The organism is Gammaproteobacteria bacterium (genome assembly GCA_011375345.1).
Classification (GTDB): domain Bacteria; phylum Pseudomonadota; class Gammaproteobacteria; order DRLM01; family DRLM01; genus DRLM01.
Map to the genome: position 1 here is coordinate 1 of DRLM01000121.1, position 47,470 is coordinate 47,470.

32 protein-coding genes and 7 tRNA genes are annotated in these 47,470 nt (G+C 63.0%); 25 read left to right on the plus strand and 14 right to left on the minus strand.

All coding sequences use genetic code 11. The features are described 5' to 3' along the window. On the minus strand, positions 1–182 hold a 182-nt coding region (locus ENJ19_09165; GenBank protein HHM05899.1), incomplete at its 3' end, for a hypothetical protein. On the opposite strand from ENJ19_09165, the gene ENJ19_09170 reads away from it, so the two are divergent. Then, positions 138–3,578 carry an EAL domain-containing protein gene (locus ENJ19_09170; GenBank protein ID HHM05900.1) on the plus strand — a complete coding sequence of 1,147 codons (3,441 nt, stop codon included), beginning with the start codon at positions 138–140 and terminating at the stop codon, positions 3,576–3,578. The two genes, ENJ19_09165 and ENJ19_09170, sit on opposite strands and share 45 nt — an antisense overlap. 54 nt (positions 3,579–3,632) lie before the next feature. On the opposite strand, the gene ENJ19_09175 is transcribed toward ENJ19_09170, so the two are convergent. The 3 genes from ENJ19_09175 to modC all read right to left on the minus strand — a co-directional run bounded on the left by ENJ19_09175 (position 3,633) and on the right by modC (position 8,071). Continuing rightward, a complete protein-coding gene (locus tag ENJ19_09175; GenBank protein HHM05901.1) occupies positions 3,633–6,509 on the minus strand; it encodes a PD-(D/E)XK nuclease family protein in 2,877 nt (958 codons plus the stop codon). Beyond that, the gene (locus ENJ19_09180) at positions 6,499–6,822 is read right to left on the minus strand and encodes a ferredoxin family protein (protein HHM05902.1); all 324 of its coding nucleotides are present in this window, start codon (positions 6,820–6,822) and stop codon (positions 6,499–6,501) included. Before ENJ19_09180 ends, ENJ19_09175 begins: the two co-directional genes overlap by 11 nt. A 157-nt stretch (positions 6,823–6,979) precedes the next feature. Then, positions 6,980–8,071, minus strand: coding sequence for a molybdenum ABC transporter ATP-binding protein (gene modC, locus ENJ19_09185; GenBank protein HHM05903.1), 1,092 nt, complete (start codon positions 8,069–8,071; stop codon positions 6,980–6,982). A 252-nt stretch (positions 8,072–8,323) separates the two neighbouring features. On the opposite strand from modC, the gene clpB reads away from it, so the two are divergent. Then, a complete protein-coding gene (gene clpB, locus ENJ19_09190; protein ID HHM05904.1) occupies positions 8,324–10,900 on the plus strand; it encodes an ATP-dependent chaperone ClpB in 2,577 nt (858 codons plus the stop codon). Here the strand turns inward: clpB and ENJ19_09195 are convergent. Together ENJ19_09195 and ENJ19_09200 are read right to left on the minus strand one after the other, a co-directional pair. Then, positions 10,663–11,457, minus strand: coding sequence for a DUF4124 domain-containing protein (locus ENJ19_09195; protein ID HHM05905.1), 795 nt, complete (start codon positions 11,455–11,457; stop codon positions 10,663–10,665). The genes clpB and ENJ19_09195 overlap by 238 nt on opposite strands. 138 nt (positions 11,458–11,595) lie before the next feature. Then, positions 11,596–12,603 (minus strand): hypothetical protein, encoded by a 1,008-nt coding sequence (locus tag ENJ19_09200; GenBank protein ID HHM05906.1) that lies wholly within the window; start codon positions 12,601–12,603, stop codon positions 11,596–11,598. A 591-nt stretch (positions 12,604–13,194) separates the two neighbouring features. Here ENJ19_09200 and ENJ19_09205 point away from each other — a divergent pair. Together ENJ19_09205 and ENJ19_09210 are read left to right on the plus strand one after the other, a co-directional pair. After that, complete coding sequence (locus ENJ19_09205) at positions 13,195–13,959, plus strand: hypothetical protein (protein HHM05907.1); 765 nt, start codon at positions 13,195–13,197, stop codon at positions 13,957–13,959. A 104-nt stretch (positions 13,960–14,063) separates the two neighbouring features. Continuing rightward, the gene (locus ENJ19_09210) at positions 14,064–16,778 is read left to right on the plus strand and encodes a tetratricopeptide repeat protein (GenBank protein ID HHM05908.1); all 2,715 of its coding nucleotides are present in this window, start codon (positions 14,064–14,066) and stop codon (positions 16,776–16,778) included. 56 nt (positions 16,779–16,834) lie between these two features. Here the strand turns inward: ENJ19_09210 and acnA are convergent, their stop codons facing one another. Together acnA and ENJ19_09220 are read right to left on the minus strand one after the other, a co-directional pair. Continuing rightward, positions 16,835–19,630 carry an aconitate hydratase AcnA gene (acnA, locus tag ENJ19_09215; GenBank protein HHM05909.1) on the minus strand — a complete coding sequence of 932 codons (2,796 nt, stop codon included), beginning with the start codon at positions 19,628–19,630 and terminating at the stop codon, positions 16,835–16,837. Between the two features lie 245 nt (positions 19,631–19,875). After that, positions 19,876–20,724 carry an SDR family oxidoreductase gene (locus ENJ19_09220; GenBank protein ID HHM05910.1) on the minus strand — a complete coding sequence of 283 codons (849 nt, stop codon included), beginning with the start codon at positions 20,722–20,724 and terminating at the stop codon, positions 19,876–19,878. Between the two features lie 198 nt (positions 20,725–20,922). Here ENJ19_09220 and ENJ19_09225 point away from each other — a divergent pair, with 198 nt between their 5' ends. From ENJ19_09225 to ENJ19_09300, 16 genes are all read left to right on the plus strand, one after another. Further along, positions 20,923–22,038 (plus strand): chorismate synthase, encoded by a 1,116-nt coding sequence (locus tag ENJ19_09225; protein ID HHM05911.1) that lies wholly within the window; start codon positions 20,923–20,925, stop codon positions 22,036–22,038. A gap of 25 nt (positions 22,039–22,063) precedes the next feature. Then, positions 22,064–23,215, plus strand: a complete 1,152-nt coding sequence (locus ENJ19_09230; GenBank protein HHM05912.1) for an MFS transporter — start codon at positions 22,064–22,066, stop codon at positions 23,213–23,215. A gap of 104 nt (positions 23,216–23,319) precedes the next feature. Beyond that, positions 23,320–23,396 (plus strand) — tRNA-Pro (locus ENJ19_09235). Positions 23,397–23,436: 40 nt separating this feature from the next. Then, a tRNA-Arg gene (locus tag ENJ19_09240) sits at positions 23,437–23,513 on the plus strand. 45 nt (positions 23,514–23,558) lie between these two features. Continuing rightward, positions 23,559–23,634 (plus strand) — tRNA-His (locus ENJ19_09245). Positions 23,635–23,686: 52 nt separating this feature from the next. Continuing rightward, a tRNA-Lys gene (locus ENJ19_09250) sits at positions 23,687–23,762 on the plus strand. Between the two features lie 22 nt (positions 23,763–23,784). Further along, positions 23,785–24,882, plus strand: coding sequence for a GGDEF domain-containing protein (locus ENJ19_09255; GenBank protein ID HHM05913.1), 1,098 nt, complete (start codon positions 23,785–23,787; stop codon positions 24,880–24,882). A gap of 66 nt (positions 24,883–24,948) precedes the next feature. Then, positions 24,949–25,033 (plus strand) — tRNA-Leu (locus ENJ19_09260). 67 nt (positions 25,034–25,100) lie between these two features. After that, complete coding sequence (locus ENJ19_09265) at positions 25,101–26,396, plus strand: trigger factor (GenBank protein HHM05914.1); 1,296 nt, start codon at positions 25,101–25,103, stop codon at positions 26,394–26,396. Between the two features lie 88 nt (positions 26,397–26,484). Continuing rightward, positions 26,485–27,093: an ATP-dependent Clp endopeptidase proteolytic subunit ClpP gene (gene clpP, locus ENJ19_09270; GenBank protein HHM05915.1), complete on the plus strand. Its 609-nt coding sequence runs from the start codon at positions 26,485–26,487 to the stop codon at positions 27,091–27,093. Between the two features lie 108 nt (positions 27,094–27,201). After that, positions 27,202–28,488, plus strand: a complete 1,287-nt coding sequence (gene clpX / locus ENJ19_09275) for an ATP-dependent Clp protease ATP-binding subunit ClpX (protein ID HHM05916.1) — start codon at positions 27,202–27,204, stop codon at positions 28,486–28,488. 264 nt (positions 28,489–28,752) lie between these two features. Further along, on the plus strand, positions 28,753–31,185 hold the full coding sequence (locus ENJ19_09280) for an endopeptidase La (protein HHM05917.1): 2,433 nt from the start codon (positions 28,753–28,755) through the stop codon (positions 31,183–31,185). Positions 31,186–31,357: 172 nt separating this feature from the next. Beyond that, positions 31,358–31,630 carry an HU family DNA-binding protein gene (locus ENJ19_09285; protein ID HHM05918.1) on the plus strand — a complete coding sequence of 91 codons (273 nt, stop codon included), beginning with the start codon at positions 31,358–31,360 and terminating at the stop codon, positions 31,628–31,630. A gap of 24 nt (positions 31,631–31,654) precedes the next feature. Next, positions 31,655–31,730, plus strand: a tRNA-Val gene (locus ENJ19_09290). A 20-nt stretch (positions 31,731–31,750) separates the two neighbouring features. Further along, positions 31,751–31,827, plus strand: a tRNA-Asp gene (locus ENJ19_09295). 253 nt (positions 31,828–32,080) lie between these two features. After that, entirely contained in the window at positions 32,081–34,003 is a 1,923-nt protein-coding gene (locus tag ENJ19_09300) for a peptidylprolyl isomerase (protein HHM05919.1), read from the plus strand. A gap of 96 nt (positions 34,004–34,099) precedes the next feature. Here the strand turns inward: ENJ19_09300 and ENJ19_09305 are convergent, their stop codons facing one another. After that, positions 34,100–34,882 (minus strand): enoyl-ACP reductase, encoded by a 783-nt coding sequence (locus ENJ19_09305; protein ID HHM05920.1) that lies wholly within the window; start codon positions 34,880–34,882, stop codon positions 34,100–34,102. A 195-nt stretch (positions 34,883–35,077) separates the two neighbouring features. Here ENJ19_09305 and ENJ19_09310 point away from each other — a divergent pair, with 195 nt between their 5' ends. The 5 genes from ENJ19_09310 to ENJ19_09330 all read left to right on the plus strand — a co-directional run bounded on the left by ENJ19_09310 (position 35,078) and on the right by ENJ19_09330 (position 43,557). Further along, positions 35,078–36,955: an ABC transporter substrate-binding protein gene (locus ENJ19_09310; protein HHM05921.1), complete on the plus strand. Its 1,878-nt coding sequence runs from the start codon at positions 35,078–35,080 to the stop codon at positions 36,953–36,955. A 227-nt stretch (positions 36,956–37,182) separates the two neighbouring features. Beyond that, positions 37,183–38,565, plus strand: a complete 1,383-nt coding sequence (locus tag ENJ19_09315) for an ABC transporter permease (GenBank protein HHM05922.1) — start codon at positions 37,183–37,185, stop codon at positions 38,563–38,565. Beyond that, positions 38,558–39,763, plus strand: a complete 1,206-nt coding sequence (locus ENJ19_09320; GenBank protein ID HHM05923.1) for an ABC transporter permease — start codon at positions 38,558–38,560, stop codon at positions 39,761–39,763. The genes ENJ19_09315 and ENJ19_09320 overlap by 8 nt, the downstream gene beginning before the upstream one ends. Next, complete coding sequence (locus ENJ19_09325; GenBank protein HHM05924.1) at positions 39,763–41,547, plus strand: ABC transporter ATP-binding protein; 1,785 nt, start codon at positions 39,763–39,765, stop codon at positions 41,545–41,547. Before ENJ19_09320 ends, ENJ19_09325 begins: the two co-directional genes overlap by 1 nt. A 3-nt stretch (positions 41,548–41,550) precedes the next feature. Further along, a complete protein-coding gene (locus ENJ19_09330; GenBank protein HHM05925.1) occupies positions 41,551–43,557 on the plus strand; it encodes an ABC transporter ATP-binding protein in 2,007 nt (668 codons plus the stop codon). Here the strand turns inward: ENJ19_09330 and ENJ19_09335 are convergent. The 5 genes from ENJ19_09335 to ENJ19_09355 all read right to left on the minus strand — a co-directional run bounded on the left by ENJ19_09335 (position 43,541) and on the right by ENJ19_09355 (position 47,109). Further along, positions 43,541–44,005: a hypothetical protein gene (locus ENJ19_09335; GenBank protein ID HHM05926.1), complete on the minus strand. Its 465-nt coding sequence runs from the start codon at positions 44,003–44,005 to the stop codon at positions 43,541–43,543. The genes ENJ19_09330 and ENJ19_09335 overlap by 17 nt on opposite strands. Beyond that, positions 43,972–44,487, minus strand: coding sequence for an N-acetylmuramidase (locus tag ENJ19_09340; protein HHM05927.1), 516 nt, complete (start codon positions 44,485–44,487; stop codon positions 43,972–43,974). Before ENJ19_09340 ends, ENJ19_09335 begins: the two co-directional genes overlap by 34 nt. A gap of 149 nt (positions 44,488–44,636) precedes the next feature. Next, the gene (locus ENJ19_09345; protein ID HHM05928.1) at positions 44,637–45,704 is read right to left on the minus strand and encodes a kelch-like protein; all 1,068 of its coding nucleotides are present in this window, start codon (positions 45,702–45,704) and stop codon (positions 44,637–44,639) included. Between the two features lie 157 nt (positions 45,705–45,861). Continuing rightward, positions 45,862–46,224, minus strand: coding sequence for a hypothetical protein (locus ENJ19_09350; GenBank protein HHM05929.1), 363 nt, complete (start codon positions 46,222–46,224; stop codon positions 45,862–45,864). 108 nt (positions 46,225–46,332) lie between these two features. Further along, entirely contained in the window at positions 46,333–47,109 is a 777-nt protein-coding gene (locus ENJ19_09355) for a peptidase (protein ID HHM05930.1), read from the minus strand. Positions 47,110–47,470 lie beyond the last annotated feature (361 nt).

Consider the following 47,470-nt stretch of genomic DNA (forward strand, 5'->3'; position numbering starts at 1 on the left):
CTTCTCTCTTTTTCTATTTTTTCCCTTTCAAGCCTGTCGTAATAGTCTTTCAGTCTTGCTCTGAGTATCTGCATCGCTTTTGCTCTGTTCTGGGGACCATGTGCTCCTACGCTTTCAATGAGATGCTGGAAGAGGGCGTGATCCAGCTCGCCGATTTCACCATCGTCAACGCCCGCCGCCATGGCGCGTTTCCCTTTCCGCTGAGTACCCGGCTCTATCCCGAATGGCCCTTTGTCAAGCTAAAGCACACCCCCGATGATCTTGCCCGCCAGGTGGCCGTGGCCCTGCTGCAAATGCCCGGGGACAGCCCCGCTGCCCTGGCTGCCCGCATCCGGGGCTGGACGGTGCCCATGGATTATCAGCCGGTGCATGAACTGATGAGCGAACTCGACATCGGTCCCTATGCCCAGGATCCGCCCGTGCCCCTGGCCGGGGTATTGCGACAACACTGGTACTGGTTCGCGCTGCCCCTGGTGGTGGCCCTGGCGCTGGCGGCGCACGCGGCCCGCATCCGCCGCCTGGTGGCGCGGCGCACGGCGGAACTCAGCCGGGTCAACGATGAACTGCGCAAGGAAGTGGCCACCCGCAGCGCCGCGGAAGCGGCCTTGCGGGAAAGCCAGCGCAGCCATGCCACCTTGCTGAGCAATCTCCCCGGCATGGTGTATCGCTGCGCCAACAATGCCGACTGGACCATGCACTACGTCAGTGAAGGTGCCGCGGCGCTGACGGGCCATGCCCCCGCTGATCTGGTAAGCGGCGGGGCCTTGTCCTATGCGGAACTGATCCACCCGGATGACCGCCAGCGCGTCTGGGACGAGGTGCAACAGGCCCTGGGCGCCCGCCTGCCTTTCCAGCTGGTCTACCGCATCGTCACCGCCGAGGGCCTGGAAAAATGGGTGTGGGAGCAAGGCCGGGCGGTGTTCGGCGGCGACGGCAAGGTCCAGGCCCTGGAAGGTTACATCACCGATATCAGCGGCCAGAAACGGGCCGAGTACGCCTTGCAATCCATTTTGGACAGCACCGCTTCCGTGGTGGGCGAGGAGTTTTTCCGCAACCTCGTCAAGCAGCTGGCGCGGGTGCTGGGGGTGCGTTACGCCTGCGTGACCGAACTGGTGGCGGCGGACCGGCTGCGCACCAAAGCCTTCTGGGCCGATGGTGAATTCGCCGAGAGCTATGTGTACAGCACCCGCGGGGCGCCCTGCGAAAAGGTGATCGAAAAAGGTGTTGCCCATTTCCCGGCCGGCGTGCGTCATCTGTTTCCGCAAGACAGCTTTTTGGAAGACAAGGGCATCGAGAGCTATTTTGCCGTGGCGCTCAAGGACAAGGACGGCCGCCCCCTGGGGCACCTGGCCGTGCTGGATGTGGAGCCCCTGGAGGACGTGTCGCTGGCCGAGCCGCTGCTGCGCATCTTCGCCGCCCGGGCCGGGGCCGAGCTGGCGCGGGAGCGTACCGAGCAGGAGCGGGTGCGCCTGTCCAACCATGTGCGCCTGCTGCTGGATGCCACCGATGAAGGGATATACGGCATCGATGACCAGGGTCGCTGCACCTTCGTCAACCGCGCCGCAGCGCGCATGATCGGTCATCCCCCGGTGAAAATCCTGGGCCGCAACGTGCACAAGCTCACCCATCACACCCGCGCCGACGGCAGTCCGTATCCCTCCCGGGAATGTCCCATGTGCCATGTGTTGCAAAACGGCGTGGGCTGCCGGGTGGACGATGAAGTGTTCTGGCGTGCCGACGGCCGTCCCTTCCCGGTGGAGTATTCCGCCTATCCCATCCGCGAGGACGGCCGGGTCTCCGGTGCCGTGGTGGTTTTCAGCGATATCACCGCCCGCAAGGCGGCGGAGGATGCCTTGCACAAAAGCAACGCCCGCCTGGCCCAGGCCCAACGCATCGCCCAACTGGGCAACTGGGATTGGGATGTGGTCAGCGGGGAACTGGTCTGGTCCGACGAGGTGTACCGGATTTTCGGCCTCAAACCCGGCGCAACCGCGCCCACCCACGAGGGCTTCCTGGCCGCCGTGCACCCCGATGACCGCGAGTTTGTGGTCAGCGCCATCAACAAGGCCCTGCATGGCGTCGAGCCCTACAGCGTGGAGCACCGCATCCGCCTTCCCGACGGTTCCCAGCGTCTGGTGCACGAACAAGGGGAAGTCAGCTTCGACGCCGAAGGCAGGCCGCAGCGCATCGTCGGCACCGTGCAGGACATCACTGCCCGCAAGCGTGCTGAGGAGCGCTTGAACTACCTGGCCTTTTACGACGCCCTTACCGGTTTGCCCAACCGCGTGCTGTTTCATGACCGGCTGAATCAGGCGCTGCTGGAAGCTGCGCGCCATGACCGCATCGTGGCGGTGATGTTCATGGACCTGGACCGCTTCAAAGCCATCAATGACACCATGGGTCACGAAACCGGCGACAAACTGCTCAAGGGCGTGGCCGAACGCATCGTCCATTGCATCCGCGAAGGCGACACCCTGGCGCGCCTGGGGGGCGACGAGTTCACCGTGGTGCTCACCGAAGTCGAAAAAGTGCAGGACGCCGCCAAAGTGGCCCAGAAAATACTTAAAGCCCTGTCGCAACCTTTCAACATCAGCGAGCGGGAATTCTTTATCACCGCCAGCATCGGCATCACCCTCTATCCCTACGACGATCAGGATATCAACGGCCTGCTGAAAAACGCCGACACCGCCATGTACCACGCCAAGGAACAGGGCAAAAACAACTACCAGTTCTACTCAGAAGAAATGACCGCCGCCGCCTTCGAGCGCCTGGTGCTGGAAAACAGCCTGCGCCAGGCCATCACCCGCGAAGAATTCATCCTCTACTACCAGCCCCAGCTTCACCTCCAAAGCGGCCGCGTGCTGGCCGTGGAAGCCCTGGTGCGTTGGCAGCATCCCGAGTTCGGCTTGTTGCTGCCGGAAAAATTTATCCCCCTGGCGGAAGATACGGGTCTGATCGTGGAATTTGGTGAATGGATGGTCAAAGCCGCCTGCGCCCAGATGAAAGAATGGCAGGCTTGTGGCATCAGCGGAGTGCGTATGGCCGTCAACATCTCCAGTCGCCAGTTCATCAACAAAGGCTTGGTCAGCAGTGTGAAACTGGCCTTGAACCACTCCGGCCTGGCGGCCGAATATCTTGACCTGGAACTTACCGAAAGCGCCTTCATGCAGGACGAAGCGCAGACCATTCAGCTCCTTAACGACTTGAAGGCCTTGGGTGTCACCGTATCGGTGGACGATTTCGGCACCGGCTATTCCAACCTGGCCTACCTTAAGCGTTTCGCTGTGGACGCGCTCAAGATTGACAAATCATTCATCCGCGATCTTACCGAGGACCCCGGAGACGCCGCCCTCACCAGCGCCATCATCACCATGGGCCACAGTCTCAATATGGCGGTGGTCGCCGAAGGCGTGGAAACCGAGGCACAACAAGCCTTTCTCAAATCCCGCCGGTGCGACATCGTTCAAGGGCACTACTACAGCCCCCCCAGACCACCCCTGGAGATCTACCGCCTTCTGCGCGACAGCCAGAGGCGGAAAGGCCGGCCGCGCCAGGCCACTGTGCAAGGCTCGGATTGAACAGCCGAAAAAAGAGCAAAAAGGGGTCCAAAAAGGGGTCAGACCCCTTATTCCCTATTCAGGCTCCTGGCGAGGCGCTGTTGCTTGTTCGCCCCACTCTTGCCGTCGGCACAGGCCCGCCATGGGGCAATGCCGGCAGGTGGCGCTGTCGCCCCAGGCCGGCAGGGCGGCGCCGTTTTTTATGGCGGTAACGAGTTCCACCAGGCGCTGGCGGGTGGCCGTTGTCAGTTCGGTGAGGGCCTCGCCTTCCACCGGGGCGTGGGGGCGGGGAGGTTCCTTGTCCAGCGCCAGGTACTCCACCCGGCAGGCGGATTCGCCCGCCAGCAGCGCGTAGATGGGCAGTTGCACGGCTTCGCCGCGGGTGACGGCGTCCAGGGTGGGGGGCGTGCCGGTTTTGTAATCCACGATTCCCAGGCCTTGCTTCGATCGGTCGATGCGGTCCAGCCGTCCCCGCAGGCTGACGGCGGACGCCAGTTGGATTTCGCTGTTTCGTTCCACGGCCTCGACGCGCCAGGTCCGGCCGCGCCTGATGAGCCAGTCCACGAAGGCGGGGATGCGCTTCCGCCAGCGCTGGTGCCAGGCGCGGTGTTGAAAATTGTCTTCCATGTCTTCGGCGAACACGGCCTCGGAAATGTCCTGGAGCAGAACAATGGCAGCTTCCCGCCGGGCGGTGGTGACGGTGGCAGCGGGAAAGGGTCCGGGCAGCCCCGGCACCGCTTGGTGAAAGGCCTGCAGGGCACGGTGCACCCGTTCGCCGTAGTCCGATTTTTCCAGCGCTTCGCGGATGGTGTCGGGCGGGGCCAGCTCCAGGCAGTGGGCGGCGAAAAACTGGTAGGGGCAGTCCAGCAGTTGTTGGCAGGCGCGGGCGGATAGCTGTTGCGGTATCCGCTTGGCCGTGGGGGCCGGGCGCGTCCGGGGCGTGGGTAAGGCGGCGCTGTCGCGGTGCACCACTTCGGCTTCGGGGCGGTTGACCCACTGGCCCAGCCCCCCATCGGAAAGGGGGGTGCCATAGGCCAGGCGGTGGAAATGGTCGAGGGCGTCCAGCCAGGGGCTGGCGGTCTGGGTTTGCTGGCCGTCCGTGGCGCGGCAGGTGATGAGCACCGAAGGTGTGGCGTGCAACAGGCGCGTAAAGCGGCGGAAGGCGCGCTGGTGGTGGGAACGGCTGTCCGGCAGTCCCAGTTCCCGGCGCACGCGGTCGTTGAAAAACGGTGCGGCCGGTGGACGGGGGGGGAGGTGTTGGGTGGTGGCAGCGGCGATGATCAAGGCTTCGCAGTGCAGCAGGGCGCTTTGTCCGAGATTGAGCAGTCGCACCGGTGCGGTGGAGACGGGCGGGCGGAAATTGTAGCGCTCCAGTGTGCGGCCCAGCCAGGTGCGGAATTCCTGCCAGTTCAGTGTCAGGCTTTGGTGCCGGGAGGCGCACTTGAGGGCCGCCAGTTCTTCCAGAATGCGCTGGCCGGCGGTGTCGGCGGCAAAGCAGCTTCGCATGCCCAGCCGTTCCAGGCTGGTGTCCAGGGCGGCCAGCAGGTGGGCCGGAGGATGGCGTTGGCTGCGGTCGAGGAGGCTTGTGAGGGGGGCGGCGGCGTGTTCGAGTTCGCTCAGCAGTTGTTTTACCGCTTCGCCGCGGGCGCCGCGCAGTCGCCGGGCACGGTAACGCAGGTGTTCGCGGTAACGGGCCAGGCCCCGACCCACATTTTCGTGATGCACCAGGTCTTGTTCGAACCGGTAGACTGCGCCCAGCCGCTTGTCCCGGCTCCAGTGGGGCAGGACGAAGGGGGATTTCAGCACGTCGGTGAGGGGCGCGTAGGCGAAGTCTTCTTCCACTGTCTCCAGCCAGCGCTCCAGGGTGGCGGCGGCGCGGCTGGTGGACAGCGCCCAGCCGGCGGCGTCGAACAGGGGAACGCCGCTCCGTTCCAGCAGGGCGCGCACCCGGCGGGCCAGGCGCCGGTCTTCGGTGACGATGGCGATGTGCTGTTTGCCGTCCAGCAGGCAACGGCGCACCTGGAGGTCGATGGCGCGGGCTTCGCGTTCGGTGTCGGGGGCGCGGTAGACCAGCAGCCGGCCGTTGGCGGGGCTGTGGGGGCAGCCTTGGGCCCAGGCCGTCGCCCGGGCGGCGAAATGGGGTTCGCGCCGGGTGGGGAAGACGGCGTCGAGAAAGCGACTGTAGGCACAGCGGGGGGGCTCCCCCCCTGGGGTCGGGCTGATCAGTACGCTGAGCTGGCCCCGTGCCGCCAGGGCGCTGGCCCAGGCCTGCTCCGCTGCGCTGAGCGTGTCAAAGCCGCACAGATAGATCTGGGTGGTGGCCGGCAGGGCGGACAGACTGGCTTCCAGTTGGGCAAGATAAGCCGCCTGCCGGTCTGTCGCCTTGTGTTCGGCCAGTTGGCGGTGCCAGGCGCGCCACAGGCGATGGACCACCTCGGCCTCCCGGCTCAGGCCGCTGAGGGGGACGGCGCTGCGGTAGGCCCGTTCCAGCCGGGCCATGAAATCAGGCAGGGCCGCCGGCAGCGTGATCCGTTGCAGGGTGAGTTCGTCGAACAAGGTGAGCAGATGGCTGCTCAGGGTCCAGGGGTCGGCATCCGTGAAAAGACCGCGGTGGGACTGCAGGGCCTCGACCAGTGTCAGTTCCTGGCCGTGAGGGGAAAGGGGGGCAGGACCGTCATGGGGCCAGCCCGCCGCCCAGTCCCGCAAACGGGTGATCCGTGGTCCCAGCAGGGCAGGGCAACCATGGTTGCGGGCGTCATCCAACAGTCGCGTCCGAAGGGCCTGGGCGGCGCCCGGGGGGTCCAGCAACACCACACAGTGACTGAGATCGGGCAATGAGGCGGCCTGGTCGTGGCACAGCCGCCGGGCGAGGATGCGCAGGGGATCCCGGTCCCGGGGGACCGGGATTTGTTGCGCGGTGGGGATGCAGGCGAGGGGATCCTCAGCGCTCAAGGTATTGCAGTTTGTCCTTGACCCCGTTCCAGTCGTCGGCGTCTGGCGGCGCGTCTTTTTTTTCTGTGATCACCGGCCACGCTTTGGCCAGCTCCGCATTGAGGGCGGTGAATTCTTCCTGGTCTTCGGGCACGTCGTCTTCCGCGAAAATGGCCTCGGCGGGACACTCCGGCTCACACAGGGTGCAATCGATGCATTCTTCGGGATCAATCACCAAAAAGTTCGGACCTTCGTGAAAGCAGTCCACGGGACACACTTCCACGCAATCGGTGTATTTGCATTTGATGCAGTTTTCGCCAACCACAAAAGTCATCAGTTTCTCCAGATACGTTGCCAAACCCGGTTGGGTGGGGAGCCCCTGCCCCGGCGGCTTGCTATGTTAATCGCAAATGCCTGTTGTGGCGAGGGGCGTGACGGGTTTTTCCGGTCCGGCTGTGCGGGATCACAGCCGGGCGGCGCAGCCTGGGGGGTCAGGGCATCAGGGCGACACTTTTGATCAGGGCGTGCACCTTGGCGCCGGGTTGCAAGGCCAGTTCGTCCCAGGATTTGCGCGTCAGCCGGGCCAGCAGGGCTTGCTCCCCCACCGCCAGCTTGACCAGGAGCTGGCCGGCCCGGGCGGCGGGGGCAGTGTCTGTGATGCGGCCTTCCAGGGCATTGAGGATGCTGGTGCCATGGGGGGGCTGGCGGGACAGGCTGACATCGCGGGCGTGAATTTTGATCCGGATGCGTTCCCCGGCTTTGTGCTGTTGCAAATTGACCCAAAGGGTGCCGTGGCCCAGATCGAGGCGTGTGAGGGCGTAGTGCGGGTCGTGTTCCGCCACGGTGGCCTGCAGTATGGCACCGGCCTCTTCCTCCCGGGCGAAGGAGAGATCCAGCCGGGCCAGCAGCGCCGGAAGCGGGCCTTCGGCTTTGATGCGGCCGTTTTCCAGCCATACCAGATGGTCCGCCAGGCGGGTGAGTTCTTCCAGCGAGTGACTCACGTAGATGACAGGGCCGGGCAACAAGCTCCGCAGCCGTTCCAGATAGGGCAGGATGTCCTGCTTGCTGCGCGGGTCCAGAGCGGCGAGGGGTTCGTCCAAGAGCAGCAAACGGGGGGAGGTGAGCAGGGCCCGGCCCAGGGCCACCCGCTGGCGCTCGCCGCCGGAGAGGGCATCGGGGCGGCGCGCCAGCAGGGAAGACAGGTCCAGCCAGTTGACCACTTCGTCGAAACCCAGTCGCCGTTGGGTCACCGGCGTGCGCCGCCAGCCGTATTGCAGATTGGCCTGTACGCTCAAGTGGGGAAACAGGCACGCATCCTGAAACACCAGGGCGATGTCCCGGCGATGGGGGGGGACGAAGCGGTTCCGGGCATCATCCTGCCACACTTGCGCACCCAGGCGGGCGAGGCCGCCGGGCGCCCGGTCCAAACCGGCCAGGCAGCGCAGCAGTGTGCTTTTCCCCGCGCCCGAGGGCCCGGCCAGGGCGATGACGCCCGCGGCGGGAGCGGTCCAGTCCAGCTTCAGATGGAACCGGTCCCGCTGCAGCTGAAAACGGATACGGAGTCGGGGGGAAGGGCTGCTCATGATAGCGGTGAGAGGCTGCGTTTCAGATTGAGTATACCTTTTCCCTCACCCCACCCCACCCGCCGGTGGCATCCGGGAACGGCGGCTTCGGTCGTCCGGATGCCCCGTATCGCAAGCCGGTAAGCGTCATCGCGGGAGGGCATTTCTGACGGTCTGGGTGTTGCCGGCTGCAAGGCAGCCCGGTCCGCGCTTGAAACGCGGCGCACCAGCCCTATCTTGTTAGGTAATCAGTTTTTTGGAGAGGCCCGCACGATGCGCATGGACAAACTTACCACTAAATTTCAAATGGCCCTGGCCGAGGCACAAAGCCTGGCGGTGGGGCGGGATCATCAGTTCATCGAACCGGTGCATTTGCTCACCGCGCTGTTGGACCAGGAAGGCGGCACCGTGCGTCATTTGCTGGCCCAGTCGGACGTGAACGTGAACCGGCTGCGCTCACAATTGGGCGAGGCGCTGGACCGCCTGCCCAGTGTGCAGGGGGCGGCGGGGGAGGTGCACGTCTCCAACGATCTCGGCCGGCTGTTGAACATCACCGACAAGCTGGCCCAGCAGCGCAAGGATGAGTACATTTCCAGCGAGTTGTTTGTGCTCGCAGCCCTGGAGGACCGGGGCACGGTGGGCGAGTTGCTGCGCCAGGCGGGGGCCAGCAAGGGCGCGCTGGAACAGGCCATCGACAAGCTGCGCGGCGGTGAGACGGTGGCCGACCCCAACGCCGAGGAGCAACGCCAGGCGCTGGAAAAATTCACCATTGACCTTACCGAACGGGCCGAACAGGGCAAGCTGGACCCGGTCATCGGCCGTGACGACGAAATCCGCCGCACGGTGCAGGTCTTGCAGCGGCGCACCAAGAACAATCCCGTGCTCATCGGCGAGCCCGGCGTGGGCAAGACCGCCATCGTTGAGGGGCTGGCCCAGCGCATCGTCAACGACGAGGTGCCGGAAGGGCTGCGCGGCAAACGCATTCTGGCGCTGGACATGGGTGCCCTCATCGCCGGGGCCAAATTTCGCGGCGAATTCGAAGAGCGCTTGAAGGGAGTGCTGAACGATCTGAAAAAGCAGGAAGGGCAGATCATCCTGTTTATCGACGAGATTCACACCATGGTGGGCGCCGGCAAGGCCGAGGGTGCCATGGATGCCGGCAATATGCTCAAACCGGCCCTGGCCCGCGGCGAGCTGCACTGCGTGGGCGCCACCACGTTGGACGAGTACCGTCAGTACATTGAAAAAGACGCGGCCCTGGAGCGGCGTTTCCAGAAGGTGCTGGTGGATGAGCCCAGCGTGGAGGACACCATCGCCATTTTGCGGGGGCTGAAAGAGAAATACGAAGTGCACCACGGGGTGGAAATCACCGACCCGGCCATTGTGGCGGCGGCCACCTTGTCGCACCGCTACATCACCGACCGGCAGTTGCCGGACAAGGCCATTGACCTGATCGACGAGGCTGCCGCCCGCATCCGCATGGAAATCGATTCCAAGCCGGAGGAAATGGACCGGCAGGAGCGGCGTTTGATCCAGCTCAAGATCGAGCGCGAAGCCCTCAAGAAAGAAAGCGACGAGGCGTCGAAAAAACGCCTGGCGGCGCTGGACGAAGAAATCGCCAAGCTGGAGAAAAGCTACGCTGACCTGGAGGAGGAATGGAAGGCGGAAAAAGCCGCCCTGCAGGGCGCGGCCCACATCAAAGAGGAACTGGACCGGGCGCGGATCGAGCTGGAGACGGCCCGCCGGGCCGGTGATCTGGCGCGCATGTCCGAGCTGCAATACGGCCGCATTCCCGAGCTGGAAAAACAACTGGCCCAGGCGGGGGAGGCGGAGGTCCGCGAGTTCAGGCTGCTGCGCAACAAGGTGACCGAGGAGGAAATCGCCGAAGTGATTTCCAAATGGACCGGTATTCCGGTCTCCAAAATGCTGGAGGGCGAGCGGGAGAAACTGCTGCGCATGGAAGAGGCCTTGAGCCGCCGCGTGGTGGGTCAGGACGAGGCCGTGCGGTCCGTGTCCGATGCCATCCGCCGGGCCCGCAGCGGGCTGTCCGATCCCAAGCGGCCCATCGGCTCCTTTTTGTTCCTCGGTCCCACCGGGGTGGGCAAGACGGAACTGACCAAGGCCCTGGCGGAATTCATGTTTGACACGGAAGACGCCATGGTGCGGGTCGACATGTCAGAATTCATGGAAAAACATTCCGTCGCCCGCCTCATTGGCGCGCCTCCCGGTTATGTGGGCTACGAGGAGGGCGGCTATCTTACCGAGGCGGTGCGGCGCCGGCCTTACTCTGTAATCCTGATGGACGAGGTGGAAAAAGCCCATCCGGAGGTGTTCAATATCTTGCTGCAGGTGCTGGACGACGGCCGCCTCACCGACGGTCAGGGACGCACCGTGGACTTTCGCAACACCGTTATTGTGATGACCTCCAATCTGGGTTCCCAGCTCATTCAGGAACTGGCGGGAGAGGAGAACTACGAACACATGAAAGCGGCGGTCATGGACATTGTCGGCCAGCACTTCCGGCCCGAGTTCATCAACCGCATCGATGAGGCCGTGGTCTTCCATCCCCTGGGCCGGGAACAGATTCGCGCCATTACCGATATTCAAATCGGCTATTTGCGCAAGCGCCTGCAGGAACGTGATATGGATTTGGTTTTGAGCGAAGCGGCCCTGGACAAGCTGGGCGAGGCGGGTTTCGATCCGGTATATGGCGCCCGTCCACTGAAACGGGCGATCCAGCAGCGGTTGGAGAATCCGCTGGCGAAAGAAATCCTTGCCGGCCGTTTCGGACCGGGGGATGTGATCCAGGTGGGCGAGCAGGACGGGGAACTGGTGTTCAAAAAAGCGTAGCCCGGCTTGCGGGTCCGGCGGACGGGGAGCGCCTCGCGTGGCCAGACTCGCCAGACGGATGCATCGTGGTAACGGCACAACGGCTCTTGGCCGGGTGCCGTTTTTATTGCAGGCCCAAAAGTTCGCGCCGGGCCTGCTCGCGTTTGGCGGCCTGCCGGTTCAGCCGGCGGCTGTCGCTCATGAGCCGGCCCGCCTGGTCCAGGCCGGGAAGCGCGGAGGTGCGCCCCTGGGGTTCGGTGCTCGGGGGAGTGCCGGGTGATGCCGGGATCGCCGTTGCCGAGATGGGGGGTCTCGACGGTGATGGCCCTGATGCCTGCGGGGGCGTGGCGGCCATAGTGCCACTGGCCGTTTTCGTCCCGCCATTTGTACAAGGCCGGCGCGGCAGCCTCCCCGGTACGGTCCCTTTGCGTGACGTCGCTGAAGGCAGGCAGGCGGGGGGCTGGGATGGAAATATCCCGGATGCTCATGAGGGGTTGGCCATTGCGGTCTTTGATGAAAAAGGGGCCCGTGGCGGCGAGCACGGTCACAAGAAGCAGCAGCACACCAAAGCGTTTCATTTCCGACAGGCCTTTTGCTTATCTTGTGGAGCCTATCGATCGATCCGCCTGAATCTTGACTCGGTTGAAGCGCAAAGAGGGCATAAAGAAAGGGGCCCGCAGGCCCCTTTCACCCGTACGAAAAGGCAGGATGCCTTCTTACAGAGTGGGTTGAGCTCCAAACTCCACGGACTCCGGAGCCGAGGCCCAGTCGGAGAAGCCGCCGAGACCGGTGACCGGTGCACCCAGGCCGGTACCACCCTGGCTGTAGGCAAAGGTCTGGTTGGCGGTGCCGTCGTTGTCCACCTGGAGGTGGGCAAAGTCGCTGACACCCGAGCCGAACCCGCTGGTGGTGACTTCCTGGCCGATCCAGAAGGCCACCACTTCCCCGGTACCCGCCGAGGGGCCCCAGGGCACGGAGGTCAGACCGCCGACGCCGGTGAAGGGATCGTCCGCAGTGCCGTCCTCGTTGGTGTCGCCCCACACGCCGCTGCTGGTCAAGAGATCACCGGTGCGGGAACGGAAGGCGAAGCCCTGCCGGTCGGTGGCGGACATGGCAATGCCCGGTGTGGCCAGGGACACGCCCTGGTCGATGTCCACCAGGGAACCCGTCTGGGAGCCGTCGGCGGCATTGTTGCCCTTGAAGTTAAAGGCGCTGTCGAACATCCCGGTGGCTGTGCCGCCAGGGGCGTCGATGGCGGTGATGGTCATGGCAATATCGACGTTGGCGTCACCGGTGCCCTTGGCCCAGCCGTTCTTGATGGTGGTATCGGAAGTGAACCTGGTGAGACCGCTGGTCACACCGTCATCGTTGATCACCTGACGGCCCAGGAAGCCGGGATCGGAGCCGCCCATGCCGGGAGCGGTGCTGATTTGCGGCTGGAACTGGATACGGATGAAGTTTTCGTCACGGAAAGCCAGAGTCGTTGGATCGGTGGCGCTGGCGTCCACATCCGTCACGATGCTTTTGATATAGGTTTTTCCACCCTCGCTGATCTGAGCCTGGACGAAACCGTTGCCCTCTACCAGAACCTGGCAGGAATCCGCCGTGGATGTAGAGCAAGGGTCGACGGTGCCGCCGGAGACACTCCACTCGTCAAACTGCGGCAGGGCCACAGCGAGACTTGGGAGTAGCGAGGCGCTGAGGAGTATCATGCGCTTTTTCATACTACTAAACCCCCTGTTTGTGTGCTTGTTGTTAAACGCTGACCAAGGTGATGTGCTCTCGCCTTAAAAGGAAGTCCCTTTCGCTTGAGCACGGCCGGTGCTTAGTAAACCGCAATTGGCGCTGGGTGTCAAGTTTCCGTGTTTGCGGCAGGTGGCTGGAACCTTATGATAAAACTAAGAAAAATAGAATGTCCGGGTGTCGAGATGCTTGACACTCCCGGGCGTAAAAGCCACGATGTGAAGCCGTCTTGCGGGCTGTTTCGCAGCCGTGTTCAATTTTTCTCTCGATTAATGTTAAACAGTATAACAAAATAGGGCCTGGCCGCACGGTGGGGGCGGCTCTGCCGGATTTGAGCTGCCGCTGTGGATGGGGACGTGGGCAGCGCGCGAGGCCGCTAATCTTGCAGGCGGGTCAACCGAACATTAACAAAAAGCGTCAAAAGCCATTCCTGTCTGGTACCTTTCCAAATGCGCCGCCTCTGTTTAACCGTTTGTCTTGCTTTTCTTTTTTTCCTCCGCCTCGCGCCGGCCTGGAGCCAGGAGGAGTTTTCCTGGAGTGTCTCGCCGCTGCTGGGTGCCCATCAGCCCGCGTTGACGTTGTTAAACGATGTGGTGTTCCAGACGCCGTTGACCGGCGAGGCGGATTTCAACGAGGCGGGCGGGGCGACGGGCAAGGAGTTCGTGCTGGACAATCCCCTGCCGCCATTGGGGACTTCCACTTATGCCGGCATAGAGTGGCGCTGGCAGGTGCTGGAAGAGTGGGCCTGGTACTTTGGCCTGGCGACCTGGGAGGCGGCCAGCGCCGCGCAAGCGGTGGGCGTCATGCCGTTTCAGCGGATAGATTCCAGTGTGATCGACGAGCGGTCCGCCAAATTGTCTTACAACGAGATGTTTGTGGGCGCCGAACGCACGATCTGGCACTGGCGCGAGCGGAGCCGGTTCTATGTGCGCCTGGGTTTGCACAACGTTTTTGATATCGATTACCAAGAACGCCACGTCCTGCGCTTTCTCACCGGCGATGCGCAGGGGTTCAGCCGGACTTTCATCGTTGACGCCCACGCCTCCTCGGTGCTGATGACGCAGTTCGGTCTGGGGATGGAGTGGCAGCCGCTGGACCGTTTTTCCATCGGCATCAACGGCAGCTATGCCTTGGGCGTGCGAAAGTTTTACCTGCGTGACCGGCAGGTGACGCATGATTTTCGCGATTCCGACGGCTTGCGGCAGTTTTTTTCCGCCGCCCCCCCCACACGGGACGGCAGGGTGGGTTACCGGCGTCCCAACGGTGACCTGGCCGGTCCCATGCCGCTTTCCCTGCAGGGCTGGAAAGCCTTTTTGCAGTTTTCGGTGTATTACTGATGCGCCTTGGTTACGAAGCAGCCTTGTTCAGTCGGCCATGGTGGCTGCTCGAGCTGGTGCCGGCCGGGCATCTCCGGCGTTAACCCTCGTTATTCCCGGAACCCATGTACGACTGCCGCTCTTCATTTCGATGGCCTTGTGCAAGCGCGTTGTGGGCGGCGCTGGTCTTGGCATGGTGTTGCTTCAGCGCCGGTGTGGCCAGCGGCGCACAGAACACCAGCCAGATTCAGAGCCTGATTCAGCAAGGTCGCGCCGCCAGCGCGGCAGGACACCTGGAAGAGGCGTTTCAGTTGTTCAAAGAGGCCGTGCGTTTGAACCCCAGGCACCCGGAAGCCCATTTTCGCCTGGGAGTGGTGTACGTGCGCCTGAACCGTTATCAGGAAGGGGTTTCCCACATTCAGCAGGCGGTGGCCCTGGCGCCCAACAACATGGGCGCGCGCATGTCGCTGGCGTCCTTGTATGAGCGGGGCGGTGAGCTGGCCAAGGCGCGGCAGGAGTATTTGTCCATTGTGGAGATTTCCAAGGATCCTGATGTCAAGGAAAAAGCGCGCCGGCGCCTGGCCCGTTTGCGCGCGGTCGAGCGCCGGGGGCGTCCGCAGGTGGCTGACCCGGTGCAGCAACTGGAGTCGGCCCTGGCTGCCCAGCCGCAGGATCTGCAACTTTGGATAAGGTTGGGGGAGGCTTATCTTGTGCGAAAACGCTACGACGATGCCAGGCGGGCGTTCCTGAGGGTTTCCCGCTTGTCCCCCGACAACAGTGTCGCCCATCTGCGCTTGGCGGAACTTGCCCACCGCGAGGGGGAGAACGTGGTTGCGAAAGACCACTTGGTGGAACTTTTGGATGAGTTGCCGGCGGGTTCCCTGGGTGAGGCGGCGATTCGTTTGAGTATAGCCGTGGCGGGTGCCCTGAAGGGCTCGGGCGATTTGCGCAATGCGGTCCGGTTGTTGGAAGCGGTCGCCGTGGTCTCGCCGCGAGACGTCTCTGTCCTTGGGAATCTGGGAGTGATCTACCGCGAGCTGGGGGATGTGCGCCTGGCGGAGCTGTATTTTCGCCAGGCCCTGGACGTCGATCCGGACAATGCCCTGCTGCACGCCAATCTGGCTTCTCTGCTGGTGGACACCGAGCGCCCGGATGACGCCATTGAGGAGTTGGAAACGGTGCTGCGCATCGGTGGCGACAAGGATACGGCCACCCGGCAGGCCCGCCGTCTGCTTACGGATATCTTCTTTCAGCGGGGCACGGCCTATGCGCGCAGCGGCCAGGGTGAGCTTGCGGTGGAGGCATACAAGCGGGCCCTGGAATACACGCCGACGTATCTGCCTGCCTTGCAGAGCCTGGGCCTGGTTTACTTCAACACCAAGCGCTTCCAGGACGCCAGGGATATTTTCGAGCGGGCTCGCGAGGTGTCGCCGCTCAACGCCCCGGTTAACTTCTCGCTGGGCAAGGTGTACGAAGAACTCGGCATGTACGACGAAGCCCTGGAGGCCTATGGCCAGGCCATGGCCTACGGGCGCGGCATATTGGACGTGACGAAAGTCGCGCACAAGATTGCATTTGTGGTGGCAAAGCAAAGCTATGAAACCGGCAAGTTTGTGATCGCGGAGAATATATTTCGCGAAATCAGCAAACTCAATCCCAACGACGAACTGACGCATTTCTACTCCGCGTTGGTGTTCGAGCGCAGCGGCCGCCCCGAGAAGGCCGCGGAAGAATACAAAGCAGTGATCCGTCTGCAGCCCGGGCATATGGGGGCGCGTTTCAACCTGGCCCGCATCTACGAGCAGCTGTGGATGGAGGAGGAGGCGATGGCCGAATACAACATCATTATCCGCTCCCGCATTCCCAGTCTGGTGGTTGAGGCCGACCGGCGCAGGGCGGCGCTGAGAAAGAGAATCAATGGCTTCAGTTACAGTCTCACGCAATCTCTCATGCTGGATGACAATGTGAACCTGACCCGTGATGATGAGAGCTTTGATTACCGCACCACGGTGTCTTACAACGCGACCTACCGCAAGCGTTTCGAAAAGTCGCGCTTCAGTTTCAACCTGAACCCCGCCTACACCGGGTTTATCATCAACGGTTTTGATTTTTTGAATTTATCGGCGGGGCCCACTTACACCATCGGCAGGCCGGAAAAGGGGTGGGATTTCAGTTATAACTTTTCCAAACAATACAGTTTTTTGACGGAAGACGAGGTGAGCGAGAGCCACTCCCTGGCGGCGGTAATGCGCCGTCGTCTGACGGTCCCGTCCTGGTTTGCCCCCGACCCCAGACAGGGCAGTGACTACGAGCCGTCGTGGAACTTGCGGGCGCGCCTGGGTTACCGTGGCTACACGTCTTTCGGTAACGATGCGCTGAGCGCAGACAATTACAGCATCCGGGCCTCGCTTAACATGCGCTATGTCCGCCGGCGCTCATGGACGCTGGCGTATACGCTGACCCAGAATCAAAACACCAAAACGGCCGGGGACGACTACGCCTACCGTTCCCACGCCTTGAGCCTGTCGGTCGATCAGGCGCTGTCAACCAAATGGTCGGGCCGGCTGAGCTACGGCTATACCTTGACGAATTATCTGAACGAAGATTCCTTCTCGGGCTTTAAAGTCAGACGCAAGAACCAGCGCCACGCCCTGTCCGCCAGTTTGAATTACCGACTGCAGCCCGGGGTGCGGTTTTTCACCAATTTTGCCTGGACCTTGAACGAGTCCAATCTGCCCGTGGGTGTGGCGCTGCAAGGGCTGGATGTCGTAATCCAGAGCAACAGCCTTGGGGACTATGAAAGCAAGACCCTGAACATGGGGTTGGCGTTTACCTTCTGAGCGGCTCCCGGCCGGGTGGCGCGCCGCCCCTGGGGCCGGCCGCCACGCGGATACGCTCAGCCCGCCGCCGTCTGCCGCAGCACGTAGGGGAGGATGCCGCCGTGGCGGAAGTATTCCACCTCGTTGGCCGTGTCGATCCGTGATTGCACCGTGAAGGTTTTGCTCGTGCCGTCGGGGGCATGGGCGGTGACGGCAAGTTGCTGACCGGGCGAGAGACGGTCCAGGCCTGTGATGTCAAAGGTTTCTTCCCCGCTCAGCCCCAAGCTGGCAACACTTTCGCCGGCCAGGAATTGCAGCGGCAAAATCCCCATGCCCACCAGATTGGAGCGGTGGATGCGTTCGAAGCTTTCCACGATCACGGCGCGCACCCCCAGCAGGCGCGGGCCTTTGGCGGCCCAGTCACGGGAGGAACCGGTGCCGTATTCCTTGCCTGCCAGCACGATGGTGGGGACGTTTTCCGCTTGATATTTCACCGCCGCGTCGTAAATGCTCATTTGTTCGCCACTGGGCAAATGGCGGGTGTAACCGCCTTCCACGCCCGGCACCAGTTTGTTGCGGATACGGATGTTGGCGAAGGTGCCGCGCATCATCACTTCGTGATTGCCGCGGCGGGCCCCGTAGGAGTTGAACTCGCTTATCGGCACGCCCTGCGCGACCAAATAACGTCCGGCGGGGCTGTCCGCGGCGATGCTGCCGGCGGGGGAGATGTGATCGGTGGTGACCGAGTCCCCCAACAGGGCCAGCACCCGCGCGCCGAGGATGTCGGTGGGCGGTTCGGGCTCGGTTTTCATGCCGGCGAAGAAGGGCGGTTCCTTGATGTAGGTGGAATCGGCCTGCCATGGGTAGAGGTCGCCGGTGGGGGCGGGGAGTTGCTGCCAGGCCTGTTCGCCGGTGAACACGTCGGCGTAGTCCTGCCCGAATTGTCGGGCGGTGACGTGTTCAGTGATCAAGGCATGCAGTTCCTCGTCCTCCGGCCAGATGTCCTTCAGATACACATACTCGCCATTGGGATCAGCGCCCAGGGGGTCGCGGGTGAGATCCACGTTCAGATTCCCCGCCAGGGCATAGGCCACCACCAGCGGCGGCGAGGCCAGGTAATTGGCCCGCACCAGCGGGTTCACCCGGCCCTCGAAGTTGCGGTTGCCCGACAGCACCGCCGCGGTGGCCAGGTCGCCGTCCGTGATGGCCTCGCCGATATGGGGTGGCAGGGGGCCGGAATTGCCGATGCAGGTGGTGCAGCCGTAGCCCACCAGGTGGAAGCCCAGGGCTTCCATGTAGGGCATCACCCCGCTTTCCCACATGTAGCGGGTCACCACCTTTGAACCCGGCGCGAAGCTGGTTTTCACCCAGGGTTTCACGTGCAGGCCGCGGTGCACCGCATTGCGGGCCAGCAGGCCGGCGGCGATGAGCACGGCGGGGTTGGAGGTGTTGGTGCAGCTGGTGATGGCGGCGATGACCACCGAGCCGTGGCACAGGTTGTAGGCCAGGCCGTTGTTCTGCCGTACGGGCACGCATTTGCCGAACACTTCCATGTCCGTGTCAGGGTGCTGTTCGGCGAATTCCGGCGCCACCAGCATGGGCTGGCCGCCTTCTTCCAGCCAGCGGGTGACGGCCACTTTGTCCATGCCCGCCGTCTCGTTGGGAAAATGCTCCACCAGCGCTCGCCGGAAAGAGTGGCGCACATCCGCCAGTGGCACCCGGTCCTGCGGGCGCGAGGGACCGGCAAGGCTGGTTTCCACAGTGCCCAGGTCCAGCTCCACCACCGCGCTGTATGCGGCCTCCGGCGCGCCCGGTTCGCGCCACAAACCCTGGGCGCGGAAATAGGCTTCCACCAGCTCGGCGCGCTCGCCCCGGCCGGTGAGCTTGAGGTAGTCAATGGTTTTGCTGTCCACCGGGAAAATGCCGCAGGTGGCGCCGTATTCGGGGGCCATGTTGGCGATGGTGGCGCGGTCGGCCAGGGCCAGATTGTCCAGGCCGGGGCCGAAGAATTCCACGAATTTGCCCACCACGCCGTGCTGGCGCAGGCGCTCGGTGATGGTGAGCACGATGTCGGTGGCGGTCACCCCGGCTGGGGCCTTGCCCGTGAGTTTCATGCCCACCACCTGGGGCAGCAACATGGAGCTGGGCTGGCCCAGCAGGGCCGCCTCCGCCTCGATGCCGCCCACGCCCCAGCCCAGCACACCCAGACCGTTGATCATGGTGGTGTGGGAGTCCGTGCCGATGACCGTGTCGGGGTACACCCAGTCTTCCCCGCCACGCTCCGCGGTCATGGCCAGGGGGGCCAGGTATTCCAGGTTGATTTGGTGAACGATGCCGCGGCCCGGCGGCACCACCCGGAAATTGGCCAGCGCGTTCTGGCCCCAGCGCAGGAATTCATAGCGCTCGCGGTTGCGTACAAACTCTCGCGCCACGTTGGCCTGATAGGCCATTTCGCTGCCGTAATTGTCCACTTGCACGGAATGGTCAATAACCAGGTCCGCTGGGGTGAACGGGTTGATCTGCGAGGCGTTGCCGCCAATCTGCTCGATGGCGCTGCGCATGGCGGCCAGATCCGCCACCGCCGGCACGCCTGTGAAGTCCTGCAGCAACACCCGGGCGGGCATGAAAAAGATTTCTTTGTCCGGCACCGCTTGCGCGTCCCACCGGGCCACCGCCGCGATATCCTCTTGGCGTACCGTTGTGCCGTCTTCGTGGCGCAGCAGGTTTTCCAGCAACACGCGGATGGAATAGGGCAGACGCGGCAGGTCAAACCCCGCCTTGGCCAGATTCCGCAGGGCGTGGTAACGATAGCTTTTGCCGCCAACAGAAAGCGTGCTCAGGGTTTGAAAGCTGTTGTTTCGGGTGTTCGCCATATTGTGAGGTCTCGCAAAGTCCAAGTGTCGTCAGTCAAGCACGCCCGGTGTGCCCCGCCGGTACGCCGGAAAAGCCCGTTTGTCGGGCTCCCGGTGAGACGGAGGGAGATGCCGGTGACGCAACAAACGGCTGGCGCCAGCGGAGTACGCCTGCAGAATCAGAACGTTACGCGCGATTTGTTGTTGTTGACGGTGCGCGGGAAAGGCAGGCTTCAGGCCGATGTTCGCGGCAAAGCCCCAGGCTGTCAACGGTTTTCGTTGGCAGAAACCCGCGCCAGCACGCTGTCCAGGGCCGCGTAGGGTAACATACGGCGGAAGGCGGCGAATAAATAGGTGGGGAAGGTAACCGGGTAGCGCCGCCGCGGCCTGTGGCTTTCCAGGGCGTGAATCACCCGTTTCAATACCGCCTCGGGCGGCTGGGTGAACGAGGTGGTCTGGCCCTGCTTTTCCAGCCGCCGCAGCACAGCCCGGTACAGGTCGCGGAAAGGGCTGTTGTCCATATCGATGTGACGGTGGAAAGCGGCCAGGGAATTTTCCCGGAAGCGGCTGGCGATGGGGCCGGGCTCGATCAGCGACACGAAAATGCCCGTGCCGGCGAGTTCCAGACGCAGCGTATCGCTGATGCCCTCCAGGGCAAACTTGCTGGCGTTGTAAGCGCCGCGAAAGGGCAGGGCCACCAAACCCAGCACCGAGTTGTTCATGATGATGCGCCCGTGACCTTGTCGGCGCATGACCGGGATCACGCGGTTGGTGAGTTCCACGGTGCCGAACAGGTTGGTTTCAAACTGCGCGCGCAGCGCGCCGCGGGACAGATCCTCCACCGCCCCCGGCTGGCCCCAGGCGCCGTTGTTGAACAAGGCATCCAAGCGGCCGTTGGTGCGCGCCAGCACCTCGTCCACCGCGTGGGCGATGGAGGCGCTGTCGTCCAAATCCAAGGGCAAGGCCTCCAGCCCAGCCTCGCGCAAGCGGGCCACGTCGGCCGCTTTGCGCGCCGAGGCGAACACCCGGTGACCGCGCTTTGCCAAACCGTGGGCAGTGCACAGGCCGATGCCGGAGGAACAGCCGGTGATGAGGATGGACTGGTGTTGCACGATGCGGCCTTTCCTGGTGGCGTGAGGAACAGGGGCAGTAGTCTAGTGGAAGCCGGAGGGCGTGCAAGCAAAAAACAAGCGCTTGTTTGGGCGCTGTTCCCGGCTCGATGGGAGAGCAGGTGCGAAGGGCGAATGCGGTTTCGCCAGCCCGGGCGCCGGGGAGCAAGACGCCCTGGCGTTTAGCCGCTAAAATAGCGCCCCATGTCAGGAAATACCTTCGGTACTTTATTTGCGGTCACCGGTTTTGGCGAAAGCCATGGGCCGGCCATCGGTTGCATCGTGGACGGTTGCCCCCCCGGCATGGCGCTCTCAGAGGCGGATATCCAGCCTGATCTGGACCGGCGCCGGCCGGGCACCTCGCGCCACACCACCCAGCGGCGGGAGCCGGATCGGGTGCAGATACTCTCCGGCGTGTTCGAGGGGAAAACCACCGGCACACCCATCGGCCTGGTGATTCACAACACCGACCAGCGGTCCAAGGATTATTCCCGGATCGCCGGGCAGTTCCGGCCCGGTCACGCCGACTACACCTATCAGCAGAAATACGGTTTTCGTGATTACCGCGGCGGCGGGCGCTCCTCGGCGCGGGAGACGGCCATGCGGGTGGCGGCGGGGGCCATCGCCAAGAAATACCTGCGTGAACGTTACGGGGTGGAGATACGGGGCTATCTGGCCCAGCTCGGCCCGGTTCGTACCGATACCGGTGCCTTGCACTGGGACGAGGTCAACAACAATCCCTTCTTTTGCCCCGATCCTGCCAGGCTGCCCGAGCTGGAAGCTTACATGGATGCCCTGCGCAAAGAGGGCAATTCCATCGGCGCGCGCATCAACGTGGTGGCCACCGGTGTGCCTCCCGGCTGGGGCGAGCCCGTTTTCGACCGGCTGGATGCGGACATCGCCAAGGCGTTGATGTGCATCAATGCGGTGAAAGGCGTGGAGATCGGCGCCGGTTTCCGCTGCGTGGAGCAAAAAGGCACCGAACATCGCGATGACATCACGCCGGAAGGTTTTCTCAGCAACCACGCCGGCGGGGTGCTGGGGGGTATTTCCACCGGTCAGGATATTCTTGCCAGCCTGGCTTTGAAGCCGACTTCCAGCCTGCGTCTGCCCGCCAGGAGTGTGAACCGGCAGGGTGAGCCGGTGGAGGTGGTTACCACCGGGCGTCACGACCCCTGTGTGGGTATTCGTGCCACCCCCATCGCCGAGGCCATGCTGGCCCTGGTGTTGATGGATCACGCTTTGCGCCACCGGGCCCAGAACGCCGATGTCCGCTCTGCCACGCCCGTGATTCCCGCCGTCCCCGGTCGTAGCGGCTGAGCCGCGTTTCCCAGTCATGACCGGTGTGCCCTATTGGCGCTTGTCGCTGTTCTATGGGTTTTACTTCGCTTCCCTGGGCGCCTTCCTGCCGTACTGGCCGCTGTATCTGGAACACCTGGGGCACGACCCTCAGGCCATCGGCTTGCTGATGGCCCTGTTGGTGGGGACCAAAATCATCGCCCCCAATGTCTGGGCCTGGATCGCCGATCACAGCAGCCGGCGCATGGGTGTCGTCCGCGTCGGTGCGACAGCCGCGGCGCTGCTGTTCGCCGGGGTTTTTTGGGGCAGCAGCTTTGCCTGGCTGGCCGCGGTCATTTTGGCCTTCAGCTTTTTCTGGAACGCCGTCCTGCCGCAGTTCGAGGTGGTGACCCTGAATCATCTGGGCGAGGCGCCCCAGCGTTACACCCGCATCCGGCTGTGGGGTTCGGTGGGTTTTGTCACCACGGTGGCGGGCGTGGGGCCGCTGTTGGACGGCTGGGGCACCCAACTCGTTCCCGGCGTGGTGTTTCTCTTGCTGCTCGGTATCGCCTTCAGCGCCGCATGGGTGCCGGAACGCGTTGCGGCCGCGGGCGGCGGGCAGGCGGGAGCGCTGGGGGAGGTGCTGCGGCGGCCCGAGGTGGTGGCCTTGATTCTTGTGTGTTTTCTCCTCCAGGCCAGCCATGGCCCGTATTACACGTTTTATTCCATTTATCTCGACCGCCACGGCTATTCTCACGGCGCCATCGGCGCCCTGTGGGCCTTGGGCGTGGTGGCGGAAGTGGGCGTTTTCCTGGTGATGCACCGCCTGGTGCCGCGCTTCGGCCTGCGGTGGCTCATGCTGGTGGCCTTGGGGCTGAGCGTGCTCCGCTGGCTGCTGATCGGTCAGTTCGTGGAGTCGCTGATCCTGTTGATTGTCGCCCAATGCCTGCACGCAGCGTCGTTCGGCTTGTATCACGGCGTGGCCATACAGCTCTTTCACCGTTTTTTCCGCGGCCGGCACCAGGGCCGGGGACAGGCCTTGTACAGCAGCCTCAGCTTTGGGGCCGGTGGCGCGGTGGGGGCCTTGTACAGCGGCTACGCCTGGGAAGCGCTGGGTCCGGCCTGGACGTTCTCGGGGGCGGCGTCGCTGGCCGGGCTTGCCCTGGTGGTGGCCTGGGTGGGGCTGCGCGACGCTTCGGCGGCGGTTGAGGCGCCTTGAAAACGCGTCCCGCCTGCGCAATTTGACGATGTCCCGCCCGGTGCGTATTATCGCCCCCTTCGCGGATGCGGACGGGCCGGAGGCCCGGTGTCCGGCTCCATCTTCGGGGTATAGCGCAGCCTGGTAGCGCGCCTGCTTTGGGAGCAGGAAGTCGGGGGTTCGAATCCCTCTACCCCGACCATGCCAGACCGCGGCGCTGAGCGGCACTGCCGGCGGGTTTCGCGCCCGTAGCTCACTTGGATAGAGCAACGGCCTTCTAAGCCGTGGGTAGCAGGTTCGAATCCTGCCGGGCGCGCCAGTTCTGGCACCCGGGGTGCGGGCCGGGTCTGCGGATCGTCTTATGGTGGGCGTAGCTCAGTTGGTAGAGCCCCGGATTGTGATTCCGGTTGTCGTGGGTTCGAGTCCCATCGTCCACCCCACCCATCTTGCCGCTGCGAAGTCCGGTTTCGCGGCATATACTTTTTGTCAATGGGGCCGTTAGCTCAGTTGGTAGAGCAGCTGACTCTTAATCAGTAGGTCCGGGGTTCGAATCCCTGACGGCCCACCATCTATTTTCCTGGTCTTCACGCATGTTCAACGACAAAGCGTCCTCTGGTCCTGGATTCGACCCCGCCACCGGCGCATCCGCCACTCATCCGGCCATGGACCTGGCGGCGGACATGTTGCGGGTGTTCGGCCGCTACGCCATCGCCAGCGATTTATCCGATCCTGAAGACATCGCCGGGCGCTGTGAGGAATGGGCGCGGCACATCCTGGTGGGCACGCCGGCCCCGGGGCGGGGCGAGGGCGTGGGCAGTCATGTGGACGAACGTGAATGGGACGCCGTCAAGCGCTATTTCACCCGCGTGCGCCGGGCGGAAAAAGAGCACGTTGGCGGACGGTTGAATGATTTTCGCGACATGTTGTGGGTGTTCATCCACGGCCTCAGGGCTACCGTAGTGGAGGATCAGGCGGCGGACCGGGAGGTGGCGGCGCAGCTGGACCAGCTTAAACAAGCCCTGGATACCGAATCGGTGGATGAACTGCGCCGGGAGGTGGTGGCCAGTCTGGCCCTGATCGGCCGCACTCTGGCCACCCGCCGGAGCCGGCAACAGGCGCAGATGCAGCAGTTGGGTGAGCAGCTCAAGGCCATGCGTCAGGAACTGGTATCCGCCCGCAAGGAAATGAGCCTGGATCCCATGACGCGCTTGTTCAACCGGGCCTCGTTTGACGAGATGGTGGAGAAATCCGTTGAAATCAGCTTCTTGTCGGGACAGCCGGCGGCCCTGGTGATGGTGGATATTGATAATTTCAAGGCTGTCAACGATACCCACGGGCACCCGGCAGGCGACAAAGTGATCATGGCGCTGGCAGAGCGCTTGCTGCGCGCCTTCCCCAGAAAAGGCGATTTCGTCGCGCGTTATGCCGGCGATGAATTCGCCGTGGTTTTGCAGGACACCTCCCGGGAGCAGGCCGCGGCGGTGGCCGAGCGCCTGTTGAAAGGCGCGCGCGATGAGGTCGTGGTCCTGGACGGGGGGGGACTGAGGTACAGCATCTCGGTGGGTGTGGCCGATCTGGAGGGAGTCAGCAGCGCCGGAGACTGGGTGCGCCGCGCCGACCAGGCCCTCTATCAGGCCAAGCGCACCGGGCGTGACCGCCTGGCCGTGTTTGGCCCGGAAAACGCTTGAAAGCCGGCGCGGGACCCGGCATTGATGTATAATTGCCCCTCTATTATCCAGCCATTTCAACGTATTGCGAAAGTGGCGGAATTGGTAGACGCGCTGGATTTAGGTTCCAGTGGGGCAACCCGTGAGAGTTCGAGTCTCTCCTTTCGCACCAGGCAAGGCCGTGTCCGCCGGATCGGGCGGAAATTTAAGGAATAACGTGTCAGGTAGAGGTCCAGAGTATGCAGGTCAATGTGACAGCCGAGGGTTTAAAGCGCCGGATGACCGTGGAGGTTCCGGCGGACAAAGTCGAAGATGAAGTCAGGCAGCGTCTTAAATCGTTGATGGGGCGGGTGCGCATCGATGGCTTCCGCCCCGGCAAGGTGCCTTTCAAAGTGGTCGAGCGCCGCTATGGTGGCAGTGTCCGGCAGGAAGTGCGCGGTGATTTACTCCAGTCGAGCTTCGTCGACGCCATTGCCCGGGAAAAGCTGCGCCCCGCCGGCACGCCTCAGCTGGAGGTGGGGGAGAGTGGCAGCGGCCTGAGTTATACGGCGGAGTTTGAGGTCTACCCCGAATTTGAGGTGAAGCTGCCGGGCGATACGGTGGTGGAAAAACCCGTGGTGGACATCAGCGAAGCCGATGTGGACGCCATGATCGACAAACTGCGTCAGCAGCGCAAGCGGTGGGAAGCGGTGGCGCGTCCCGCCGAAAACGGTGATCAGCTGGTACTGGATTTCGAGGGCACCATCGACGGCCAGCCCTTTCCCGGCAATGCCGCCAAGGGCTATGCGGTGGTATTGGGTTCGCGGGCCTTGATTGCCGATTTTGAGGACCGCCTGCTGGGGATGACGGCCGGCCAGGACACCGAATTTGAAATCGCCTTTCCCGATGATTACCACGTTAAGGATTTGGCAGGCAAAACGGCGAGGTTTGAAGTCAAAGTGCTGTCTGTGGCGGAGGGACGGGTTCCCGAGGTGGACGAGGCATTCATCGCCAGTTTCGGGGTGAATGAAGGGGGGGTAGCGGCGCTGCGGGATGAGGTCAAGGCCTCTATGGCGCGCGAAAAGGAACAGGCCGTTCGTGAACGGGTCAAACAGCAGGTTATGGACGCGTTGCTCCAAAACAACCCCTTCGAAGTTCCCAACTCATTGATTACAGAAGAAGTTTCCCGGTTGAATCCGCCGCCGGCGGGGTCTGGGTCAGCCCCTCCGGAGCCCGGTCCGGAGGTGGCGGAGAAGGCCAGAAAACGGGTAGCCCTGGGCCTGATTGTGTCGGAGTTGGTCCGGACCCACGGTTTCAAGGCTGCCCCGGGGGCCGTGCGCGCCAAAGTGGAAGATGCCGCCTCCACTTATGACCAGCCCGAGGAGGTGGTTAAATGGTATTATTCCGACCGCAGCCGTCTAAAAAGCGTTGAAGCCGCCGTGCTTGAGGATCAGGCGGTGGACTGGGCGCTGGCGCAAATCCAGGTCAAGGAAGTGCCGGTGAGCTTCGATGACTTGATGGGCAAGCCACAAAACAACCCTGCATCCAGCGCGTGACCACCGGCGGCGGCAGGTCGTTTTCAACACGGCGCAGGGCAATCAACTGACGTAACGGTGACAGCTGATGACGCATAAAAAATCCGCGATGGATGTGCAGGCACTGAATCTGGTGCCCATGGTGGTGGAACAGACCGCCAGAGGCGAACGGGCCTACGATATTTACTCCCGCCTGCTCAAGGAGCGGGTGGTGTTCATGGTGGGGCCTGTGGAAGATTATGCCGCGAACCTGATTGTGGCCCAGCTGCTGTTTCTTGAATCCGAGAATCCCGACAAAGACATTCACTTTTATATCAACTCGCCAGGCGGTGCTGTCACCGCGGGCATGGCGATTTACGATACCATGCAGTTTATCAAGCCCAGTGTCAGCACCCTGTGCGTGGGACAAGCCGCCAGCATGGGGGCGTTGTTGTTGGCGGGCGGCGCCCACGGCAAGCGCTTCTGCTTGCCCCACTCCCGGGTAATGATCCACCAGCCCTTGGGGGGGTTCCAGGGGCAGGCGTCCGATATTGATATTCACGCGCGGGAGATTCTCCTGGTCCGGGAACGACTGAACGCCATCCTCGCCAAGCACACCGGCCAGCCGCTGGAGAAAATACAGGCGGACACCGATCGGGATAATTTCATGAGTGCCGAAGACGCCAAGGCCTATGGTCTGGTCGATGCGGTGCTCGATACGCGAAAAGAACCGGCATAGCTGGCCCGGCGGCCAGAGGTTTGACCGTGCGTTCCAACTTGCAGGACGGGAAAGAAACCTGCATTCTCACATCCAGGGGACTGGCGATTGCGTATGAGGTAGCGAGATATGAGCGACAAAAAGCAAGGGCCCGGTGACGACGGCAAAAAACTACTGTACTGCTCTTTCTGCGGCAAGAGCCAACATGAAGTAAGGAAGCTGATTGCCGGGCCTTCCGTGTTTGTCTGCGATGAATGTGTCGAGCTGTGCAATGACATTATCCGCGAGGAAATGCAGGACAAAGCGTCCGCCGGCAAAGACAGCAAGCTGCCCACGCCACGGGAAATCAACGAGATCCTGGACGAATACGTGATTGGCCAGTCCCAGGCCAAGAAAATACTCTCCGTCGCGGTTTACAACCACTACAAGCGCCTGGAATCCGGCAGCGGCAAGGATGACATCGAGCTGGCCAAAAGCAACATCCTGCTCATCGGCCCCACCGGCAGTGGCAAAACCTTGTTGGCGGAAACCCTGGCCCGCCTGCTCAATGTGCCGTTCACCATCGCTGACGCGACCACTTTGACCGAAGCGGGTTATGTGGGCGAAGATGTTGAAAACATCATCCAGAAGCTGTTGCAAAAATGCGATTACGATGTTGAAAAGGCCCAGACCGGCATCGTATACATTGATGAAATCGACAAGATTTCCCGCAAGGCCGACAACCCTTCCATTACCCGGGACGTCTCCGGCGAGGGGGTGCAGCAGGCGCTGCTCAAACTGATCGAGGGTACGGTTGCCTCGGTGCCGCCGCAAGGCGGGCGCAAGCATCCCCAGCAAGAGTTTTTGCAGGTCAACACCAGCGATATCTTGTTCATCTGCGGGGGAGCGTTCGCGGGCCTGGATAAGATTATCCGTTCTCGCTCCGAGCAAAGCGGGATCGGCTTTTCAGCGGAAGTGAAAAGCAAGGAAGACCGCAAGAGCACGAGCGAGATTCTGCATACGGTGGAGCCCGAGGACCTTATCAAATACGGTTTGATTCCCGAATTTGTCGGTCGTTTGCCGGTGGTCGCCACTCTGGATGAGTTGGACGAGAATTCCCTGGTTCGTATTCTGAGCGAACCCAAAAATGCCCTGACCAAACAATACGCCAAGCTGTTTGAGATGGAAGGGGCCGAGCTGGAATTGCGGGAAGACGCCTTGCGAGCCATTGCCCGCAAGGCCATGGAGCGCAAAACCGGGGCGCGGGGTTTGCGCTCCATACTCGAACATGTTTTGCTCAATACCATGTATGACCTGCCTTCCGTGGAAGGCGTGCGCAAGGTCATTGTCGATGAGAACGTGATCGGCGGGGCATCCGAGCCGATTCTGATCTACGAGGGTGCGGATAACCCCCGTCTCGCCCAACAGAACGACTGACTCGTCTCTTGCCGCGGTATTGCGCGCTGTGATGTCCGGGCGTATTACGCCCGGACATTCGCGTTACAGGCCCAGGATACTTGAATTTGTTTTTGGTGGCCGCATCTTTTCCTTGCGAATTAGTCTATATCTCAAGACGTGGGTCAATCGGGTCGATACGCCATTGAGCGCAAGACTGTGGGTGGCCGGGTTGTCCGCGCTTGTCAACGAATTGTCGAGCCGCCGGTGGGCGGCGATCCATATACATATCCGAGGTGCTCCGTAATGGAGGAAAGTAACAACGATTTGGTGCTGACCGGCGACGACGGTCTGGTGATGCCTGTCCTGCCGTTGCGGGATGTGGTCGTTTACCCGCACATGGTGATTCCTCTTTTTGTCGGCCGTGAAAAATCCATCAAGGCCCTGGAAGCCGCCATGGTCAATGACAAGAAGATTTTGCTGGTGGCCCAAAAAAGCGCGACCATTGATGATCCCGGGGCCGATGATGTGTACCGCGTCGGTACCGTGGCGGGTATTTTGCAATTGCTCAAGCTGCCCGACGGGACGATCAAGGTTCTGGTTGAAGGCGCACAGCGGGCCCGCATTGTTTCCCTGGATGCCGGGGAGCAATACTTCGTTGCGTCCGTGAAAGCCATTGAGACCGCTGTCATGGAGGTGCGCGAAGCGGAAGTGCTGATGCGCGCTGTGCTGAGTCAGTTTGATCAGTATGTCAAGCTCAACAACAAGATTCCGCCGGAGATACTGTCTTCTTTGGCCGGGATAGATGACCCCGGCCGCCTGGCGGACACCATTGCCGCCCATCTGTCTCTTAAGATAGAAGAAAAGCAGAACGTGCTGGAGATAGAAAACCAACGCGCCCGGCTGGAGCGTTTGATGTCCATCCTGGAGGCGGAGATCGACCTGCTCCAGGTTGAGAAGCGTATCCGCGGGCGGGTGAAGCGGCAGATGGAGAAGAGCCAGCGGGAGTATTATCTCAACGAGCAGATGAAAGCCATTCAAAAGGAGTTGGGCGAACTGGAAGAGGTTCCCAACGAAATTGAAGAGCTGGCGGAAAAAATCAACAAGGCAGGTATGCCCAAAGAGGCGAAGAACAAAGCCAAAACCGAGCTCAACAAGCTCAAAATGATGTCGCCCATGTCGGCGGAAGCCACGGTGGTGCGCAACTACATTGACTGGATGGTCAGTGTGCCGTGGAAAAAGCGCACCAAGATCAGCCGTGATCTGGCCGGTGCCCAGGCTATCTTGGATGAAGATCACTATGGCCTGGAGAAGGTCAAGGAGCGGATTTTGGAGTATTTGGCCGTGCAAAACCGCGTCAACAAACTGAAAGGTCCCATCCTGTGTCTGGTGGGCCCGCCGGGTGTGGGCAAGACCTCCCTGGGGCGTTCCATTGCCCGTGCCACCAACCGCAAGTTTGTGCGCATGGCCCTGGGGGGCGTGCGGGATGAAGCGGAAATCCGCGGCCACCGGCGCACCTATATTGGCGCTCTTCCGGGCAAGATTGTTCAGAATCTGGCGAAAGTGGGCACCCGCAATCCTTTGTTCCTCCTGGATGAAGTGGACAAAATGTCCATGGATTTCCGGGGCGATCCGGCGTCGGCCCTGCTCGAAGTGCTGGATCCGGAGCAAAACCATGCCTTTAACGATCATTACCTGGAAGTGGACTATGACCTTTCCGACGTGATGTTCGTGTGCACTGCCAACAGCATGAACATTCCTGCGCCTTTGCTCGATCGCATGGAGGTCATTCGCCTGAGCGGCTATACGGAAGATGAAAAAATCAACATAGCCGAGCGTTACCTGGTGCCCAAGCAACTCTCCGCAAATGGCTTGAGTGCCGGCGAAATATCGATTTCCGAGAGCGCGGTGCGTGACATCATCCGATACTACACGCGCGAAGCGGGGGTGCGGAGCCTGGAGCGTGAAATTGCCAAAATCAGCCGCAAAGTTGTCAAGGAGATATTGCTCAAGTCACCCGGCAGGAAAACGACGGTGAGCGCGCGCAGCCTGGAAAAGTATCTCGGGGTCCGGCGTTTTCGCTTTGGCCGCGCCGAGGAACACGACCAGATCGGACAGGTCACGGGGCTGGCGTGGACGGAGGTGGGTGGGGATTTGCTCACCATCGAGTCCGCTGTTGTTCCCGGCAAGGGCAAGTTGACGATTACCGGGCAGTTGGGCGAGGTGATGCAAGAGTCGGTGCAGGCTGCCATGACGGTGGTTCGCAGCCGGGCTGACGTGCTTGGTGTTGACGCGGACTTTTACCAGAAAAACGACGTGCACATTCACGTTCCGGAAGGGGCGATCCCCAAAGACGGTCCCAGCGCCGGTATCGGCATGTGTACGGCTTTGGTGTCCGCCTTGACAAATATACCCGTGCGCGCCGATGTGGCAATGACCGGTGAAATCACCTTGCGGGGTGAAGTGCTGCCTATAGGCGGCTTGAAGGAAAAGCTGCTGGCGGCACACCGGGGTGGCATACGGACAGTTGTCGTGCCGAAGGAAAATCAGCGTGAGCTGTCCGAAATCCCGAGAAATATCGTTCAGGATCTCCAGATCAAGCCTGTGCAGTGGATAGACGAAGTGTTTCAAATCGCTTTGCAGCACATGCCGCAACCCCGGGTGGAGGAGGGCGGGGATGTGCCGCCTGACAACAAAATGGAAAAATCGAAAAAAGGCAGCCACCTGCGCCATCATTAGAAGATTGACGTTGATGTGGCGTCCGGCCGCTTTGTTTTGTCCGGGCCTCCCGTTGCTGCCGGCGTCCGCTTGACACCCTATACGGCGAATTGTATAAAACCGGGACTTGCGCGGTGATGTGCACAGATACCACGCTTAACGTGTGGCCGACACAGTTAGAAGGGGTTATAGAGTGAAGAAAACCGAGTTAGTTGATGTGGTTGCTCAGTCAGCGGATCTCTCCAAGACTGCGGCAGGTCGCGCGGTGGATGCGGTGGTGGATGCCATTACCGAAGCTTTGAAAAACGGCGATACCGTGACCCTGGTGGGTTTTGGCACGTTCAGTGTGCGTGAGCGCGCCGCCCGTACCGGCCGCAATCCGCAAACCGGCGAAGAGATCAAAATCAAAGCCGCCAAGATTCCCACGTTCAAGGCTGGAAAAGCGCTGAAGGACGCCGTACAATAGCGGCCCTTCCCAGGGTGCCTGAAGGGGTGCTTAGCTCAGCTGGGAGAGCGTCGCCCTTACAAGGCGAAGGTCGGGGGTTCGATCCCCTCAGCACCCACCACGCGCATCGCAGTGAGTTTTGGAGTGGTAGTTCAGTTGGTTAGAATACCGGCCTGTCACGCCGGGGGTCGCGGGTTCGAGTCCCGTCCACTCCGCCAATAACATTACAGGAAGGCGTACCGGCATCTTGCGGTGCGCCTTCTTGGTATTACACATAGGGTTGCAGCCGTGCCGCCGGGAAAACTGCCGGCCCTCACGGATGTGGCCCGAAGACAGTTCATTGTTTCAGTCCACATCCCTGCCCTCATAGCATCCAAGAGCGTACTGTGTGCAAGGGCCGCCGGCGGTCAAACCGGGCAAGGGCTGGGATGTGACTGCCGCTACACCGTTTGGCGGGGGGATACGAGGCTTATGCTTGAATTTATCAGGGAACGCGCCCAGGGTTTTCTGGCCTGGGTTATTGTCATCGGGCTGATTCTTTCCTTCGCCTTGTGGGGTATCGGCGAATACTTGAGTCCCGACTCCGAAGTCTATGTTGCCACCGTCAATGGTGAGCAGATCACCAGCCAGGAATTTCAAAGCGCCTATCAACAGCAACGCTCGCGCCTGCAAAACATGCTCGGTGAAAACTTTAACCCGGCGCTGTTCGATTCCGAGCAGATGAAAAACGACGTGCTGGAGCAGATGATCGAGCGGCGCTTGTTGCTGCAACTTGTCACCGAGCAGGGCTTGCGCGTCAGTGACCAGCAGGTCGCGGCTGCGGTTCGTGCCATTCCCCAGTTGCAAAACGAAGGCCGGTTCGATGCACAGCGATATCGGCGCCTGTTGGCCGCGCAAGGTATCTCTGTGGAACAGTTTGAAACGGGCGTGCGCGGTGACCTGGTGCTGACCCAGTTGCGCCGGGGGGTGATGGACAGTGCGCTGGTGGCGGAGGCCGAGGTGGACACTTTTCTGCGCCTGCGTGAGCAAAAGCGCGATCTCGGTTTCATGTTGATCCCTTATGACCGTTTTGTTGACGGAATCGAGTTAAGCGACGCCGAGCTGCAAAGCTATTACCAGGAGCACAAAGATCAGTTTGAACAGCCGGAACAAGTTCGCATTGCTTATCTGGAGTTATCCGTGGCCGGGCTGGCCGAACACGTCTCGGTCAGCGAGGAAGAAGTGCGCGCTGAGTACCAGCAGCGGCTGAAGGAATTCACCGTGCCTGAGCAGCGCCGTGCCCGTCACCTGCTGGTGCAGGTGGCCAGCGATGCGGCGGCTGACGAGGTAGACGCCGCCAGGCAGAAGGCGGCGGCGCTGCTGGCCCGCGTTCAGGCCGGAGAATCCTTTGGAGACTTGGCCCGTGAGTACTCCGACGATCCCGGCTCCGCGTCCAAAGGGGGGGATTTGGGTTATTTCGGTCGCGGAATCATGGATAAATCCTTTGAGGAGGCGGTGTTTGGGCTCCAGCCGGGGCAGCTTGCCCCGGAGCCGGTGCGCAGTGCCTTTGGCTACCACATCATCAAGCTGGAAGACGTGCGTGGCGGTGACACACAGCCGTTTGCGGCCGTGCGGGAGCGCCTGGCGGCGGAGTTGAAACGTCAGCAGGCGGAGCAGATTTTCTTTGATCAGCTGGAACAACTGTCCAACCTCAGTTTTGAAAATCCGGACAATCTCACGGTGGCGGCGGAGGCTCTGGGGCTGGAGGTGCAAACCTCGCCCTGGTTCTCACGCGACAAGGGCAGCGCTCTGGCGGAAAACCCGCTGGTGCGGGAAGCCGCCTTTTCTGAAGACGTGCTGGCGGGCGGGAACAACAGTGAACCGCTGGAGTTGGCGCCCGACCGGGTTGTGGTGCTGCGGGTGAGTGAGCACCGGCCCCGGACCACGCCGCCACTGGACGAGGTGCGGGAGCAGGTCAGAGCGCGACTGAGTGAGTCAAAAGCCGCCGCAGCGGCCAAAGTCCTCGGTGAGACCCTTCTTGGCAAACTGCGTGCTGGCGCGAGCCCGGAGGCGGTGGCCGGGGAACAGGATCTGGTGTGGGAGCATCCCGGTCTGGTCGGGCGCAATGAGTCCGGCTACGACAGTGAAGTATTGCAAGCGGCGTTCCGCGCTTCCCGGCCCGAGGGGGAGACGCCGGTCTGGCAGGGTCAGGCGCTGGCCTCAGGGGACTATGCCGTGCTGGCCGTGTTCGAGGTGCAGGACGGGAATGCCGCTATGACCCAGGGGGCTTTGCGTAAATCCATTTCCGCTGCCTTGCTGCAAGAGCGCGGGCGGAGTGAATTCAACGCCTATCTCGATGCCTTGAAGGCAGGTGCGGACATCAAGCGCTTTCCCGACAATCTCCAAGTGCGTTGATGGCTTGGGTTCCTGGGTTCCAGGGGCCGAAGCGGGCCTGGGAATGGCCTCCGGTCGAGGTTCCGCTGCCGGGCGCAGAGCCATCCCCCCGTTCCGTTACTGCAGGCTCATCCCCGTAATATTAAACCCGCCGTCCACGTACATGATCTCCCCGGTAATGCCGGAGGCCAGGTCGGAGCACAAAAAGGCAGCGGCATTGCCCACTTCTTCGATGGTGACGTTGCGTCTGAGTGGCGCCGCATTTTCCACCTTGTCCAGCATGCGGCGAAAGTCGCTGATGCCTGCTGCGGCCAGGGTTTTGATGGGACCGGCGGAAATGGCGTTGACCCGGATGCCGTCCGGACCCAGGCTGTCGGCCATATAGCGTACATTGGCTTCCAGGCTGGCCTTGGCCAGGCCCATCACATTGTAATTGGGCACCACCCGCTCGGCGCCCAGGTAACTCAGGGTGAGCAATGCCCCCTTGCGACCTTCCATCATGTTGCGGCCGGCCTTGGCCAGGGCGGCGAAGCTGTAGGAGCTGATTTCGTGGGCCAGGCTGAAACCTTCCCGGGTCACGCTGTCCAGGTAGTCGCCTTCCAGCTCGGTGCGGGGGGCGAAGGCGACGGAGTGGACAACGATGTCCACGTGGTCCCAGTAATCGTCGAGGCGCTCGAACACCGCTTCGATTTCGCGGTCGCTGCCCACGTCGCAGGGGAGAGTGATTTCCGAGTCGCATTCGGCGGCGAATTTTTCCACCCGGGGTTGCAGCTTTTCGTTTTGATAGGTGAAGGCCAATTCCGCCCCTTCCCGGTGCATGGCCTTGGCGATACCCCAGGCGATGGAGCGGTTGCTTGCCACGCCTACAACCAACGCGCGTTTGCCTTGCAGAAAGCCCATAAATAAAAACCTCGTTTGCTTGAATTAGTGGCTGATGCGGAATAGGGTTAACACAGTTAAACTGTGCAACGAGCCGGCCCGGCTGCGGGCGAGAGTACCATATCAGACAGCCAGGCTGAAGCGGCCGGAGCCCTGTCGCGGTGCGGGCGGTTGCTGTGGCGGGTGGCACGGTCAGCGGACCGGAATCGGGGTTTGATGGAACGGCGTTTTACCTTCAAGGATTTCTTTCTCTTCACCTATCTCACGGTGTTGCTGGCAGTCATCGTGCTGGCCATGTACCAGGTGGACCGGCAGTGGCTCAAAATGGGCGAGATGGCGGGTACGCTCCATGAGCAGGCGCGGGATTTGCGCGAGCTGCGTGGCCTGGTGCAGGGCCTGGATCAGCGGCTGAAGAACGGTGCCGTGGCGGCCGCCGCCGGGAGCGGCGGGGGCGCTGAGGCAGATGCCGTGCCGGGTGCCTTCCGCCGCGCCCGGCAGGCCATCTCGCAGAGTGACTACCAGCCCGGCGACTGGCTGGTGCAGGCCTTTGGTCTCAACCTGAAAACCATCACCCCCCTCATTTCCTCCGACGCCTACGCCGCCCAGGTGCAAAGTTATGTGCAAGAATCCCTGCTCAGCCGCGATCCCGACACCCTGGAGTGGGTGGGGCTGATCGCCAGGGACTGGCAGGTGAGCGAAGACGGCCTCACTTTCACCTTTCAATTGCGGGAGGATGTGACCTTCTCCGACGGTGTGCCGCTCACCGCCGCCGATGTGGTCTTTACCTTCGATTTCATCATGAACCCCGCCATTGCCGCGCCACGGGAGCGGGCTTACTACCAGAAAATCGCCAGCGTCACCGCCACCGGTCCTTACGAGGTTGTGTTCAAATTCAAAGAACCCTACTTCAACAGCCTGGCCCTGGCCGGCGGCCTGGCCATCATGCCGCGCCATTTTTATGAGCCCTATCTCGCCGAGCCGGAGACCTTCAATCAGTCCAAGGGCCTGTTGCTGGGCTCCGGTCCTTATCGCCTGAAGGATCCCAGGAGCTGGACCCCGGACCAGGGCCTGGTGGAGCTGGAGCGCAATCCCCGCTATTGGGCGCCGGTGCAACCGCCCTTCGAGCGTCTGCTGTGGAAGGTCATCGCCAATGACGCCGCCCGGCTCACCACCTACCGCAACGGTGACATCGACGCCTACGGCGCCCGCCCGCGGGAATACCAAAAGCTGCTGGATGATGAGTCCCTCATGGCGCGCAGCCATCACTTTGAATACATGAGCCCCACTGCCGGTTACAGCTACATCGGCTGGAACCAGCGGCGCAACGGTCAGCCCACCCTGTTCGCCGACAAGCGGGTGCGCCAGGCCATGACCTATCTCACTGACCGCGAGCGCATCATCAGGGAGATCATGCTGGGTTATGCCGAAGTGGCGGTCAGCCCCTTCAGTCCGCGCAGTCCCCAGCATGACCCGGCCCTGGCACCGCGCCAGTTCAATCTGGACAAAGCCCGGCAACTGCTGCAAGCGGCGGGCTTCGAGGACCGCGACGGCGACGGCGTGCTGGAAAACGCTGCCGGCAGGCGCTTTGAGTTTGAGCTGGTGTTTTTCCAGGATAACGAAGATACCCGGCGCATTGTCCTGTTTCTGAAAGACCTCTACGCCCGCGCCGGTATCGTGTTGAAACCCAAACCCACCGAGTGGTCGGTGATGTTGGATCTCATCAACAAACAAGACCTGGACGCCATCACCCTGGGCTGGACCAGCGGTGTGGAGATCGATGTTTACCAGATGTTCCACAGCAGCCAGGCGGTTCCCGGCGGCGACAATTTCGTAAACTACCAAAACCCGGATTTCGACCAGGCCATCGAGCAGGCCCGGGCCACGGTGGACAAAAGTGCCCGCATGCCCCTGTGGCGCCGGGCGGAAGGCTTTCTCTTTGAGGATCAACCCTACACCTTTTTGATGCGGCGCAAGAGCCTGACCTTCATTGACCACCGTTTTCGCAACCTGGAGATCACCCCCCTGGGTCTGAACTTCGGTTTCGTGCCCATAGAAATCTACGTGCCCGGTGCCCGGCAGAAATACACCCCTTGAGCCGTGTTCGCCCTTCAGACAACGGGGGCGGTGATGAACCTGTCTTTCGTGTAGTGGCAGCGAATGGTGATGGCTGAATTTGACATTCCCCTCCAGCCCCCTCCTTTCCAAAGGGAGGCACCCTGTGCCGGGATTTTGAGTCTGTTTTTGCTGCTGCCGGTGGCAGGCGCGATCTGTTCTTCACGCCCGTTTCGGGTGCTCTCCTGCGCTGGCGCCGCTTTGTTCTGATGCACGTCTACATCCTCCGCCGCCTGCTGTTGATGATTCCCACCCTGATCGGGATTACCGCGGTGGTGTTCACCTTCATGGCCCTGGCCCCCGGCGGCATCAGCGCCCAAAGCCTGATCGAGGGGCAGAACCTGGAGCCGGAAGTCAAGCAGGCCATGGAGGAGTATTACAACCGCCGCTACGGTCTGGATCTGCCCGCGCCGGTGCAGTATCTGCGCTGGCTCAACAATATTTCGCCCATTGGTTTCACCCTGGACGAGGAAAACGACATCACCGGCTTTTCCTTCACCAAGGGCTCGGATCTGGGCACCAGTTTCCGCTACGGCCGCCCGGTGGTGGATTTGCTCGAAGAGCGGGTGCCGGTGACCTTGTTGCTCAATGTGCTGTCCGTTCCGCTCATTTATATCATTGCCATCGCCATCGGTGTGCACGCCGCCACCCGGCGCGGTCAGCCGTTCGATGTGGGGTCCAACGTGGTCATGCTCACTTTGTGGTCCGTGCCCACCATGTTGGCGGGCGTCTTGCTCATCGGCTTTTTCGCCAGCGACCAGTATTGGCACTGGTTTCCCACCGCGGGCCTGAGCCGCCGCGAAGCCCTGGACATGCCGTTTCTGCCTCATTGGAGCAGTCTCACCGATGTGCTGTTGCTGGCTGCCGCCGCCGGCCTGGCGGCGGTGGCTTTGGTGGCCTTGAGTCTGTGGGCGCCCCGCCCTTGGCGGGTGGCGCTCACGGCCGTATTGGGCGGTGTCCTGGGCGTGCTGATGGCGGCGGCGTTGCCTGACGGGGGGTCGACGGCTGTGGCCGCGGTGCTGGCGGCGGCGCTGGGCCTGTTGGGAGGTGCAACGGCCTACATGGATTACCGCGCGCTGCGCACCGCCGTGCTGGGGCTGGTGGGTTTCGGCCTGGGGGTGGGGCTGGCGCTGCACTTCGCCCAGGGCGACTTCGTGCGCGGCTTTTTGCTGGACCGCCTCTGGCATTTGATTTTGCCGGTGTTGTGTTTGTCCTACGGCGGTTTCGCCTTTTTGTCGCGGCTGACCCGCAGCGCCGTGCTGGAAAACCTGCTGGCCGACTACGCCCGCACCGCCCGCGCCAAGGGGGTGGCGGAGCCGCAGGTTTTGTGGCGCCACGTGTTCCGCAACAGCCTGTTGCCCCTGATCACCGTCGCGGCGGGCTTGCTTCCCAGCCTCATCGGCGGCTCGGTGATCGTGGAGAGCATTTTCAGTATCGATGGCATGGGCAGGCTGGCGGTGGAGGCAGTGATGGGGCGGGATCGGGAGCTGATTTTGTCCCTGACCCTGATCGGCGCCCTGCTCACCGTCATCGGTTACCTCATCGCCGATGTGTGCTATGCCATTGCCGATCCCCGGGTGAGCTATGACTGAGCGTCCCGACAGCACTGCCCGCCGCCTGCGCGAAGCCCGCCGCAGCCGCGGTTTCGCCGCCAAGGTGAGTCGCGAAGTGCTGGCCCAGTGGGGGGCGCGCCTCGGCCTGCTGTGGGTGGGGCTGCTGGTGGTGGCGGCGGTGTTTGCCCCCTTTCTGGCCAACAGCCATCCCCTCTTGGTCCTGGAAGAGGGCGGCTGGCACAGCCCCGCCTTGCGCTTTCTGACCGCCGCCGATGCCACTTTGCTGGCGGCGTTTTTCACGCTGTTGCTGCTGTGGCCGCTGCCGCTGCGCTTGCGCGTCAAGTTGCTGCTGTTTGCCGCCGTGGCCGCCGTGGCCGCGGTGGTCAGCCATGCCTTTTTGGCGCCGCCGCAGTTGACGGTCTACGAGCAATACCGTGAGGCCCAGGGGGCGGGGCGTTACCAGCGGGTCATCTATGCCCCCATTCCCTATTCGGCCCAGGACTATTTGCGCGATTACGGCGACACCGGCCTGGAGCCGCCCCTGGCCGGCGCCGGGCGCCGCCATTGGTTCGGCACCGACGAAAACGGTGCCGACGTGCTCTCGCGCATGATCCACGCCGCCCGCATCGCTCTCAGCATCGGTTTTGTGGCCACCGGCATCGCCCTGGTCATCGGCGTCATCATCGGGGGGCTGATGGGCTATTTCTCCGGCGTGGTGGATATCCTGGGGATGCGCTTGCTGGAGATTTTCGAAGCCATTCCGGTGATCTTTTTGCTGCTCACCCTGGTGGCCTTTTTCGGCCGTGATCTGTACATGATGATGGTGATCATCGGCCTGACCGGGTGGCCCGGCTTCGCCCGCTACGTGCGGGCCGAGTTTTTGCGCCTGCGCCAGCAGGAGTTCGTGCAGGCTGCCATTGCCTGCGGTCTGCCCCTGCGCTCGGTGTTGTTCCGCCACATGCTGCCCAACGGCATGGCACCGGTGCTGGTGACCTTGAGCTTTTCCGTGGCCTCCGCCATCCTGGCCGAGGCCACTTTGAGCTTCCTGGGACTGGGTCCCGTGGGCGAGCCCTCCTGGGGACAGATGCTCAACCAGGCGGTGCAGGCCGCCACCTTCAACTGGTGGATGGCGGTGTTTCCCGGCGGCGCCATCTTTCTCACTGTGCTGGCCTATATGCTTATCGGCGAGGCCATCCGCGACGCCATTGACCCCTATCTCAAGAAAGCCGCCCGCTGATGCTGTTGGAGGTCGAAAATCTGCATGTCCACCTGCAAAGTGGTGACGAGACTGTCAAAGCAGTGGCCGGTGTCAGCTTCGCCATCGCCAAGGGGGAGACTTTCTGTCTGGTGGGCGAATCGGGCAGCGGCAAGTCGGTGACGGCCCTGTCGGTGATCCAGCTCCTGCCGCGGGACATCAGCCACCACCCCGCCGGTCGCATCGCTTTCGACTACCGCCACGACGACGGCCGGGTGGAACGGGTGGACATGCTCACCGCGTCGGAAGCGCGCAAGCGGGCCATTCGCGGCGCCCGCATGGCCATGATCTTCCAAGAGCCCATGACTTCGCTGAACCCGGTGTTCACCATCGGCGACCAGATTATGGAGGCCTTGCAGATCCACCGTCCCGCCATGGCGGCCTCGGAAGCGCGGGAGCGGGCCATCCTGGCCCTGGAGCAGGTGCAGATTCCCAAGGCCAAAGAGCGGGTGGACGACTATCCCCACCGCCTCTCCGGCGGCCAGCGCCAGCGGGTCATGATCGCCATGGCCATGGCCTGCGAGCCGGACCTGCTCATCGCCGACGAGCCCACCACCGCCCTGGACGTGACCGTGCAGGCGGAAATCCTGCGGCTCATGCGCGACTTGCAGGAGCGCAAGGGCATGAGCATGTTGTTCATCACCCACGATTTCGGCGTGGTGGCGCAAATGGCCCGGCGGCTGGCGGTGATGCGTTTGGGCAAGATCGTGGAAAGTGGCACTGTGGACGAGGTATTGCGCCATCCCCGGCATGATTACACCCGGCAGTTGCTGGCGGCCTTGCCGGAGAATCTGAAGAGAAACAGCCCCCCCTCCCCGGCCGGCCTCAGGCAGAGGGGGGAGGAAGAAGAGCGCTTGATTCAAAATGAGAAACAAAACATGGGCGTTGCCGGCGGACGTCGCGTGCCGGCGTCACATGCTGACGTGTCTGCCCCCCCCTTTGCAAAAGGGGGGGCGGGGGAGATATCGTCCCCCCCGCCGCTGATTGATTTGCGGGATCTGCAAGTTTATTTCCCCGTCAAAAAAGGCCTGCTGCGCCGCACCGCCGATTACGTCAAAGCGGTGGACGGCGTGGATCTCGCCATCCCCAAGGGGCAGATCCTGGCCCTGGTGGGCGAGTCCGGCTGCGGCAAGACCACCTTGGGGCGGGCGATATTGCGCCTGGCGGAGCCCACCGGGGGGCAGATACACTATGCGGGCCGGGACATCACCGGCCTCAGCCGGGCCCAGGTGCGGCCCCTGCGGCGGGAGCTGCAAATCATTTTTCAAGATCCCATGTCCTCCCTCAATCCCCGCCTGACCATCGCCGAGACCCTCACCGAGCCCATGAAGGCCCATGGCCTCGGTGCCTCCAAAGAAGAGAGGCTGGAGCGGGCCCGGAGTCTGTTGCAACGGGTGCAACTGGCGCCCGAGCACCTGTGGCGCTATCCTCATGAATTCTCCGGCGGCCAGCGCCAGCGCATCGGCATCGCCCGGGCCCTGGCCCTGCAGCCGCGCTTCATTGTCTGCGACGAAGTGACCAGCGCCTTGGACGTGTCAGTGCAGGCGGAAGTGTTGCAACTGCTGTTAAGCCTGCGCGACGAGCATCAACTCACCTTGTTGTTCATCACCCACAACATTGGCGTGGTGGAATACGTGAGCGACGAGACCGCGGTGATGTTCGGCGGCCGCATCGTAGAGCGCGGCCCCACGGCGCAAGTGTGCGGCCGGCCGCGCCATCCCTATACCCAGAAACTCCTTGCCGCCGTGCCGCGGCTGGTTCTTTGAGTCGTGGCCGGGCCGGTCTTGCGGGTGCGGGAACTCGGCGTTGCCCTGGCCGCGGGCGGGAGGGAGCGGCGTCCGGTGGACGGCGTCAGTTTTGACCTTGGGGGCGGTGAGACCTTCGCCCTGCTGGGCGAGTCCGGTTGTGGCAAATCCATGACCGCGTTGGCGCTGATGGGGCTGCTGCCGCGCAGCGCCCGGGCCGGGGGCAGCGTGCGCTTGGGGGGAGAGGAACTGCTCGGCCTGTCCGAGGCCGCTCTCAGCGCCGTGCGGGGCGCCCGCATGGCCATGATCTTTCAAGAGCCCATGAGCGCCCTCAACCCCGTGTTCACCGTGGGCGAGCAGATCGGTGAAGCGCTCAGGCGCCACCGCGGCCTGCGGGGCCGGGCCTTGCAGGAGCACATGGTGGCGTTGCTCGATGCCGTGCGCATCCCCGATCCCCGGCGGCGCGCCCGGGATTATCCGCACCAACTGTCCGGCGGCATGAAACAACGGGTCATGATCGCCATGGCCCTGGCCGGCGAGCCTGAGGTGCTCATTGCCGATGAGCCCACCACGGCGCTGGATGTCACCGTCCAGGCGCAGATTCTGGCCTTGTTGCGCGAGCTGCAAAGTGACACGGGCATGGCGTTGCTGCTGATCAGTCATGACCTGGGGGTGGTGGCGGGCATGGCCGACCGGGTGGCGGTGATGTACGCCGGCCAACTGGTGGAACAGGCGGACCGCGCCGCCTTCTTCGCCGCCCCCGCCCACCCTTATTCCCAGGCCCTGTTCGCGGCCCTGCCCGAGGGCGCCCGGCGGGACCGGCCGCTGCCGGCGATCAAGGGGCAGGTGCCGCCCCTGGACGCCCGCTTCCGCGGCTGCCGCTTCGCCGAGCGCTGCCCGCGGGCGGCGGTCTCCTGCCGCGCGGCGCCGCCGCCCTGGCAGGGTGGCGCCGGCGGCCGGCGCGTCCGCTGCCTGTTTCCCGGCCCTGCCGGCGGCGCGCCCGCCGTGCCTGCCGCCAGCCCGCCGCCGCTGGCAGCGGCCGCCGCTGCACCGCTGCTGGAGGTGGAGGATCTGGCCGTGTATTTTCCCTTGCGCCGGGGTCTGCTGCGCCGCGCGCCGGGCCAGGTGCGGGCGGTGGACGGGGTCAGTTTGCAGGTGGCGCGGGGCCGCACCCTGGCCCTGGTGGGGGAGTCCGGTTGTGGCAAGAGCACCGTGGGCAAGGCAGTTTTGCAGCTTATCCCGGCCACCCGGGGGCGGGTGCGCTACGACGGCGTGGCTGTGGCGGGCCTGGACGACGGTGCGATGCGTTCCTGTCGCCGCCGGCTGCAGATTGTTTTTCAGGACGCGTATTCCGCCATGAATCCGCGCCTCAGGGTGGAGGATATTATTGCCGAAGGGATGACGGCGCTCAAAGTGGTGACGCGCCGGGCCGGGCGGGAGCGGCGGGTCGGTGAGTTGCTGGAGCAGGTGGGCCTGGGCGCCGCGGCCAAAGGCCGCTACCCCCATGAATTCTCCGGGGGCCAGCGCCAGCGCATCTGCATCGCCCGGGCCCTGGCGGTACAGCCCGGGTTCATTGTCTGCGACGAGCCCACCAGTGCCCTGGATGTGTCGGTGCAGGCGCAGATCCTCAACTTGCTCAAATCCCTGCAAGAGGCGCTGGGCCTGGGGTATTTGTTCATCACCCACAACATGTCCGTGGTGCACTACCTTGCCCACGAGGTGGCGGTGATGTATCTGGGCCGCATTGTGGAATCCGGACCGGTGGATGCGGTGTTGAATGCGCCCCGCCATCCCTACACCCAGGCGTTGCTGGCCGCCGTGCCCACCGTGCACGGGAAAGGCCGGGCCGATGTCACGCCCTTGGCGGGCGATCTCCCCTCGCCCGTCCAGCCACCGGAGGGATGCTATTTTCATCCCCGCTGCCCCCGGGCACGCGAGCAGTGCCGCCGCCAGTATCCGCCAGCGGTGACGGTGGCCGGTGGGCATGTGGTGTGCTGCGTGCTGGCGGACGGGGTTACTTCTTCGGGGTGATACTGTCCGTCTGGGTGCCTTTGAATTTGTCAAAGCTGCGCATGCCGGCGATGCCCAGCATGCCGGTCAGCACCACCCACAAGGCCTGGGCGTCGAGGATGGGGGGCGGCTTGAGTTCGGCGGGGATCCAGCCTTTGGCCTGCATGAAGGTCCAGCCCCAGGTCATCAGAGGATAGAGGATGAACTGATAGGCCAGTGCCACAGCGCCCACCCAGCCGATAAAGGGCCGCCAGCCGGCGACGAACACGCTCTTGTGTTGGGCCTCGGCCTTGTTGATGTCCAGCTGGCCTTGAATCAGGCCGGCCTCCAGCCCCTTCTCCTGCAAAGCGATCTTCATCCGCTCTTCATCGGAAGTGAACAAGTCATCGGCGATTTTGCCGACCCCCTCGATGATGCTGCCTATGCCTAACAGATTCATGCCAGCCCCCTCAGTGTGCGGTTGATCCATCCCAACAGAAATTTGCTCTGACTGCGGTCGCGGTTGCAGATTTCCGCGTAGCGTGCCACTTTCGCCAGCGCGTATTTGGCCACGAAGCTGTCTTCCTCTTCCGCGTTGAGTTTCTCCAGGGTCTTGGGGCCGATAATGCCGTCGGGCACCGTGTCCACCACCAGTTGCGCCAGCTTGATGGCGGTGCGCGGCCCGGCGTTGACCGCGAAGTCGAACAGGCTTTCGGCAATTTTTTGCCTGGCGATGCTGTCACCGTTGACGGCATCCCAAAACGCCGTTTTGTAGAAGTTGCGGACAGACCGGGACAGCGCCGGATTGTCCAGATCGTTGCTGTCGATGTAGCGCCAGCCTTCCCAGCCGGGGTGGAAGTTGCGGGCGATGCCGGCATAGGTCTGCCCGCCGCGGTCACCTGAAACATTGTGGAGCTGATAGCCCCCCTCATTGCGGATCATGATCTCAAATGCGGGATTGAAGTCGGCCATGGGTTCCTCTCCCGTGCGGCGTATATGCCTGCTTTGTTCCCTTCAGTACAGACAGGGTACCTGCATCCGTATTCCAGCCGCAAACCCGTGTTGATGCTGTGGGCCGGGCCAGGCCCGGCACGGGGTGCGGCGGGAGCGCCACCTCGGTGTCAGCGTGACCGCGGCCGGCTCATCGTGACAGTGCTGAGAATGCGGCTCCCGCCCATCCCCCCCAGCACGTAAACCCGCCCCTGCCACACGGCCACGGCCGCCGCGCTGCGCGGTTCGGGCAAAGGGGTGGTTTCAGTCCAGGGGCCGACCCGGCCCGTTTCATCCACGGGGGCGTATTCCACACTGCGCAGGCGCCGGCCGCCGTCGTGGCCGCCCAGTATGTAGAGGTGGTTTTCTAAAGCGAAAGCCTCCGCGATGAAGCGGGGAACGTTGAGGCGGCTGGGTTGGATATGCCAGGGTTTCAGGTTGCCGTCGGGGCGCAGGGCGGCGCTTTCCACATCGCCGTAACTCATGCGGTTTTGGTGTTGCACATGGCCCGCCAACAGGTAGAGATGATGGCCGAGCGCGGCGGCGGAATGAATATAGCGGCTGACCCGGGCCCGCTCGGGGTCCGGCCGCCAGGGTCCGGGTGTGCCGTCCGCCGCGACGCGGCTGTGTTCCACCGACTTCAGAAAGCTGCCGTTGTAGCCGCCCAGAGCGTAGATATGGCGGCCGCGGACCACGGCCTTGAGGCCGCGCCGGGGGGTGGTGAGGTAGGCCAGCCGCTGCCAGGGTCCCAGACTCCCGTCGGCCTGTATCGCCGCCCGCTCCACGGTGGCGCTGGGCCGGTTGTCTTCCCCGCGGGGGCCGCTGGCGCCCCCCAGGGCATAGAGATAACCGTCCAGGGCCACGGTGGCGAGATAGAAGCGGGGCTCCTGCAAGGCACTGGTCTGGCGCCAGGGCCCCAGGCGGCCGTCGGCCAGAATGGGGGCGTATTCCACCGGGGCGACGTAATGGCCGTTGCCGTCCATGCCCCCGATGACGTAGAGGTGGCCCCGGGCCGCCACGGCGGCCAGGGCGCGGCGGGGCAGTTTGAACGGCCGGAGGGATTGCCAGGACTTGAGCGCGCCGCCGTGTGCTTTGGCGGTGCCGCCGGCGGCAGGCGGAGTGGGGCGCAGCGCCGCCAGCAGCAGGAGGGTGCCCACGAAGACGGCGGCGATGGCCAGAGAGATGCGGCTGCGGCTCATGGCCCCGTAGTGTAGCGCCCGGGCCGGGTTTATTCGACGGCCGGCGGCCAGGCACCGTCCGGATCCAGCCAGGCGGTGAAGACGGTTTTGCCGCCGGCTGCCACGACGTTGCCGTGGGAGACGATGATGCGGTCGAAATCAAAGTCCGCGATGTTCTTCAGGGATGCCCCAAAGGCCGCGTGGTCCTTGACCAGCGCCTTGATGAGACGGGTGGGGCCGAAGCGGCCGTAGGCGCCGTACAGGCGGAGGCAAAGCGGTCCCCAAATCCCGGCACAGCGCGAAAGTTGAAGGCCGGATCGGTGAGCACCAGGGTGCGGCTGGGGCGAGGGTGGGCACAGCGGGAAAACGCCGGCGCCAGGGCGGGCAGGCGCAGGCCCTGGCGGTCCAGATGCCGGATCACGTTGAGGTTGGCGTAGCTGATGTCACTGATGCCTTGTTCCCGCAGACGGCGCAGCAGTTCCACCTCAAAATGGCGGAAGGCGCGGATTATGAGGCGGGCGACAGGGGGGTGCTCGGTCATCGCACTTCCCGGGAAGACGCAACATGAGAAGTGTCGAGCTTAAATCCTTGTCCGGGTTATTATTAACCCGGCAATTAGGATTGTCGGGTTAATAGTCAACCAGGTTTACTAAGTGCCGGGTTGGTCCCGGCCGGCGCCGGTGCGGCCGTCGGGTGTTTCCCAGGGGAAGCGGGGCAGGGAGGCAAAGACGCGGCTCAGGCCTTCTCCCCACTGCTGTTGCAGCGCGGCGATGAAGGGGGCATCGGCCTGCAGGGTGAGCTGCTGTTGCAGGGCGAACTCGCGTTGGGCGTAAATGGCCAGCTCCAGGGGCGGTCCCACAGAGAGGTTGCTGCGCATGGTGGAATCCAGCGACACCAGGGCACAGCGGGCGGCGTCGGCCAGAGAGGTCTGGGGCGTGATGATGCGGTCGAGAATGGGCTTGCCGTACTTGGTCTCGCCGAGCTGCAAATACGGCTTGCCGGGCGAGGCGGCGATACAGTTGCCTTCCGGGTAGACCAGATACATATCATGGGCCTGGCCCTTGATCTGGCCCGCCACGATGAAGGTGGCTCCCAGGTTCAGCCCCTGATGCGGCGTTTTGTCACCGTGGGACTTTTGCACCTGGCAGCTCAGGCGGCCCACATAGTCGGCCGCGTCGGACAGATAGTCAACGGTGCGCAGGCTGGGTTTGGCGTGGAGATCGGCCATGTCCCGCTGCAACAGATTGATCACCGCCTGGGTGGTGGCCAGATTGCCGGCGCTCAATACCACGAACAGCCGTTCTCCCGGCGCGTTGAAGACATGCATCTTGCTGTAGACGCTGATATCGTCCAGGCCGGCGTGGGTGCGGGAGTCTGAGGCAAGCACCAGGCCGTCGTCCACTTTGATGGCTAAGCAGTAGGTCATGGGCTGGATGGTTTGGTTTTGTCGGGTGGTGCTGTTGCGTCCCGCCGCGAAGCATTGCACCAGAAGCCATTGAGTGTAACAAAGCGGTGCGCGACGCAAAAAGAAACGGGGACGTCCCCGTCCCCCGCTGCATCCCATGTCAACACAGGCTTGTATTACCTATTAACCCGGCAATCAAACAGGTCGTCCTGACCTGTTTGATTGCCGCCCGCGAAATACGGGCACCATTGTGCGAAATGGCTGGTATTTCGCGGGCTCGCATTGACTTGCGCCAATGGCGGCACATCCTTGTGCCGCGCTATTAACCCGACAATCCTAATTGCCGGGTTAATGCAGCGCCTTGGCCAGGGTCAGGACATCC

What these genes read in the sequence shown, in the direction of transcription:
- ENJ19_09180 (HHM05902.1), bottom strand. Translation starts at nt 6,822, where the DNA reads ATGACTTTTGTGGTTGGCGAAAACTGCATCAAATGCAAATACACCGAT.
- modC (HHM05903.1), bottom strand. Translation starts at nt 8,071, where the DNA reads ATGAGCAGCCCTTCCCCCCGACTCCGTATCCGTTTTCAGCTGCAGCGG.
- clpB (HHM05904.1), top strand. Translation starts at nt 8,324, where the DNA reads ATGCGCATGGACAAACTTACCACTAAATTTCAAATGGCCCTGGCCGAG.
- ENJ19_09195 (HHM05905.1), bottom strand. Translation starts at nt 11,457, where the DNA reads ATGAAACGCTTTGGTGTGCTGCTGCTTCTTGTGACCGTGCTCGCCGCC.
- ENJ19_09200 (HHM05906.1), bottom strand. Translation starts at nt 12,603, where the DNA reads ATGAAAAAGCGCATGATACTCCTCAGCGCCTCGCTACTCCCAAGTCTC.
- ENJ19_09210 (HHM05908.1), top strand. Translation starts at nt 14,064, where the DNA reads ATGTACGACTGCCGCTCTTCATTTCGATGGCCTTGTGCAAGCGCGTTG.
- acnA (HHM05909.1), bottom strand. Translation starts at nt 19,630, where the DNA reads ATGGCGAACACCCGAAACAACAGCTTTCAAACCCTGAGCACGCTTTCT.
- ENJ19_09225 (HHM05911.1), top strand. Translation starts at nt 20,923, where the DNA reads ATGTCAGGAAATACCTTCGGTACTTTATTTGCGGTCACCGGTTTTGGC.
- ENJ19_09255 (HHM05913.1), top strand. Translation starts at nt 23,785, where the DNA reads ATGTTCAACGACAAAGCGTCCTCTGGTCCTGGATTCGACCCCGCCACC.
- ENJ19_09265 (HHM05914.1), top strand. Translation starts at nt 25,101, where the DNA reads ATGCAGGTCAATGTGACAGCCGAGGGTTTAAAGCGCCGGATGACCGTG.
- clpP (HHM05915.1), top strand. Translation starts at nt 26,485, where the DNA reads ATGGATGTGCAGGCACTGAATCTGGTGCCCATGGTGGTGGAACAGACC.
- clpX (HHM05916.1), top strand. Translation starts at nt 27,202, where the DNA reads ATGAGCGACAAAAAGCAAGGGCCCGGTGACGACGGCAAAAAACTACTG.
- ENJ19_09280 (HHM05917.1), top strand. Translation starts at nt 28,753, where the DNA reads ATGGAGGAAAGTAACAACGATTTGGTGCTGACCGGCGACGACGGTCTG.
- ENJ19_09300 (HHM05919.1), top strand. Translation starts at nt 32,081, where the DNA reads ATGCTTGAATTTATCAGGGAACGCGCCCAGGGTTTTCTGGCCTGGGTT.
- ENJ19_09305 (HHM05920.1), bottom strand. Translation starts at nt 34,882, where the DNA reads ATGGGCTTTCTGCAAGGCAAACGCGCGTTGGTTGTAGGCGTGGCAAGC.
- ENJ19_09310 (HHM05921.1), top strand. Translation starts at nt 35,078, where the DNA reads ATGGAACGGCGTTTTACCTTCAAGGATTTCTTTCTCTTCACCTATCTC.
- ENJ19_09315 (HHM05922.1), top strand. Translation starts at nt 37,183, where the DNA reads ATGCACGTCTACATCCTCCGCCGCCTGCTGTTGATGATTCCCACCCTG.
- ENJ19_09320 (HHM05923.1), top strand. Translation starts at nt 38,558, where the DNA reads ATGACTGAGCGTCCCGACAGCACTGCCCGCCGCCTGCGCGAAGCCCGC.
- ENJ19_09325 (HHM05924.1), top strand. Translation starts at nt 39,763, where the DNA reads ATGCTGTTGGAGGTCGAAAATCTGCATGTCCACCTGCAAAGTGGTGAC.
- ENJ19_09335 (HHM05926.1), bottom strand. Translation starts at nt 44,005, where the DNA reads ATGGATCAACCGCACACTGAGGGGGCTGGCATGAATCTGTTAGGCATA.
- ENJ19_09340 (HHM05927.1), bottom strand. Translation starts at nt 44,487, where the DNA reads ATGGCCGACTTCAATCCCGCATTTGAGATCATGATCCGCAATGAGGGG.
- ENJ19_09345 (HHM05928.1), bottom strand. Translation starts at nt 45,704, where the DNA reads ATGAGCCGCAGCCGCATCTCTCTGGCCATCGCCGCCGTCTTCGTGGGC.
- ENJ19_09350 (HHM05929.1), bottom strand. Translation starts at nt 46,224, where the DNA reads ATGACCGAGCACCCCCCTGTCGCCCGCCTCATAATCCGCGCCTTCCGC.
- ENJ19_09355 (HHM05930.1), bottom strand. Translation starts at nt 47,109, where the DNA reads ATGACCTACTGCTTAGCCATCAAAGTGGACGACGGCCTGGTGCTTGCC.